Here is a 44,439-nt window from a genome sequence, read left to right as displayed (position 1 = left end):
GATTTAAATCTTATTGATTTACCCCTTGCGCTTAGATCTTCTAAGCGCAAAAAAGGCTTTTTATGCTTGCCTCAGACTGAGTCTATGACATCATGGAGCCAGCTAACTCTCCAAAGAATATGATATTAATGAATAAACCCTCCGCTATCTTACTCTGCGCAAGTCTCGGCATCTTGTCTGGTTGCGCGACGTCTCCGCCTAAGTCTCCCGAAAATTTATGTGAGATATTTCAAGAACACCGAGATTGGTATGATGCCGCTAAAGACGCCCGTGACAAATGGGGCGTGCCAGTGCATGTGCCGTTGGCGATGATGTATCAAGAGAGTTCATTCAAGCACAATGCCGCGCCACCGATGGAATACTTTTTAGGTTTTATCCCTATTGGTCGTGCCAGCGATGCCTATGGCTATGCGCAGGCTAAGACCATGACGTGGGATGATTATGTGCGTGAGACGGGCAACAATTGGTCGAGCCGCAGTGATTTCGATGATGCTATGGATTTTATGGGCTGGTTTATCAGTAAAACCCATAAGATTAATGGCGTGTCTAAATGGGATGCGAGGGCCCAGTATCTTAATTATCACGAAGGCTGGGGCGGTTATCGCCGTGGCAGTTACAAGTCTAAGGCGTGGTTAGTGAAAGTGGCTAACAAGGTGGATGCGCGATCTAAACGTTACGCGGCGCAATATAAAACCTGCCAAAAAGATTTGGATTCATCTTGGCTGTGGCGCTTATTCTTTGGTTAGGGTTAGGGTTAGGGTTAGGGTTAGGGTTTGGCTAGAGCTTAGCTAGAGCTTAGTTTGATCCCATTGTCAGCCATTTGAATGAGAGTCTGTGGCTGATTTTAGGTGTTTAACTTAGATATTTAATTGAGAGAGTTAATCGAGATAATCAGTTGAGATAGTCAACTCAAATCTTCAACTCTGATATTCAAGCCTGATATTCAACTTCAATACTTACTGACTTTTGATATTGGCCTGTTCATAGCGGCTGTAGTACCTGAGTTCAACGAGCTTATTGTGCTTTTACCGCGAAAGTTTCTAATGCTTTAATGGCTTTCTTCTTCGCGCGCTTTTGCTCATACATGGCATGATCTGCAGTCTTAAAGGATTGATACCAATCAGTTTCAAACGGAGCAATCCCAAAACTAAAAGCGAGGCTAAGCTCAGAGCCTTGATTCAAGGTTTTGCGCATATTATCTAAGTCCTGCTCGATTTGGGTTAGCGGTCCATGGCATAAAGCGACAAACTCATCGCCACCAAAACGGGAAATAATGCCCTTATTTTGCCAATAGGTCAGTATGGCTGTGGCTGTGCGCTTAATGGCAACATCGCCTGTCTGGTGCCCATAGGCATCATTAATGGCCTTGAGATTATCCATATCAATAATAATCAAAAAGCTGCCAAGGTGAGGTTTGTGCTGCCAGTGGTGCAGTTCATCTTCAAAATTCTTTCGATTATAAAGTCCTGTGAGCGGATCGAAATTTGCGAGTTTAGTGATCTGCTGTGACTTCTGATAGAGCGCAATGGCATTACTGGCTTCGTGGGTCAGGATAGAGACAAGGTTGCGGTCGTAATCGCTAAAGGCACCAAGGCTACTGCTGTCGAGATTGAGCATGCCATAGAGCTTGCCATCGATACGGATAGGGCTAGACAGTGTTGAGCGTATCGGCTGCTTCGACACTGTGAGTAACACTCTTTGATCATCTTCCGTTAAAGTGCTGGCTGCATTGATATTTTTCATATCATTGATGACCACGACCTGATCGCATCTCCCCTTAGTGAGCCGATATTCAAAGGTTTGCTCTAAGGTAAAATCCAGTTGTCTGAGTTTTGCTAAATCTAGCCCCACCACAGATTCGAAATGCAGTTTGTTATTAGCCTCGTTGACTTTAATGATGCTGCCCATTTCGGCACCATTAATCACGTATACGGCTTTGTTGAGTAAGGCGTCGAGAAAGGCATGCTCATTTTTATAATGGCTTGAGAGGTGCGCGAGCTCGTAAATGGCATCATTGATGGTGACGACTTGCTCTAAATGCTCCCACAGTCGAGTTAAACGACCTTGATGCAAATAGTAAATCAGGCTGTAGGCAAAAATGTAAATGATGCAAACAAACAGTAATGGCAGGATAGTCCAACCTTCTGTGGGTGCATTAAAGATAAATAGCAGGACGAATAGACATATCGGCACGATGAGCAATAGCAGATGATAGCGATAATCTAAGCGATCTATGGTCTTACGTTTGAAATTATCCCTTAATTTCACTCGAGTATTCCTTTATCCGTGTCATTGCTAGCCACAATTGAATGCTATACATCACTAACGTATCCACACTGAGTTCTGTTAAGTATATAACGAAAATTGAAATATAAACTGATATGAAACTGCGAACAATTTCATATCAGCGATTTTGGTACTAAATACTGAATTAACGCGAATTTTCTGCGTATTCGGCCAATATCCAGGCTAAAGGAGCTTGGTATTGGATGGGCATCCATGTTTGCAGTGCGGCTATGCTCTGGTTGAGCACAGTTTGGTTGGGCACTGATAGGTTCAAATGGCCCACTTTACGACCAGGGCGCACTTCTTTGTTGTACCAGTACAACTCAGCATTAGGCAAACTTAACCAGCGTGGATCATTATCGATACCGATAAGATTGACCATAACACACTGAAAATTCACTTGTGGCTGTGGGATCGCAATTCCGCAAAGTGCACGCAAATGCAGCTGGAATTGATCCATATGGGTTCCGGCTTGAGTCCAATGGCCTGAGTTGTGCACTCGCGGTGCCAGTTCATTCACCAATAACTCATCGCCAACACGGAAGCACTCCATCGCCATCACGCCAACGTATTCAAGCTCATGCATAATGGCGCTGAGCATAGCTTCGGCTTGGGCTTGCAAAGGGCTTAAGCGTGCCAGTGGCGAAATCGACGCCATTAAAATGCCATCTTGATGTAAGTTCAGCGTCAGCGGATAAAACACGCATTCGCCTTCGCGAGTACGTACGCCAACTAATGATACTTCTTCATCAAAATTAATCGCTTGCTCAGCAATTGCAAGGTTACGCCAATCGTTTGGAATATCCTCCGCTTCGGCTTGTTTAAGCCAATGTTGACCTTTACCGTCATAACCACCGGTACGGCGTTTCATCAAGACTCTTGGGCCATAGTGCTGATACAGGGTATCGACTTGGGTGTTATCGTCAACTAATGTCCAAGGCGCTGTGGGAACACTGAGCTGGTCGAGTAGACTTTTTTGGCTAAAACGGTCGGCTAAACGGCTAAATACCGGACCATTAACAAAATGGGGGTGTGAGCTGAGTTGTAAGCTAAGGGCGGACTCTGGCCACTGTTCGCGCTCGGCGGTGATGATGTCGTGCGGCGCGAGTGGTAGGATGTCATCCGTAGGCGTCATGATATCAACGGCGTTAACTTCAATCGCTAATGGCTCGCCAGCGTGGGTCAACATAGCGCCCAGTTGACCATTACCTAATACCCAAACCTTAGGTTTAGTGTTTGTCTGGGTCATTAAACTTCCCTCGGATCTGGATTGTCCAGTACCGCACGGGTCTGTTCTTCTCTGAAAGCGTCAACACGAGCCGCTAATTCAGCATCGTTATTCGCAAGGATTTGGCAGGCCAATAATCCCGCATTGAATGCGCCCGCTGTGCCTATCGCTAAAGTGCCAACGGCGATGCCTTTTGGCATTTGAACGATAGACAATAAGCTATCCATACCTGACAGGGCTTTACTTTGGACTGGGACACCTAATACGGGTAAGCGAGTTTTAGAGGCAATCATACCGGGTAAGTGCGCTGCACCACCGGCGCCACCAATGATGATTTTAAAACCACGATCGGCGGCAGAGGCTGCAAACTCCATGAGTTTATCTGGCGTTCTATGGGCGGAAACCACTTCAACATGATAAGGCACTTGCAGTTTATCCATTATCTCAGCGGCGGCTTCCATCGTGGGCCAATCACTTTTAGAACCCATAACAACAGCAACAAGGGCTTGCATGATAACTCCTTAACTCACTAATTTTAATTATATTTTGACCTTGTTTCAGGTCTAGGTACAGTTGATGCTTGTCTAGCCGTCACCGGTAGCAAGCATCATGGCGCTGAATAATACCATGATCCTCGTCATTTCTGCCCGTTTTTGCGAGCGAAAAAACGTCTTTTGCTGTGATGAATGGCTTGAGTAATTGAGCCATAAAAAAGACCAATCCTGAGATTGGCCTTTGATTTAAGTCAGCAGCATTAAGCCGCTGAAATTGCGCTGCTGGTTTACTGCGTCTGCTTATCCGCAGTGATTTCTGTTTGCTGAGTGATAACTGGCGCTTCGGCCATGGCTTCTCGTAGGGTCGAGTAAAACTTCAATACGCCCTCAATCGGCTGGATCTTGGCTCTTGCTAGCGTTCGAATGGGCTGGAATTGTAGATCGGCAATAATGAGTTTAGTCTTATTTGCTTTACATTTTTCAATCAGTTTTGTTAGCGCGGCTAAGCCACCCGCATCCAGAATCGAGACCCCATCGAGATACAGCACTATCACTTGTTTATCTTCGGTGAGGCTGGCGATTTCGGAGAAAATCCGATCGGCAGCGGCGAAAAATAGCGGCCCGTTAATTTTGAGAACAGCCCAATCGGCGGGTAACTCTTGATCGACATAACGCTTGTTGGTGCTGATATCGTAAAGCCTTGTCATCTCGGCAATTTCCTTCATAAACAGCAAGGCAGCGAGAATGATCCCAACGCTGATGGCAATGACCATGTCGAATATAACCGTTAATGAAAAACAGCTAACAAAGACCATGATATCGCTGGTGGGCGCGGTTTTAACTAAATGCAGTGCTTTGTGGGCCTCACTCATGTTCCAAGCTACGACGAGTAGCAGGGCAGCCATGGCCGACATCGGCAAGTAGGCGAGCACGCCCGCTAAGGCGACTAAACCAAACAATACCACTATGGCGTGGATCATGGCCGCAATTGGACTCTGTGCGCCTGCTTTGACGTTCGCCGCGCTACGGGCGATTGCCGCCGTCGCCGGAATCCCGCCAAAAAACGGCGTGATGATATTACCTATGCCTTGTCCCAATAACTCACTGTTGGCACTGTGGCGCTTGCCTGTCATGCCATCGAGCACCACAGCACACAGTAGCGATTCAATCGCCCCTAACATGGCAATGGCAAAGGCGGCAGGTAACAAGGCTTGAAAGGTCGCTAAATTGAACTGAAAAGCTTGACCATTGGCGCCAGCTTGCAGCCATGGCCACTCGAAACTCGGCAATACCGCTGGGATCCCCATGCCTGTGGTGCCATCACTCAGTTGATAGTGAAAACGGGTTCCTATGGTTTCTATGTCTGCGCCCATGGCATTGAGCACCAAGGCGAGGATAGTGCCGAGTATAATTGCCGGAAGGTGCGCTGGCACAGGTGTTTTGAGTTTAGGCCAAAGCAGCATAGTCGCTAGGGTGGCGCTTGCAACCAATAAGCTAGGTAAATGGACCGAAGGTAGCGCTTGGGCTAATGCCATTAGCTTGGCTAGATATTGCTCCGGCATATGGGCAATTTCGAGCCCGAAAAAGTCCTTTAGCTGCAAGGTGGCAATCACTACGCCAATCCCTGCGGTAAAACCTAAGGTGACGGATTCGGGAATATACAGAATCAACCGGCCAAGGCGCAGCGTCGCCATGCCGACGAGTATCATTCCCGACATCACAGTCGCGATTAATAATCCTGCTAAACCAAACTGTTGGGCTATGGGGTAGAGCAATACCACAAATGCTGCTGTCGGGCCGGACACGCTGTAACGTGAGCCGCCAGACATGGCGATAATAAAGCCGCCGACAATGGCGGTATACAAGCCATATTGAGGCGCAACACCACTGGCTATGGCTAATGCCATCGCTAATGGAATTGCAATAATACCCACAGTGAGACCGGCAAGAAGATCTTGCCCAAAACGTTTAAACGAATACTTATCCTTCACGCAAGCTTCTGTGAGTGCGTGGGCGATCCTTAGGGAAAATAAATGAGCTGAGTGTGACACAAGAGGGTCCCATAGCGAGGCTAGCAACAAGCTTCTATTTTAGTGGCCAGATTGAATGTGCAGTGTGATCTTGCCAGCAAAAGCGATTGAAAATACTTTGTTTTGTATAAATAGTGTGCTTGAGGCGGTTTGATTCTCATTTAAGTATGTTTTGCAAAATATCGAGATGTTTTAACCCTTTTACTAATGCGGGCCGTTTACAGCTTTAGGTCAACATCAAAGGCATTCAACATGAAAACAAAATATTTCCCCAAAACCGTTCCAGTTTCCGATCCAACTTTCTACCTGCAACGGGGAAACGGTATCCCATCGGCGACCAATACGGCTGCTCTATTACTGGTCGCAGTGAGTTTAACGGCCTGTGGCGGTAAAGGCGCCGAGGTTGAACATCGACAAGCCAAGCAGCAAGCCGAGCAACGTCATCAAGAAGCGTCGCAGCGCCAACCTGAAATGCGTGATGCCGCTAAGGTTGAGATGGCGAGAGTTGCGGCGCCGATGCAAATGTCTAGCAATGGGGCAGTGATGGGAATGAGCATAGCGCCAATGCCGCGTGATTATGCCGCGATTCCGTTAGCGCAAAATAAATTCGAGCAGCAAGTGCAAAATGGCATCATGGTGGCAGGGGAGATCCCGGTATCGACGTTTTCCATCGATGTCGATACTGGCAGTTATGCCACCTTAAGACGGATGTTGAGGGAAGGGCGCTTACCCGAGAAAGGCACTGTCAGAGTTGAGGAAATGCTCAATTATTTTGCCTACGATTATCCCTTACCCGCTAAAAACGCGGCGCCGTTTAGTGTTACGACAGAGCTTGCGCCCTCACCCTACAACGATGACATGATGCTGCTGCGGATTGGCCTTAAAGGTTATGACTTACCTAAATCTCAGTTAGGCGCCAGCAACTTAGTCTTTTTGCTCGACGTGTCAGGCTCTATGGCGTCAGCGGATAAATTGCCTTTACTGCAAACGGCATTAAAGCTGCTAACAGCGCAATTAAGTGCGCAGGATAAAGTCTCTATTGTGGTTTATGCAGGGGCGGCTGGTGTAGTGCTCGATGGCGCGTCGGGGAACGACACTCAAACCTTGACCTATGCGCTAGAGCAATTAAGTGCCGGTGGTTCAACCAATGGTGGGCAAGGGATCACGCAAGCCTATCAATTGGCCAAAAAGCATTTTATCCCCAATGGCATTAATCGAGTCATCCTTGCGACCGATGGTGATTTCAATGTTGGCGTGACAGATTTTGATGATTTGATTGCCTTGATTGAAAAGGAAAAAGATCATGGCATTGGCCTGACAACCTTAGGGTTTGGCTTGGGCAATTATAACGATCAACTGATGGAGCAATTGGCGGACAAGGGCAATGGCAACTATGCCTATATTGATACGCTGAATGAAGCGCGAAAAGTGCTGGTGGACGAGTTGAGTTCGACCTTATTCACTATCGCCAAAGATGTGAAAGTGCAGGTGGAGTTTAATCCGGCCTTAGTCTCGGAATACCGTTTGATTGGCTATGAGAATCGCGCCTTAGCACGGGAAGATTTTAATAACGATAAGGTGGATGCGGGCGAGATTGGCGCGGGTCATACCGTTACAGCCTTGTATGAATTAAGGTACGTTGAAGCCGGGAATAGGATGAATGATAAACTCAGATATGGCGTTGATGCTCAAACGGGGAAAGAGAAATACAGCCGTGAAGAAATTGCCTTCCTTAAACTGAGATACAAGTTGCCGGCGCAAACGCAGAGCCAGTTACTGAGTTATCCCATCAGGTTAGATCAAAGCGTTAAACAGCTAGAACAAGCAAGTGATGATTTTAGATTTGCCGCCGCGGTTGCAGGGTTAGGGCAATTACTGAATGGCAGTCACTATCTACATCAATTTGATTATACTAAGTTAAGCTTACTCGCACGTTCAGCATTAGGGGATGATCCCTTTGGTTATCGCCATGAGTTTGTGCAGTTAATGGAAACCGCAGCGGCGATAGAGCAATCTAATCAGCTGCCAATTAAGAAAACATTCGATGGCTCGGATAAACCTTTTCCTCCACAAGATAAACTCCATGGCGAGCCAATGAGAGATAAGAGCAATCCGCGTAATGAGAGATTACAATAGTAAAAGTGAATACAGGGGGTTAACCCAAATGACGAGGAATTTCCCGTGGCATTAGCAATACCGCAATTACCAACCCATGAGCACTCAGATGAGCAATTGATGTTGTGCTATGCCAAGGGCGATTCAAAAGCATTTGAGCAGTTATACCTGAAGCACAAAGGCGCGCTTTATCGCTACTTTGTGCGCCAGTTAGGTGATAAGCAGTTAGCTGAGGATTTATATCAAGAAACATGGGGACGGGTGATCCGCGCAGCGGCTAATTACGAGGCCAGTGCTAAGTTTAATACTTGGCTATATCGTATCGCCCATAACTTATTGATTGATCATGTTCGGGCGGTAAAACCCGTCGATTTAGTCGCCACCGATGAGGATGAAACTGGACCCGATACTTTTGTGGCGAGTGAGCAAGATAAACCCGACGTGCAGTGGCAAGAAGCGCAAAAGAGTTTATTGCTAAAGACCTGTATCGCACTGTTGCCCCAAGTCCAGAAAGAGGCATTTATCCTGAACATTGAAATGGGTTTTACGGCTGCCATTATTAGCGACATTGCGGGCGTAACTTTAGAAGCGACTAAGAGCCGTATTCGCTACGCTTACCAAAGTCTAAAGGATTGCGTCAGCGCGAAATGGCAGGAGACGGGTCATGAGTAATTTATCTTCAAGTGCTGATGAGCGCGCATTACAACAAGAAGTGTTGGCTTGGTATCGTCAACAGGCCTTAGAAGTTCCACCGCAGCAACTCGACCAAGATATCTTGCACCTAGCGCAAACTCACTTAGCTGAAATGCCTCAAAGTAAAATAACCGCTGTTGAGTCTCCAACTTCTGTTTGGCGACGCCATCCTTGGGCGTTATCGAGTGCGGCATCTTTGGTGCTTGTTGTGGGTTTATTGGTCCTTAATCGGCCGAAAATCGAAGATGTTATGGCTCCAACTCCAATGGCGATGAGTGCTCCGGCGCCACAAGCCATGACAAGGATGGCCGATACGCAAGCGCTGCAATTTTCAAATATGCAAGCAGAAGCTGTAGCTAAGCATGAAATACAGACTCAAATGCAGCAAGCGAAGGCTGCAGCGGGTGCTGAGCGACAACATGATGCAAGCAGCCCTGCTATCGCTGCAAGGTCTATGAATGCTCCGAGCAATGCTGAATCTTCAGGCTCCGATAAAGTGCCACTTGGAGAGTCTTTGCATCTGTTAAACGCTCTCATCGAAGCGAAGGAGACTGAGCAAGCATTAATGCTTGAGCAACAATTGCTTAAGGATTATCCGCAACTCGCCGTTGAGACGGTAGATAAAGCGTTGCTAAGCGAACCACAGCTGGAATTTAAAAAGCTTCAACAGCAGCTGCATCAGCTTGCTAAGTAAGTTTGTTGTGGTTTTAGCAATAAAAGCGTACTGAGCAATCCTAATGTGGTGAGAAAACCACTAAATGCCCCTGAGATTGGGATAGACGTATGAGTGCGTGCGGTCTGTTTACAGTTTGGTATGTGATTTACTTGATCAACGTCATAAAGTGAACAGGATTTAGCCTGTTATATTGGTGTTAGTCCACGACTTGACTAGTATCAATAGTCAGAACTATATCCAGGAGGCATTATGCTTAAGAGACTCATGCATGATCATAAACATATGGCGGTATTGCTAAATGTTTTAAAAAACAAGCAGATGAAACTGTCCGAAGGTGAGTCAATCAATTTCATCGTGGTGCGGGATATCGTTGAATATATGCAAGGATATGCTGAGCGTTGCCATCATCCGGTTGAAGATATTATTTATGCCTACTATCTAGCGCATAAAGCCAATGACAATATCGATAAATTGAGTGCTGAACACGAGTTAGTGATCCAAGCCTCGGCGGCTTTGATGACGACGTTGAATTTGATCCTCAGTGATATTGTGGTTGCCCGTGAGAAACTGATTGTTGATTTTGCAGATTATGTCGCATTACAAGAGCGGCATATGCAAATGGAGGAGCGGGAAATATTCCCGTTATTGGCCAAAACCTTGACTGAACAAGATTGGCAACTGATTGAGTCTGAGTGTCAGAAATCCTTGATTGATGATCCTTTGTTCTTAGATCGCGAGCAGAAAGAATTTGAGGATTTGCGGGCTTATCTAACAACAGCTGACTAGCATTGATTCACTCATAGGGCCCACCTTGTGGGCTTGAACCTAGGATTCAATACTACAGAGCGATGTTTTTTTTGCGTTAGCTTCTGTTACTCGCGAATCGTTATTCCCTCTTATTTCCCACCAGATCCGATAGTACAAATAAAAAAGCGCCGAATGGCGCTTTTCTTGTTCATGTTTGAGGCTAATGGTTTAGCTCATCTCAACATGTGATTACAACTGGATGGCATCAATGTCGTAGTTAAAGTTATTATCGATTTCTTGGAGTTCTTTGAGCAAACGATGCTTATCTTTTAATGCTTCGATCTCACGCCATTTACGCTTTTTATTGGAGCCTCGCGAACGATCGGGTCTTTCAACGACTTCATCTAGCGCACAACCATAATCTAAACGATCCATGGTAACCTCCTGTTGTTGTATGTTTTGTCAGCGATTAAATAACATATTTTTAAAACAGGGTGCAAGAATTATGTTTCAATTGTGTTAAGTTGAAATGAACTTTGAGTGATATGTCGTTGATCTTTACTGTGGCTTGAGAGCGGCGAGGAATTGAAAAGTTGAATAGAAATAATAGGATAAAATAAAAAAGCCAGCGATTGCTGGCTTTTTGTTCGATTAGATTTTGCCTTGTCGATAAAGGTTAATCAATGCGTTACTTGAGGCATCTAAGGCATCACAATTTTGCGTCGCACCGATGCGTGCTAACACATCGTTACCCAGATCCTTACCGAGCTCTACACCCCATTGATCAAAGGAGTTGATGTCCCAAATTGCACCTTGAACAAAGGTTCTGTGCTCATACAGGGCAATTAAAGCACCTAAGGTGCTCGGCGTGAGCTTATCCATGAGTAAGGTGTTGCTTGGCTTGTTACCTGGCATCACTTTATGTTTTGCAATCAGCTGCTTTTCAGTCGCAGAAAATGCACTATTAGCGAGTTCGGCTAAGGCTTCATCAAAAGTGCGACCTTGCATTAAGGCTTGAGTCTGGCCAAAGCAGTTTGATGCTAGCTGATCATGGTGCTCTCCGATAGGATTATGACTTTGCAGTGGCATAATAAAATCGGCAGGGATCAGGGCAGTACCTTGGTGCAACAGCTGGTGATAGGCATGTTGGCCATTAGTGCCTTCGCCACCCCAAATTACTGGACCAGTACTGTAGTCAACATCTGTCCCGTTTAAGGTGACAGACTTACCATTACTTTCCATGTCGAGCTGTTGGAAGTAAGCCGGTAGACCACGTAGATAATGATCATATGTCAGTACAACATGGGACTGAGCATTGAAGAAATTACCGTACCATAGGGATAATAAGCCCATGATCACTGGCATGTTTTCTGTCAGTGGTGCATTGGCGAAGTGCTCATCCATTTGGTGGGCACCTGAGAGCAAGGCTCTGAAATTATCCATGCCAATCAAGAGTGCTATCGGTAAACCAATCGCTGACCAGAGTGAGTAACGACCGCCTACCCAATCCCACATAGGGAAAATGTTGTCTGCATCAATCCCAAAATCCGTCGCTTTAGCGACGTTTGAGGTTACTGCGACAAAGTGTTTTGCCACATCTGACTGCAAACCGCCTTTTGCTAAGAACCATTCTCTGGCAGTGAGGGTATTGGTTAAGGTTTCCTGTGTCCCGAAAGATTTGGACGACATGATGAATAAGGTCGTTTCAGGATCCAGTAACTTCAGCTTCTCACTGATAGAAGTACCGTCGACGTTTGCTACAAAGTGGCATGTTAACTCTGGATTCCAATATGGACGTAGCGCCTGAGAGACGATCTTTGGACCAAGGAAAGATCCACCAATACCGATACTGACAATATCGGTTATCGCTTTACCTGTGTAACCTTTCCATTGACCTGATGTCACTGAACTTACAAACCCTTGCATTTTATTCAGGGTTTGTTGAACTTCAGGAACTATGTCTTGACCCTCGGCAATAATCGATTGTTCCGCAGTGCTACGTAGCGCAGTGTGCAAAACGGCGCGCTTCTCTGTGGTGTTAATGGTCTCACCCGCAAACATTGCTTTGATTTTTGCTTCAAGTTGACTATTGCTTGCCAACGCAAATAACAGATCAAGCGTTTCCGTCGTTGCTCTGTTTTTAGAGTAATCCAGTAATAAACCACAGGCAGTTAGCGACATTTTATTGAAACGTGCCGCGTCAGTGGCAAACAATTCCCGCATATGCGGTACATTTTTACTGTGTGCTGATAAAGCTTGCCATGTTGAGCTTTGGGTCAAGTGTGTCATCTCGCCGTCTCCAGAGTGCTTAGTTTGCGAGCTTAGCCGTGAGCATCACTTCGAGTTTGCCCTGGTCGATAGCAAAGTTTCGAATGCCTTCTGCAAGCTTATCAACTGCCATAGGATCTTGGTTAAAGTCCCAACGGAATTGCGCTTCTGTTAATGGAGCTTCGGCTGCGACAGTGCTGGTTGCCGGAACCAGTTTAGGAGTAATGTCGACTTGCGAATTAGCCAGTTCTTCTAACAGAGAAGGGCCAATCGTGAGACGATCGCAGCCTGCTAGTTCGATGATTTCACCGATATTACGGAAACTTGCGCCCATAACGACAGTATTAAAACCATGCTGTTTGTAATAATTATAGATTTCGGTAACAGAAATGACTCCTGGGTCATTTACGGCATCGTAGTCTTTACCTGTATCTTTTTTGTACCAATCAAGGATGCGGCCTACAAAAGGCGAAATTAGATAAGCACCAGCCTCGGCGCAAGCACGTGCTTGGGCAAAGCTAAATAGCAGAGTTAAGTTGCAGTTGATGCCTTCTTTCTCTAGCTCTTTAGCGGCACAAATGCCTTCCCATGTTGAAGCAAGTTTGATCAGAATACGTGATTTATCAACGCCCGCTTCTTTGTAAAGGCGAACCAGCTTATGGGCTTTCGCAATTGATTGTTCTTTATCGAATGATAAACGGGCATCAACTTCAGTTGATATACGCCCAGGAACGAGTTTCAGTATTTCTACACCGATATTAACGGCGAGCTTGTCGCTGGCATCATCAAGTTGCTGCGCGAGATCGGCACTTTGTGATTTTGCCCAATCGATAGCGTTATCTATGAGGGATTCGTATTCAGGAATTTGAGCCGCTTTCAAGATGAGTGATGGATTGGTTGTCGCATCTTCAGGTTGGTAGCGTTTAATCGCTTCGATGTCGCCAGTGTCAGCGACGATAGTGGTATATAACTTGAGTTGCTCTAATGTATTGGCCATGAAAAACATCCTTCTCAGGTAGCAGTCTTAACTCGGAATTCACTGATGACTATTAGAAGCGATTTTGCCAACTTTTCCAACCTTGAATGTAAAAAAATTACAAAAATGACAATTTTATGTCTATTTAGGTTTGGCATGAGATACAGGCTCTCATCTTGGCTGTGGTAGAGGGTATCGCTTTTCCTAGTGTATACCCCATAAAAACAAAAAGTCGCTGCAAGCAGCGACTTTTTTACGTCAATAAGTAATATTACTTAAGAACAGGTTGTTTAGCTGTAGTTGTCACAACGGCTTCGATGCGACGGTTAGCAGCATGGGCTTCTTTCGAGTCACCAGCAACCAGTGGCTGAGTCACACCGTAACCGTTAGAAGTTACGCGGCTTTGGCTGATACCATATTTCTCAACAAGAATTTTGGCAACGGCGTCAGCACGTTTGTCAGATAGCACCATGTTGTACTCTGGTTTACCTACGTTTGAGGCATGGCCAGCGATTTCAACAGTGAACTCTGGGTTCTTGTTCAGGTAGTTAGCTAGTCTTTCGATATCTTTGTAGAAAACAGGCTTAACTACTGCTGAATCGTTAGCAAACTGGATTGAACCCACGTCTTCTTTATTTTTTACGTTTTCGTAAATGGTACAGCCAACAGAGTCAACTTTATGTGTTGCTGGTGTGGCTGGACATTGGTCTTTGTCGTCATAGACGCCATCGTTGTCTGAGTCAACAGCTGCTGCTGCGATAACCGCTGCTGCAACAGGTGCTGCAACTGCTGGAGAACCGAAGCGGTAGCTTAATTCTAAGCCCCAGTAGTTGCTATCAGCTTCAATAGTATTGAAATCAGTATCATCTAAGTTTTCATAACGACGGTATTTAGCTTGTAACTTCAAATTATCAGTGAAGTTGTAACCCACACCAGCACCAATGTATGGAGCAAAATCGTTTGAGCTGTATTTGTTAGTACCGTTCTGAGTATTCTCAAGTGAATAATACATAGCACCCGCTTCAGCTGATAAGCTCCAACGGTTAGCCAAAGGCCAAATACCTACTAAACCTAAAGTTCCACCTTTCACGCCAGCATCATTGCTGAAACCTGCTGCAGTCCAATCAGCATTACCCAAATCGCGGAAGCCGATTTCAGCGCCGAAGTAATCATTGAACATATAGCCTGCGAATACATCCCATGCATATGGGTCATCTTGACCATTCTGGGTCGCGATATGTTCATAGTTGTTAACGCCTAAACCTGCGCCAACATACCAAGGAGTGAGTTCTTGAGCCGCTGATACAGTGAAAGGTAATAGCGAGGCAAGCAGTACAAATTTTAATTTATGATTCATCATGTTCTCCAATTCCATTATTTATGATTCTCCACCAATATGTCTTGCTTTATGTGTGCAAAACATTGCTAGCACTTAATGTGGGGATCCTTTGGTATTGTAGCCAGCGGTTAATTATCACTTGGTTTGTTAAGTTTTACCAGTGTTAAGAGTTTCCTTTTTATAGTCGCTCGTGCTGTAAGCTGTTTTTTAAACATAAAAAAGGCACTCCGAGGAATGCCTTTAAAATGAACTGTTTTGTTAATTTTGTGTGAGAATTAACGTGTCCATATCCAATTCTCAATTTCTATTGGGTCGATGCCATTCGCTTTAATGTAGTTGCGGTGATCAACTAGTCTTTGTAGCATGTCTGTGGTGATTGAAACGTGCATAGTTTCATCAATAACGCCCTGTTGGAACAGTTTGTAAGCCATATCAATCACTAGGTGATAACGTGATGTGCCGTTACGAACGCCCATATCGAATGGAGTGGTTGTTGAACCTTCTTCTTCATAGCCTTTAATTCTGAAGCGACGGCTGCCTTTGTAATCAAATATTAACTTTTTAATCGTATTTGGGTAACCATGGTAGTTGAATACCACGCCTTTATCTTGGGTAAATATTTCGTCCATTAACCAAGGTTTTTCTTTAAATTTGCGGCTTCCTAAGCCATCACTGCTTAATTCTGTGACGCTAACGAAGCGAATTTTGACTCTTGGAAGGAGTTCTCTGATCAATACTAATGAAGCCATACACTCTTGAGTGACGTAATCACCACAACCTGCAAGTACGATATCTGGATTCTCATCAGAGGCAAAATCCCACACCATCACGCCATCTTTTGCTTGTTTACGCGCTTCTTCCAAGCTTAACCATTGTGGTAACTCTTTCTTACCCGCAACGAGAATATTGAGTTTGTCGCGGTCAGCATAAGCGCGTTCGGTATAAACTAAGGTGCTGTTAGCATCTGCTGGTAAATAAGCAGAGATAATTTTTGGATGCTTCTCTAGCATCGCCCCAAGGAAAGACGGGTTTTGATGCGAGTAGCCATTATGGTCTTGGCGTTCAAGCAGCGAAGATAATACGACGTTACATGCAGGCAGCGGCTTACGGAAATGCACACCTTGGCTTGCATAGACGTATTTACAGTATTGGTCGGCCATCGATGAGATCACTTGTGAGAATGATTCATAGGTTGGGAACATGCCGTGGCGGCCTGTTACGGTGTAGCCGTGCAACATACCAAAGAGCAAGTTTTCAGAAAGGAGCTCAATCACTCGTCCTTCGCGGGACATGTCTTCATCCCAGCTCTCAATTGGCCATTGCCATGCACGATCGGTTTCTTCAAATACGGCTTGTAACTGATTTGAATAGGTTTCATCAGGGCTAAAAATACGTAGATTACGTTGATCACGGTTCAACTTGAATGCATCACGCATCCATTCGCCCATTTTCAGCATTGAATAACCACGGTGACCACGTGGTACTTCTGGGCCATAGCTAAGCTTTTCGAGATCGGGATTCGCTAACGCTCTAACGACTTCCCCGCCGTAACTCAAATGTTGACGACCACAGGCAAGTTGCTTAGGTGGAATTAATGAGCAAATGTCTGCATCAAAAATAAGCTCACCTTTATCATTCATTTGGTAAAGTTCTTGGAAGTTGTAACTGGCAAGCCAATTGTTTAGTGCATCCAGATGGCCTTTATCTGTGGCACATTTATTGACGATCACTTGGTGTGATTCGCAGTTACCTTCGAGTTTCTTACCTTTATACTCACTGACACCGGTCCAACCTTTGGCGGTACGCATTAAAATCACTGGCCATTTAGGCTTAATCACATCTTCGCCACTACGGGCACGACGTTGGATATCATTGATCATGGCGTAAGCGGTATCCATGGCATTTGTCATTTGCACATAGATATCTTCTTCTAATTCGTTATCAACGATAATAGGGAAGTAGCCAAGACCACGGAATTCAAGATCCAGTTCTTCATGGCTCATGCGTCCCATGCGGGTTGGGCCTGAAATTTTATAGCCATTGATATGCACAATCGGTAATACTGCACCGCTAGTCGCAGGAGATACTAAGCGATTTGCATACCAAGATGCGGCTAATGGCCCCGTTTCTGCTTCACCGTCACCAATTAAGACGGTGGCGATCAGATCTGGATTATCGAGTACTGCACCCCAGCCTACAGAAAGTGAGTAGCCTAGTTCGCCACCTTCAAGAATTTGTCCTGGAGCTTCTGGGTTTGCATGAGAAGGGTAGCCGTAAGCTGCGGAAAACTTCTTACAAATATCTTCGATACCCGTTTCATTGTAGGGGATCGTTTCTGGATAGAAATGACTTAATGAACCTTCCATGAATAAGTTAGCTTGTACTGCAGGGAAACCGTGACCTGGACCAACTAAATAGATGAACGAGCGGTTATGTTTCACTATCAATCGGTTAATGTTGGCATAAACAAAGTTAATGCCGGGGCAGGTACCCCAGTGGCCAAGTAAACGTGGTTTGATATCAGTATGGGCAAGTGGACGTTTATGTAAAACGTTTTGTTTGAGATAAATCTGCGAGGTCGCAAGAAAGTTAGTCGCTCTGACATATTTTTTCAGAGCATTGATTTCATGTATTTGTGTCATATAAAGCCTCACTAAAACAAACAAGAGATGATTGAAGTTTCTATGCGGATACTATATTTGTAGTTTTATTACAAAAATGTGCCCTACATCCAAATTTTAAAAGTTGTTTTTGCTGTTAAAAGAAATGGGGCAACTTATCTATTTTGTTAATGTAGCTTTAACAGTGGCTTAGCTTATGTTGTGAGACGTGATGTTGATGGCGTTTAACTGTGCAAACGCGAGCTTGATCACATGAGCAATTTCGAATACTGTGCTATTTTGCTGCGTTGAATTCGGTAGCCGTGATGTTGTAAATTCACGGAAGGATAATTTGAAAAAATAAATCTACCGAAATTCTTACCTTTAACTTGGAAGGATTCATTCACCACAGATGTTGTACTTCTAATTGCCATTCAATTAGAGGAGCATTTGCTACGGGAAGAAGTAAAATAATATGTTAGAAACCATAGTTAATTTTTTGAATGCGCTACTTTGGGGTAAGTTGTTAGTATATGGACTGGTAGGAGCTGGTCTTTATTTCACCATAAGACTTGCCTTTATCCAGTTAACCCACTTTAAACATTCCATCAAAGTCATGACCATGAGTCGCCAAGGTTGCGATAGCGGTCTTTCATCATTTCAAGTCTTTTGTACCAGTATGGCGGCCCGTGTCGGTGCCGGTAATATGGCCGGTGTTGCAGTCGCTATTGGTGCTGCAGGTCCTGGTGCGGTATTTTGGATGTGGCTTATCGCTATCTTAGGTATGGCTACCGCTATGGTTGAATCAACCTTAGCGCAGGTTTACAAAGTGCGAGATCATAACGGTCAGTTCCGTGGAGGTCCTTCCTATTATATGGAAAAAGGCTTGGGTCAGCGCTGGATGGGCATTTTATTTGCCGTCTTTCTGATCATTGCCTTTGGTCTGGTATTCAACGCGGTACAAGCGAATACCATTACCGGAGCGATGGAGCGAGTATTTGGGTTTAATCCTACTTATGTCGGGATTGGACTGGTGATTGCCAGTGGATTTGTGATTGTCGGTGGCCTGCGTAAAGTCGCACGAGTCTCTGAGTTTATCGTCCCTATCATGGCATTAGCCTACATTCTCGTTGCCTTCATTATCGTTATTTTCAATCTAGATCAACTGCCTGCGATTATTAGCTTAATTGTGAAGAGTGCTTTTGGTTGGCAAGAGGCGGCTGCTGGCGGCGTGGCTTATACCGTCGCGCAGGCTATGCAAGCGGGTATTGCACGCGGACTTTTCTCAAATGAAGCGGGTATGGGCAGCGCGGCGAATGTTGCGGCAAGTGCATCGCCTAATCCGAACCATCCGGCATCCCAAGGTTTTGTCCAGATGATGGGGGTATTTGCGGATACTATCGTTATTTGTACTGCAACGGCTGCAATTATCCTGCTATCAGGGGATGTGGGTTCGAGTGACGATGGCATTCGTTTAACCATCAATGCCATGTCCTCCCATGTCGGTGACTGGGGTGGTGCGTTTATTGCAGTGGCGATTTTCTTATTCTGCTTTACCTCCATCATAGCCAATTACTCTTACGCTGAAACAAACGTAATGTTTTTAATGGGTAACAGTACCAAATTACTGCCTTTGTTCCGTTTGTGTGTATTGGGCATGGTAATGTTTGGTGCCGTGGCGAAGATAAGTCTAGTGTGGAACTTAGCCGACGTTTCTATGGGATTGATGGCGACAGTGAACATTATTGCGCTCTTACTGTTGTCAGGTTTGGCCATTCGCGTCATCAATGATTATCGCGAGCAGGTTAAAGCGGGTAAGACACCAGAGTTTGACCGCAGTAAGTTTCCTGAATTAATGGATCAACTTGATGATGACATTTGGCAAGATGCCAGTCTCAAGCCAGTTAAAAAGCCTTAGTTAACCCAAATTATCGACGACAAGTATTACTGATTGTCGTAATCGAAAAGACCACGCCGTTAAAGCGTGGTTTTTTTATGTTCGTTCAGTATCATAGACATGTCTTTTTGTTTCTGTTGGGAGTTTTTGATGTTGATATTGGTTTCGCCGGCGAAGACCTTAGATTTTGAACAGCCGCCACTGACTCAGGTGTATTCACAGCCTGATTTCTTAACTCATAGTCAGGAGTTGATCCAAGTTTGTCGGCAATTAACTCCTTCAGATATCGCGACTTTGATGAAGGTGAGCGATAAAATTGCGGGTTTAAATGCGGCGCGTTTCGGAGAGTGGCAGCCAGACTTTAGTTTAGATAATGCTAAACAGGCCATTTTTGCCTTTAGAGGAGATGTGTATACCGGTTTTGATGCTGATAGCTTATCTGAGGATGAAATCGCCCAGACTCAGTCGCAGATGCGTATTCTATCGGGTCTTTATGGTTTGCTAAGGCCGCTGGATTTAATCATGCCTTACCGTTTAGAAATGGGAACGGCGCTTTCGAATCCCAAAGGTAAAAATCTATATGAATTTTGGGGTGATACCTTAACGCAAGCGGTAAATGAAGCGCTTGCAGAAAGTGGTAGCGATATTATTGTCAATCTTGCTTCTAATGAGTATTTCAAAGCGATAAAGCCTAAAAAATTGCAAGGGCAATTAATTTCACCCGTATTTAAAGATTGTAAAAATGGTCAATATAAAGTGATCAGTTTTTTTGCTAAGCGTGCTAGGGGCATGATGGCGAGATATATCATCACCAATAAAGTGAATACGTTAGCTGAGTTAAAAGCATTTAATCTCGCGGGTTATTACTATAGTGAAGAGCAAAGTTCACCGACAAATCCAACATTTTTACGTGCAGAGCAATAGCGAAATATCGATAAGATGTTAATTGATAGAGAACAGCTTATGTTGTTCTCTCTATTATTTTTATCAACTATCTATTTTTCAGCCTGAGTGGCTAAAGGCGTTAATGTCGCAGTTGAATTTGCCATGATATAAGCAAATTGTGCGTAGGCGGCGACGTTTTGAGCCAATGCGGCGGGGTCAATCTTATCTAAGGTATCATTCGGTGTGTGATGGTAATCGAAGTAATCGTGACCATCTTGCCTTAATGATGCAACAGGTACGCCTAGGGCCGGCAACATAGACACATCAGGCCCGCCAGAAGCTTGGTTGTTGCCGAGTGCGACACCATTGAATGACATAGGGCTAAGTGCATGCTGTACCTCAGTCCATGCGTTCTCATTGACCTTAGTATCGATTTGATAGATTCGGCCCGCGCCAAAATCAGACTCTGCAGCAATGTAGTGCAATGGTAATTCGGCTTTATGCGCTTCGGCATAGGCTTTACCGCCCACAAGCCCAATTTCTTCAGCGGCATATAGCACCACTCTGACGGTACGAGCGGGTTTTACCGGAAGATCTTGAATATGCTTAGCTGCAGCTGTCACAATCGCGACACCCGCCCCATCATCAATTGCACCCGTACCTTCATCCCAAGAATCTAAATGAGCGCCAATCAATACTATTTCATTGGGCTTGCTGCTGCCTGTCACTTCGGCAATGACATTGTAAGACGTATTAAAGCCTGCATTCTTTGGTGACATCTGCAATTCAAGTAGAGCATCAGGATTGCGTTTTAGTAATGCATCGACCAAATCTGCATCGGGGTTTGACATGGCAGCAGCGGGGATCTTTGGCACGTCATCTTGATAGCGCATAACACCTGTATGGGCCATGCGGTCATGATCTGTGCCAATAGAGCGGATCACGATCGCAACTGCGCCTTTTTGCGCTGCTGCGACGGCACCTTTTGAGCGGCCGCCAACGCTTTTGCCATAACCTTCACCAGTAATGTGGCGTTCAGTTTTTTGGTCAATAAACGCAATCTTACCTTGCACGTCTTCAGGCTTGGCTTGTTGTAGTGCCTCTAGGCTATCAAAACGTGCGATTTTAGCCTGTAAACCACCTGCTGGTGTCGCAACGCTGCCGCCAAGCGCAGTAATGACCAGCGGCTGCTCGACTGGGAAGGTTATTTTGGCTTTGGCTTCACCGCGCTCCCAAATGGGCACTTGTACTGGTTCTTTATAAACGCGGTCAAATCCAAGGCTTGTCAGTTTCTCCATCGCCCAGTTAACGGCGATGATATCTTTTGGGCTACCAGCAAGTCTTGGGCCCACTTCAACCGTGAGCGATTCGACTATGTCATAGCCTAATTGTGAAGCTAATGCCGTCTGTTGTAATTTTATGGCTTCACTTGTCGTGGCGGTTTCTACTTGAGTTTGGCACGCACTTAAGCTCCCAATTAAAAGACTAGAGAGAAGTGCAGTTTGATAGGGCTTCATTAGATTTCCTTTATTTTTATTAAGCATGTCCCATTTTTAAAAACAATCTAGCAAAAAGTGTGCTTTATGTCCCGACTATATCCGTAAGGCAACGCTATATTAGCGCAGGGGTTAGTTTTAGGAGAGAAAGTGCGTAATGAATATTGAATTAATGCAGGAGCGAGCCGATCATGCGGTAGTGCTATTAAAGGCACTTGCGAACGAACGCCGTTTATTTATTCTTTGTTATTTATTGAATGAAGGAGAAATGTGCGTTGGCGAAATGAATAAAAAATTAGGCTTAAGTCAATCGGCACTATCACAACATCTTGCTTGGTTACGCAAAGATAATTTAGTAACCACACGCAAAGAAGCGCAAACGGTATTTTATTCACTCAAGAGTGATGAAGTTCGGGAGATGATCCACTTATTGAACAACATTTATTGTCATTAATAGTGTTTTTCAGATATAAAAAAACCGGCAATTGCCGGTTTTTTTCATTTGCTATTTTATAGATTAAGCAGCGATTGCTTTGATCTTAGCGTTCAAACGTGCCTTTTGACGTGCGGCTTTATTCTTGTGAATAAGACCTTTAGTCGCCATACGGTCAACGATTGGTTGTGCAACAGCAAAAGCTTCTGCTGCTGTTTTGTGATCGCCTGCTTTAATTGCAGCGATTACTTTTTTAACGTATGTACGTAACATTGAGCGACGGCTGGCGTTATGCTGACGACGCTTTTCAGATTGAAGCGCGCGCTTCTTTGCAGACTTGCTATTAGCCAAGGTGCAACTCCTAAAAACTGGATTTGATACTTTTAAAGGCCGAGGAATATGCCTGCATTTAGTCACTTTGTCAATGACTATGATTGAATATTCATCATAAAGATAAATTAATCCAACCTGCCTTGGCTATCTTCGACCCAACTCGTGTAATATGTGGCGCAATTCTAGCAGCTATTACCGCAGTGTGACAGAGCCTGAATCGATTTTTTGAGATGTATCACCTAATCAATTCGATATGGGTCTGGGGGACGTTTGAGTAGAAAATTATTAAAATCTGGTCTGATTGTTAGTGCTATGACATTGATATCCCGTGTGTTAGGTCTTGTTCGGGACGTCGTTGTTGCTAACTTGATGGGGGCTGGGACAAGTGCCGATGTGTTTTTCTTCGCCAATAAAATTCCTAACTTTTTACGTCGTTTGTTTGCTGAAGGGGCTTTTGCACAAGCCTTTGTGCCTGTTTTAACTGAGTACCAAGAGAAACATACCGCGGAAGAAACCCGTGACTTGCTGAGTAAAGTCGCTGGCACATTAGGTTTGCTGGTGACGATTGTGACGCTTGTGGGCGTGGTGGCTTCGCCTGTGTTATCAGCCTTATTCGGCGGTGGTTGGTTTATCGCTTGGCTTAACAATGAGCCCGACGGCGCTAAATTTGAACTCGCCACCGTAGTGCTTAAAATTACTTTCCCTTACCTGTGGTTTATTACCTTTACCGCATTGGCTGGATCGATTTTAAACACCCGAGGCCGATTTGCCGTCTCGGCGTTTACCCCAGTATTCCTTAATGTGGCGATTATTTCCGCGGCCATATTTTTTGCGCCAACATCGACTCAACCCGAAATCACCCTTGCTTGGGGCGTTTTTTGTGGTGGATTAATCCAGTTTTTATTTCAAATCCCTTTTTTGCTGCGTGAAAAAGCACTCGTTAAACCTTCTTGGGGCTGGCACCACCCAGGCGTGGTGAAAATCAGAACCTTGATGATCCCGGCGCTATTTGGCGTGTCGGTTTCGCAGATTAACCTGTTATTTGATACCTTTATCGCCAGTTTTTTGATGACGGGCTCGATAAGCTGGCTCTACTATGCTGACCGTTTATTGGAGTTTCCCCTAGGATTGTTTGGGATCGCGATTGGTACTGTTATTTTGCCTGCGCTGTCACGAAACCATGTGAATGCTGAAGGTGCGGGCTTTGGCTTGACGATGGATTGGGGGGTTAAAGCGATTCTGCTGCTAGGTCTTCCTGCCATGATGGGGTTAATAATCCTCGCAAAACCTATGTTGATGGTGTTGTTTATGCGCGGCGCTTTTTCGATGCATGATGTTGAAATGGCTTCTTATAGTTTAATGGCTTACGGTAGTGGTTTACTCAGTTTTATGCTGATTAAAGTACTCGCACCAGGTTATTACTCCCGCCAAGATACCAAAACCCCTGTGCGTTATGGCATTATCGCCATGATCACCAATATGGGCTTTAACTTATTGTTTGCTATTCCTTTTGGATATGTTGGATTGGCGATTGCGACTTCAATGTCAGCATTGCTCAACGCCACTTTACTTTATCGAGGATTGCATTTAGCCGGCGTTTATCGCGTTTCTAGGCCGACTATGGTGTTTTTTGCTAAAGCCGTGGTCTCTACCGCCTTGATGGTGGTAGTCTTGTATTACTTTTTACCTTCGCAACAAATTTGGTTAGATTGGCATTTGTTCGAGCGTGCAAAAGCCTTGATAGGCTTGATTTTAGCGGGGGCAGTTAGTTACTTGTTGGGACTGCTTTTGCTCGGAATTCGTCCTTGGTCCATTAAACGGGGAGTTTGATTGCTGATTCTCATCGCTAGCTGTTATATAATCAGCCGATTTGCGCTTGGCAGTTGTCTAAAGTTATGGAATTAATCCGCGGTATACATAACATTTTGTCATCCCACCACGGGTGTGTATTGACTATAGGTAATTTTGACGGCGTCCATCGTGGTCATGCACAAGTGATTGCGAACTTAGTGCAGAAGGCGAAGCAGTTATCGCTGCCATCTACGTTGATGACGTTTGAACCTCAGCCGCAGGAATTATTTAGCGGCGACAATGCGCCAGCTCGTTTAAGTTTATTACGTGATAAAGTCATGTTGCTCGATGAACTTGGGGTTGAACGGTTAGTGTGTGTTAACTTTAATCGCACTTTTGCCAATCAACCTGCTGAGCATTTTATTGAAGAATTGTTGGTCCGCAAACTCGGTGTTAAATACCTAGTGGTCGGCGATGATTTTTGTTTTGGTCAGGGCCGTAAAGGCAATTTTGAGATGCTTGTGCAGGCAGGTATTCAATATGGCTTTACTGTGGTCAGCACCCAAAGTTTTATGCTGGGCTCGCAAAGAGTGAGCTCAACCGCCGTGCGTGAACAATTGGCTAAGGGGAATCTTGAGCAAGCAAGACGCTTGCTCGGTCATCCTTTTACCTTGAGTGGTCGTGTCGCGCATGGGCAAAAAATTGGCCGCACCATTGGTTTTCCCACCGCCAATATCGCCTTAAAGCGCAATGTTGTACCTGTACGCGGTGTGTTTGCGGTCAAATGTTATTGGGATAACAGCGATATTTATGAGGGCGTAGCCAATATAGGGTTCCGCCCGACAGTGAACGGTCAAGTGTGTCAGCTTGAGGTGCATCTTTTTGATTTTGAAGGTGACATTTACGGCAAACATGTTGAGGTCGAGTTGGTGGCTAAACTCCGTGATGAGCAACCTTTTGACTCATTGGATGCGCTTAAGCAACAGATTTTAAATGATGCAAATGAAGCCAGAGCTTTATTTGGTAATGATGCAGGCTGAAATTTATCAGTTTAATTAACGGTATAGGATCAATGAGCGACTATAAATTTACTTTGAATTTGCCGGAAACAGAGTTTCCGATGCGTGGTAATTTGGCAAATCGCGAGCCAGAGATGTTAGAGCGCTGGACAAAAGACGGTTTGTATCAGCAGGTCCGTGATAGCCGAATTGGCCGTACTCCCTTCATTTTGCATGACGGCCCACCGTATGCAAATGGCAGTATTCATATTGGTCACTCAGTTAATAAAATCCTCAAGGACATTATTATTAAGTCAAAAACCCTATCTGGTTTTGACGCACCGTATGTGCCAGGTTGGGATTGCCACGGATTACCTATCGAGCTGAAAGTTGAGCAAAAAGTGGGTAAGCCAGGTCAAAAAATCTCTGCGGCAGAATTCCGCGAAGAATGCCGTAAATACGCAGCTGAGCAAGTTAACGGTCAACGTGAAGACTTTATCCGTTTAGGCGTATTGGGCGACTGGCAAAATCCGTACCTGACAATGGATTTTTCAACCGAAGCTAATATTGTGCGTTCTTTATCGAAAGTGATTGAGAGTGGTCACTTGCATAAAGGCGTTAAGCCAGTGCATTGGTGTACTGATTGCGGTTCTGCTTTAGCTGAAGCTGAAGTGGAATACGAAGACAAAACATCACCTGCTATCGATGTGGCGTTTGTGGCTGCCGATAGCAAAGCTGTTGCGGCTAAGTTTGGGGTAAGCGATTACTCACATCCTGTTTCTATGGTGATTTGGACTACCACGCCATGGACTCTGCCTGCGAACCGTGCCTTGTCTTTAAGCCCAGAGTTAGATTACAGCTTAGTTGAATTCGAAAAAGACGGTGTTACGCAAGCGCTTATTTTAGCTGAAGTATTAGTTGAGTCTTGCCTGACTCGCTATAACGTGGAAAGCCATACCGTGCTTGGCTCTGCCAAAGGCGCAGCGTTTGAGCTTGTCCGCTTTAATCACCCATTCTTAGATTTTGATGTTCCGGCGATTTTAGGCGATCACGTTACGACGGATGCGGGTACTGGTATCGTTCATACTGCCCCAGGTCACGGTCAAGACGACTTTGTGGTTGGTCAAAAATACGGTTTAGAAGTGGCAAATCCTGTTGGCGACAACGGTGTGTACAAGCCTGATACTGAGTATTTTGCTGGCCAACATGTCTTTAAAGCCAACGATAACGTTGTTGCTTTACTGAGAGAAAAGAGCGCCTTGCTGAATCACGTGGCTTACCGCCATAGCTACCCACATTGCTGGCGTCACAAAACACCGATCATCTTCCGTGCAACGCCGCAGTGGTTTATCTCTATGGATAACTATGGTCTGCGTACGCAAGCATTGAAAGAAATCGAACAGACTCAATGGATCCCTGATTGGGGTCAAAGTCGTATCGAAAAAATGGTTGAAAACCGCCCTGACTGGTGCATTTCACGCCAACGTACTTGGGGTGTGCCTATCACGTTGTTTGTGAATCGTGAAACCGAAGAGTTGCACCCAGATAGCGTGTCGCTAATGGAACGCGTGGCTAATCGTATCGAACAGCAAGGTATTCAAGCTTGGTGGGATCTCGATGCCGCCGAATTGTTGGGTGATGAAGCTGAGCAATATCGTAAAGTCACTGATACTCTGGACGTTTGGTATGACTCAGGTTCAACCTTCTCGTCAGTGGTTGCGGCTCGTCCTGAATTCCACGGACACGGCGTTGACTTGTATCTTGAAGGTAGCGACCAACATCGCGGCTGGTTTATGTCATCTTTGATGATTTCAACCGCTATGAATGGCAAAGCACCTTATAAGCAAGTACTGACTCACGGTTTTACCGTCGATGGTAAAGGCCGCAAGATGTCAAAATCTATCGGTAACGTGATTGCGCCGCAAACGGTAACCAACAAATTAGGCGCCGATATTCTGCGTTTATGGGTTGCGGCAACAGATTACAGCGGTGAGATGACGGTTTCTGACGAAATCTTAAATCGTAGCGCCGATGCCTATCGTCGTATTCGTAACACTGCCCGCTTCCTATTAGCCAACTTGAACGGTTTCGATCCTGCTAAGGATTTAGTTGCTGTTGAAGATATGGTGGCGTTAGACCGTTGGGTTGTGCGCCGCGCTGCTGCGCTGCAACAGGAAATTATTGAAGCCTATGAACAATATAACTTCCATATTGTGACTCAAAAACTGATGCAGTTCTGCTCGGTTGAGTTAGGCAGTTTCTATTTGGACATCATTAAAGATCGCCAATACACGGCTAAGCAAGAAGGTCATGCGCGTCGCAGCTGTCAATCGGCTCTGTATTTGATCTCTGAGGCCATGGTGCGTTGGATTGCACCAATTCTAAGCTTCACTGCTGACGAAGTATGGCAATTATTGCCTGGCGAGCGTGATGCTTATGTCTTTACCCAAGAATGGTATCAAGGCCTGAAATCAGTCACCTTAGCGACGGATTTGAGCGACGATTATTGGCAGCAACTGCTGACCGTGCGTAACGAAGTCAATAAAGTGATTGAACAAGCGCGTCGTGATAAACGTATTGGTGGTTCATTAGAAGCGGAAGTGACCTTGTTTGCCGATGCAGCTTTGACTGAACAATTAACCCATATCGGTGATGAGCTCCGATTTGTGTTATTGACCTCTGAAGCCAAAGTCTTGCCTTTAGCGGATGCGACATCGGAAGCGGTTGAAACTGAGCTTGAATCACTGAAACTAGTCGTTGCATCAAGTACTGCACAGAAGTGTGAGCGTTGTTGGCACCACAGAGAAGAGGTTGGCACCATTGAGGCCCACCCAACACTCTGTACTCGCTGCGTAACAAACATTGAAGGCGACGGCGAAGTTCGTCTGTTTGCGTAAAGGATCTGTATGCCATTAACTTGGAAAGACAGTGGCTTACGTTGGTATTGGGTAGCTGTATTGGTGTTTTTCGCCGATCAGCTATCTAAACAATGGGTCTTAGCCAATTTTGATTTGTATGAATCAGTGAATTTATTGCCTTCCTTTAATTTCACTTATGTACGTAACTACGGGGCGGCCTTTAGTTTTTTGAGTGACGCCGGTGGTTGGCAGCGTTGGTTATTTACGATTGTAGCGGTTGGATTCAGTACTTTATTAACAGTGTGGTTGCGTAAGCAATCTGCTTCTTTGTTGAAACTGAATCTGGCTTACACCTTAGTGATTGGTGGTGCTCTCGGTAATTTAGTCGACAGATTAATGCACGGTTTTGTGGTTGATTTTATCGACTTTTTTTGGGGTAAAAGCCACTACCCAGCTTTCAATATCGCTGATTCGGCGATTTGTATTGGTGCTGCGTTGATCATTTGGGATGCATTTTTAAGCGGTAAATCTGAAACAGATAGCGCCGAAGGGGTTAAGAAGTGACTGTGACGCGATCTTTACTATGCCATATGAACATTGTGCTTTCTGATGGTTCAACCGCAGACAGCACTAAAGCTTCGGGTAAACCAGCTCGATTAAATGTGGGCGACAGTACGTTAAGTCCTGCATTTGAGGCACAATTGGCAACACTTGCTGAAGGCGATAAACACAGTTTTACCCTTGAAGCGATTGATGCCTTTGGTGAATCAAATCCTGATGCTATTCACTATCTAGACAGAAGCCGTTTTCCGGCAGACATGAGTTTAGAAGCTGGCGTGATTGTCAGTTTTGCAGGCCCTGGTGGCAGTGAAATCCCGGGGATTGTCCGTGATGTCGCGGGTGATTCCATCACAGTCGATCTGAATCATCCTCTGGCAGGGCACAAGATCACTTTTGAACTGGACGTAGTAAAGGTACTTTAAGATGAAACTCGATCCTACCAGCCCAAGTTTGAATATTATGCTCGCAAACCCACGCGGTTTTTGTGCGGGTGTTGATCGTGCTATCAGTATTGTCGAACGGGCGTTGGAATTGTTTTCACCGCCTATCTATGTTCGCCATGAAGTCGTACATAATCGCTATGTCGTGCAGAATCTGAAGGATCGCGGTGCGGTTTTTGTCGAAGAGTTAGATCAAGTGCCGGATAACAACATTGTTATCTTCAGTGCTCATGGTGTATCCCAAGCTGTGAGACAAGAAGCAAAGGCGAGAGGGTTGAGAGTTTTTGATGCGACTTGTCCCTTAGTCACCAAAGTACATCTTCAAGTGACGCGAGCAAGCCGTAAAGGTATTGAGTGCATTCTGATTGGACATGAAGGCCACCCTGAGGTAGAGGGGACTATGGGTCAATACGATAATCCTAACGGCGGCGTTTATTTAATTGAATCGCCTGCCGATGTGGATGCGCTAGAAGTGCGCGACCCTAATAATCTCTGCTTTGTGACCCAAACAACCTTATCAGTCGATGATACGTTAGACATTATTGCCGCGTTGCAAAAAAGGTTTCCTTCAATTGAAGGACCTCGCAAGGACGATATTTGTTATGCGACTCAAAATCGTCAAGATGCAGTACGTAATCTGTCTGCAGATGTGGATTTGTTGATTGTTGTCGGATCAAAAAACAGCTCTAACTCTAATCGGTTACGCGAGCTCGCATTGAAGACGGGAACCCAGTCTTACCTGGTAGATACTGCTGACGATGTTGAATCTAGCTGGTTCGATAATGTTTCGCGTGTTGCTGTTACCGCAGGTGCTTCTGCACCTGAGGTCCTAGTTCAACAAGTTGTCCAAGCAATTGCGAAACTTGCGCCTAGTGTGGTAACTGAGGTCGAAGGCCGTAAGGAAGACACTGTCTTTGCGGTGCCTGCTGAACTACGCTAAATCTATGTGCTGTTAAGTTATTAATAAAAAAGAGGCGCTAAGCCTCTTTTTTATTGCCTCAAATTCATTCAAGGCATAATGATATCAATGCTTATATGCTATTGTTACTGGCTACTTACATTTTACTCATCTATTATTAACTGTTGGTGTTTTTTGTCGTAAGACTAAGATTTTAAAAGGGTAAATGGCTGAAAAGCTTGTCAAAAATATGGCTAAATTCGAACGATTGACACAAAAGGAATTTAAACGAGGCTTCTCATTAATTGAGGTGCTTGTTGCATTAGTGATTTTAGTCATTGGCTTAATCGGTATTTTTAATTTACATATCGTTGCAAAGCGTGGCAGCTTCGAGTCATTTCAGCAAACCCAAGCCTCTTATTATATCGATGATATTATTAATCGAATGAGATTAAATCGAGGGCAGCTAGCGAATTATGTTGGCACCTATAAAGGTAATTTAACTGCTCCGGAGAAGATTTGTGATGTTGGGGTCGGGCATGACGTAAATGACGTATGCTCAGATGTTCAGACTTCAGCTTCTGATTTGTATCAGTGGGAGCAGTTGTTTCTTGGTGCTTCAGAACAAGTTGGTGGTCATAATGTTGGCGGGTTAGATCTACCAACCGCTTGTATCAAGGCATCTTTAGCTGGAGAGGTTACAGTTGTCATGAGTTGGCGAGGTATTCGAGCACTGAGTGACGGTGCAGCCAAAGCCAATTCATTCGTACAATCTTGTGGTACGAGTAGCGATCGTCGACGAGTTTTGACTATTACGACAATAATCCTTTAGGTGGAGTTGATTAAGTGAAGTTAATGCGTAAAGGCTTATCAAATCATGCTGGTTTCTCATTGGTCGAGTTAATGGTAGCCATGATCATTGGGTTATTTTTAACTCTGGGTGTATTTACCATGTTTAGTATGTCCTCCTCTAATGTCACCACTACGAGTCAATTTAATCAGTTGCAAGAAAATGGGCGTATCGCCTTAGCACTTATGGAAAGGGATATTAGCCAGTTAGGTTTCATGGGGGATATTACTGGCACAGAGTTGGTTAGAGGTGTAAATACAACATTGTTGGCTGCCATTATCCCTACTGGAGATGATTGTATTGGTGGTGGGATTAATAATGCATCGTTTCCTAATACAACCTCAAGCCATTTTCGTAAGCTATGGGGTTATGAAGCGGGTGTTGGAACAGAAAGCTTAGCGTGTTTAACTAATGTAGTTAAGAATACCGATGTAATACAAATCAAGCGTTTATCAGGCCCGCCTACGACTAATCCCAATGATGTTAATCGATACTATATTGGTGCAACGGCAAATCAAGCAATCATTTTTAGTGGTTCGCAACCCACACCTACATTGGACAATGGAAGATTTTGGGAATATGTCCATCATGTTTATTACATTCAAAATGATGGTTCGATACCGGTACTTCGTAGACGTTTATTATTAAATGGTGGAATGAATACCTCTGGTAGTTATGAGCAGTTGGTTGAGGGTATTGAAAATATGCGGATATTGTATGGTTTTGATAATGATGGTAATGATACAGCTGATATATTTATGCCAGCACAAAATGTCACTTCACTAATGTGGGATAACGAACAGTTTCAACGTTTAGTCGCTATTCGAATATTTCTTTTAGTACGTTCGACAGATGAAGATTCAAGTTATACCAATGACACTAAATATGTATTAGGTGACAAAAAAATTGCTGCAACTCAAGATCATTTTCGACGGAAAGTAGTCTCGACAACAATAGTTCTCGAGAATCCTGTATTAATTAGACAGTAACTGGGTTAGTGAATGAAAAAGCAGAAAGGGATAGTGTTATTTTTTTCTTTGATCGTACTGATACTCATGACTGTTATCGGGGTTGCTTTGGCTGTGAATTCGACTCAGTCAATGCGAATGTCAGGCGCTGGGTCTGATCGCATTGGAGCGATGGCCTCAGCGATAGGTGCTCAAGATAAAGTAATCGTTTCTCAGCAAGGTAAAATCATGGCAAATATGTCAGCTGTTACTACAGTTAAAGATGCGGCTTTTGGTGTAATTAATACTTTTACCCCGATGGTTTCTGGTGATGTTACTTGTCAACGTAGTTCAAAAGCGAGCTCTTCAAGTTTAATTATGTGTCGTCGTGTTGAAGTGAGTAGTGAAGCAAAGTTTGGCCGAGATGACATGGGGCGGTTGACCGTCGTTGCTGGTATCGAGCAAGAAGTATTAACCGGGAGTTAATTATGTGGGCTAAAAAAATTACCGTCTCTATATTGTTTTGTTTGGTCATTCTTTCTGGGTTGAGCTTTGCGGACGATACCGAATTATATGTTTTCGAATCTACAGCACGTTCAGGTTCTCGTCCGCAAGTGTTAATTATTTTTGATACGTCAGGAAGCATGGGAACTAATGAGTATACAGATACTTTTTATCAAAGGGGCGATGTAATCACTGATAGCACAAAACTCTATTTTAGTCGCAGTAGCTCGGATGTTCCTGAGAGTAGTAGTCAACGTTTTTTCATAAACTCACTAAATGGTTGTGCTACGTCATTAGAATATTTAAAAGATTATGGCATGTTTACAGGCTTTCTACGTGAGTATAGTTTTTCTGGCCAAACGGGGAGTTGGGAGGATTTGCCTGTTGAAGGCACAAATATCCATCTTATCGACTGCTTTGAAGACATAGATTCTAAGAATATTAAAAATGCGAAAGGACAACCAACCGGATTTCCTATCGACGGCGAAGGTACTCAAGCATCTCCGGTGCCTTATGCCGTTCTAAATGCTAGCTCGACCCAAGAGCAAATTAATGTAGCAATAGATAAATCTAAGTTAACGGGTCTAGGTACAGGTCAGCCTGTTACCATTTACACCGAAAAATATATTAATTGGTATCATTCTACTAAAGCAAAAAAATATTACACTCGAATGGCAATCGCGCAACGGGTTGTGGGAGATACCATAGTTACAACTCCTGGAGTTGATTTTGGTATTGCCGTCTTTAACCGAAATAATGATGGTTCAGGTAGTGATTCAAACAATGGAGGTCGCATTATAAATGGAATAAAGCGAACTGATGAAACAACAAAGTCAACTTTACTTGATATCGTTCCGGATTTAGTCGCAGGGGGGAATACTCCATTGTGTGAAACACTCTATGAAGCTTATCGTTATTATTCTGGTGGTAATGTTTTGTATGGTTATGAAAATAGAGACCCAAAATTAAGTCCTAGTCGTGATACTTCTATTGAGAAAGATGGGAAATATAAATCACCACTATCATTGCAGAAGTGCCAGAACAAAGCTTATGTAGTATATATGACGGATGGCGAACCTACATCTGATACTGCAGCAGATGGTTATGTAAAAAACTTGCCCGGTATTAGCAGTTCTAATCGATATGAAAATAGTTATTTGGCAGCCCTTGCTGGGTGGATGAATAAAAATGATGTTAATAGTGAGATAGAAGACGTTCAAACAATCAGTACTTATACTATTGGTTTTAGCTCTGGCGCTAATGATGCTGAGCCTTTATTGAAAGAAACTGCCGCTCGAGGCGGTGGACAATACTTCGCTGCAAGAAATGCTATGCAACTACAAGCGGCACTTCAAAAGGTGTTCTCAAATATTCTTGAGGTGAATGCAAGCTTTACTTCACCATCGATCGCCAGTAATAACTTTGATCGTACTCAAACTTTCGATGCAGTTTATTACGCAATGTTTTTACCAAATAAGGGGCCTCGTTGGCAGGGGAATCTTAAAAAATTTACCGTCACAGGAAATGGTGACATAGTTGATAAAAATGGCGATAAGGCTATTGGTCTAGATGGAAACATTAAGTCTTCTGCTTGTTCAATTTGGACCGATGATGCAATTTGTGCGTCAACTAGTGCGGGGGGGGATGGTAATGATGTTGGCTTAGGTGGCGCTGCACAGGTGTTAAGAAGTACCAGTAGTCGTAAACTTTATGGTAATTTTGGTTCTGGTTTAACGGATTTTACGAAAACTAATGCTGAAAATAAAGCTGGTGGTGAAACCGCTCTGGCTAATTATATTGGCGTTGAGAAGGCGCAACTGACTAAGCTATTTGATTGGGCTAAAGGGGCAGATGTAGATGATGATGATGGTGATAACAGTGTAACAGACAAACGTAAGGATATTTTAGGTGATCCGTTACATTCTAAACCACTCGCTATTAATTTTGGTACTAAGACATCTCCTGATATCCGTATTTTAATGGGGACCAATCATGGTTTCTTACATATGTTTAAAGATGAGGGAACTGCTGTTAATGAAAGTTGGGCTTTTATGCCTTATGAGCTCTTACCAAATTTAAGAGAATTAAGAGCCAACGTTCCAACCGGCGTGCATTCTGTATACGGGTTAGACAGTCCACCCGTTGCTTATGTTAAGACCGGTTCTACATCGATTGAAAAGGCATGGGTATTTGTCGGTATGAGACGGGGCGGTAAGTCATACTATGCTCTGGATATTACGGCTCCTGACTCGCCTAAGTTTATGTGGAAGATAGATGCTGCGTCCTTAGGTATATCTGAAATGGGGCAAAGCTGGTCGGAACCGGTAATCACAACGATTCCAGGCTGGCCATCAGGAAATACTAGCCCTTCAAGTGCTAAGCCTGTATTGATATTTGGTGCTGGTTATACCCCAACAACAAAAGATGGTAGTGGAGTGGGTGAGACTGATACTGAAGGGCGTGGAGTGTTTATCGTTGATGCTGAAACTGGAACTTTAGTTCATTTCTTCGGACCAAGCTCTGGAGGGAATAGTACACTTATGCCAGGCATTACAGACAGTATTCCTAATTCAGTTGCTGTGTTAGATTCTAATGGAGACAGGCTAACGGATAGGATTTATGCTACGGATACTGGTGCTAATATTTGGCGAATTGACTTACCGAGTGCAAATCCAAAAGACTCTGTAAGGCCTTGGACAGCCTTTAAATTCGCCGACTTAGGTGGAACTACCGTCGCAACAGATAGACGTTTTTTTGCTGAGCCTGTAGTAGCCCAAACATCATTTAGTAATTTAACTGAGGTTTCAGTTACCGAAAATGGCCAAACAAAAGTAACTAAAACTTATCAGAGTATTCCATATGATGCTGTTGTTATTGGTAGTGGACATAGACCTATACCAACAGATAAGTGGCGCTCAGATATGTTTTTTACATTGCAAGATCGCAATATAGTAACCAAATCATTTAATGGGACAAAGGGTAACGAAATTCCAAATGCTTTGGTCTTAAATGATTTATATAATGTATCTTCACCACTTCCTGAAACTGAAGTTGACAACATTGCTTTTGGTAAGAAACGTGGTTGGTATTATAAATTTGGAAGTATTGGTGAGAAGAGTTTAGCTGGTGCGACAATTATTCAAGGAAGGGTATTTTTTACTTCATATGTGCCTGGTGATAACTCAGCAGAGAATCAATGTTTAGTCTCTGGATTAGGGCGACTTTATGGCTTTGACCTGCATAAAGGGACTCGCGCCTACAAATCAATCAATAATAAAGATTATCTTGAAATGGGGGAGCGAGTTCCGGATACTCCACAACTTGTTATTCCACCTAATGGAGCAAGTGAAAGCTATATGTATCTTATTGGAATTGGTGCAGCTGGTGACAAAATGGAAAAGATCGATGGCGATGACGGTTGTAAAGATGGAGATGAAAAATGTGTTGGTGGCGGCTTAGGAGTTAATAGAATTTATTATCACATTGATGAGTAACTTAAGTATGAAGCAAAGTGAAGGTTTTACGTTAATTGAGCTAATGATTGTAGTGGTTATCATAGGTATCTTAGCATCTATTGCCTATCCATCTTATACTGCGTATCTTGCTAAAGGAGCTCGCGGAGATGGAATCGCTGCAGTTATGCGTATTGTTAATCTTCAAGAGCAGTTTTATCTCGATAATCGTGAATATACTGCTGATATGGTTAAGTTGGGTTTAAAAGTGGACCCTTTTGTGGTTGAAAATCAACTTTATAAAGTGGATTCCTCCGTAAACTCTGGAGCGTTTACCGTAACTGCAACCGCTCAAGGTATTCAAGCATCTCGAGACGCGCCATGCGTGACAATATCCATGAATTCAATTGGTGAAAAAACACCTAAGGAATGTTGGAAATGAAGAATTTAACGAGTGTTGTCGTTGTTGGATTGAGTTTTGTTACTGCTCATGCAATTGCAGGTTCTTTAGATGAAACCTATAAATGTTATATTGATACCTCTAGAGGAGAGCAGATTGCTTATTTTAGTTGGCTAAAGGAGGAAGCGGACCTTAGAGCTGCAAGCCTTATATCTACAGAGGTAGGTATTCTCGATAATCAATCAGTCTATGTTAGAAATGTAATTGAGTGCATCCCTGACAATCGAGATTTTAAATCACTAATCGCAAGAGGACTTGATAGAAAGCACTTAAAATAAATCGTTAATTGCAGTTGGCTGTCGTTGCTAAGGATTGTACTCGACCAGATGAACTTATTTGTATACCTTTTGACTGAGTACTTGTTTTACTACCTGGGCAGTAAATTATTTTTCCTGTACCTAATGAACCAACGATTAGGCCTTCAGCATTAAAACTAATTGAGGATTTATCATATTCAACATAATCTTTATCATTAAAACCATCAACTACTTTGATGACTTTATCGGTTCTACCATTTGTTGAATCAAGAGTGCCAAGAGTACCATTATCAATGAAGACCTTAAATCCTTTGCTCCAATCATTGCCACAGCTAGAACCTGATAGAGGGCATATACTAACTGTATTGCCATAGCTTACTGCTTGATTGCGAGCAAATGATATTGACTCTTGTATACTTTCAATTTCAGTATTTGCTCGGATACCTTCGTAGAGTGATATCATTGATGGTACACCAATAGTCAGTAATATTGCTGCAACTGCGATAGTGACCATCAATTCCACTAATGTAAAGCCCAGCTTTTTTTTACACATATCATCATCCTCGCTTATTCTTTGTAAAGTATAAGTGAGAACGTTGCTAGTTTCAGCATAAATAGATATGTCATTTTACAATCAATCTTTTGACTTTTATGACTATAACTTTTAGAAAGATATGTTGTTTGCGATATTTTTAAAAGGTTAGTCTAATTTAATCATTTCCTGTTATTCGATTATGAGCAATTTATATTACTGTTTTTTGATAGACGTACACGTCCAGCTTGATTAACAATAACAGCTCTAGAATAAGGGCTTGTGGCTGATGAGGGACAATATTTGAGTGTTCCATTTGTACCAGATGCCAGCCCGTCAGGTTGAAACCGGATTGCCGTACGATTGTATTTAACTATGTCTTTTGAATCAAAAGCATTTGTTATATAAAGTTTTTTATCGCTGTCATCTAGTTGGTTATTACTGTTAGTATCAATAAAAACAGTTAGCCCAGCTTGCCAGTTTTGCTCACATTTCTGGTCGATAACAGCACAAACGGTTACCTTTCTATTAAGAGTAATTGCTTGGTTACGTGCAAATTGTAGCGTTTGTTGGATAATTCGTATGCTGCTATCAGCTCTATATTGGGTATAAACATCAGTTAAGGATGGCACTCCTCCAGTAAGCAAGATGGTTAAGACGGCAAGTGAAATGAGAAGTTCTATCAGGCTAAAGCCCTTTTGATGAGTGTTCATAACAAATCCCTGTTATTTTGCGCTTGCATCCCGCGAGCGAGTTTTGGCTAGAATGTAAGTATAAAGTCTAGCGCTATAGTTATAGTGCTTTTTTTAGACTTTTATGTGCTAAAAGCGATTTTGTAGAAACTGTGTTTTATGAGTAAAGTACTACATTCACTTCAATGTTGACCTAACCCCGTGTAAGCTAGTGTTATTCTGTTTGTTTATGTTATTGCAAGGGATGAGGAATTTTTAATGAAAAAAGTTGAAGCCATTATTAAGCCATTTAAATTAGACGACGTAAGAGAATCCCTTGCTGAGATTGGCATTACAGGTATGACGGTTTCTGAGGTCAAGGGTTTTGGTCGTCAGAAAGGGCATACAGAGCTCTATCGTGGTGCTGAATACATGGTGGACTTTCTGCCAAAAGTGAAAATAGAGTTAGTTATCCAGGACGATCTGCTCGATCAAGCAATTGATGTGATCGTTGAAACTGCCCGCACCGGCAAAATTGGTGATGGCAAAATTTTTGTCACTGATGTTGAACGTGTTATCCGTATTCGAACGGGTGAAGAAAACGAAGAAGCGGTATAAACTGCTGACTAACGAATCTAAAGGGCCTGTGGCCCTTTTTTGTTAGTTAAGTTGATGGAAGTACTGCTGAGTTTCTGAAATATCTTTAATGCAAAATCGTCAGTTTTACTGAACTAATGTAGTTATCTCTTATCTGTAACATGGTATAACTGAGCCTCGCAAATGAGTTTTATGAGGTTGTCATTTTGGCTACAAAAAGAATAGTGATCGTGGGCGGTGGTGCAGCTGGTTTAGCACTTGCATCTAAGTTGGGCCGTAAATGGGGCGGTAGTGATGTCGTCGATGTGTGCTTAATTGACCGAAGTCCTATTCATATTTGGAAGCCTAAATTACACGAAGTTGCTGTTGGCGTGATCGATCAATCTATTGAAGGTTTACTCTACCGCGATCATGGGCTTAAAAATGGTTACCGCTATATTCGCGGTGAGATAGAGCAGTGCGACCCTGATGCTAAATCGATTCAGTTAGCCGCCGTCTATAATGACGAAGGCGAGTTACTCTTAGAGCAGCGACAAATCGATTATGATTTTTTAGTCCTTGCTCTTGGTGGTGTTTCTAATAGTTTCAATACATTAGGAGCTGATGAACACTGCATCTTCTTAGATAGCCTTGAAAATGCCAACCTATTCCATCATAAATTACTCGACGCATTACTCCAATTAAACGAAACACAAGAAAGAGTCAGTATTGGCATTGTTGGTGCTGGTGCGACCGGTGTTGAATTAGCGGCAGAACTTCATCATGTGATTGAATCTGTTAAAGAGTATGGCTATCTGAACATTGCTAAACATCACCTTGATGTGCATTTGATTGAAGCATCACCCAAAATTCTCCCCCAATTGCCTGAGCGTGTGAGTGCTAGGGCTCAGTCTGTTCTTGATAAAATAGGTATACGTTTACATATTGGTGTTCAAGTTAAAGAAGTGACTCGTGATGGTTTTATCACTCAAGATGGTGATGTCATTAAAGCGGGCTTAAAAGTTTGGGCGGCAGGTGTAAAAGGGCCGAAAGCGTTTCAGAATTTTACTAAATTGCCCATTACGCTGCGAAATCAAGTAGAAGTTGATGATTGTATGCGAGTTAAAGGTCATCAAGATATTTATGCCCTCGGTGATTGCGCCTTATTGATCCAAAATTCCGGTCAGCCTGTCCCACCAAGGGCGCAAGCTGCAGCCCAGATGGCTGATACCTTGTTTGATAATATCGTTAATCGGTTACAAGGTAAGCCTGAAAAGGCTTTTGTTTATAAAGATTACGGCTCATTAGTGTCATTAAGCCGCTTCTCTGCAGTAGGCAATTTGATGGGAAACCTACGTTCTGGCACTTTCTTTGTAGAAGGGCATATTGCAAGATTGATGTATATATCTTTGTATCAAAGGCATTTAGCCAGTCTTTATGGTTGGTTTTCGGCAATTGTGTATCGAGTGGCGCAAAAATTATTGAAATGGCAGCGGCCAAAACTTAAATTACATTAATATCTATGTAATTTAATATGACTAAAAGAGAGCAAATATGCTCTCTTTTTTATGGTTTAGGAATAGCCGACGAGTCGCGAATGATAGGTTCAGGCGTAAAAGTCTTAGAATATATTGCATCTTGCTCGCGACGTTTTGCGATTAATAATTCCGTTGCGACTTGCGCTATTTCTGCGTTTGGCTGATGTACTGTGGTCAGTTTAGGCCAAGTTTGACGTGAGAATGGGCTATCTTCGAAACCGACAATCGATAAGTCTACAGGGATATCTAAGCCCGCTAAACGAGCCGCAAAAAGTGCACCAGCGGCAATTTCATCGTTACAAGCTACAATCGCAGTCGGACGATGTTCTAGTTTAATAAGCTTATTCGCACCGTCAACACCGGACTCAAATGAGTACTTCCCTTCAATTATGTAGTTTTCATCCAGTTCTAGGCCATTTATTGTTAATGCTTGTTTAAAACCAAGTAACCGTTCTTTGGTGGATTCATGGTGTAAATCCCCACTTAAAAAAGCAATATGCTGGTGGCCTAAGTCAATTAGATGCTGGGTGATTTCAACGGCACCAAATTTATCGTTGACTAAAATAGTCAATCCATTCTGATCCTTGTCCTTTTCGCCTGCAATAATGCGCACATAGTTAGCATCAATCTCCGTAAGCGCTTTGAGTACTTTTGGGTCTTCTGACAAGGGAGGCGTCAGTACTAATCCCGCTAGCCTAGAATATTTGACTAGTGCTGTAAGTTCATCACAAATGGTCTCTGATTTAGCATTACAAGGGTGGATGACAAGTTCATAGCCCTTGTCTTTACAGGCTGCCAAGATCCCATTTTGCATATCAATAATGTAGTATGCGTTTGGATTATCGTAAATAAAACCAATAGCATAGGATTTTGTGCCCGCAAGGTTTCTCGCTGCTAAATTAGGTTGATAGTTAAGTGCTTTTATCGCCTCGTTCACTTTGTCAACTGTGGCCTGCTTCACTGAAGGTTCGTTATTGGTGACACGGGATACTGTCTTAATAGACACTCCAGCATATTTAGCTACGTCGTTGATAGTGACTTTCATTGATGTAAAAACTCTTTGTCTAAGGTCGCGAAGGGTTAACTGTTCTATGAACGTAAATTCTTTGCCAGCAATTTACAAGCTTACATTTTTATCAGTATTTTCTTACTTATACGTCTTATAGTGCGAGCTTTTGATGTGCTTAGCAATCCTGAATTGTTACAAATTGGCGTTAATTTATCGTTGTTACAATTATGCTGGGAGTTGTAAATTTACATCATAATATTAAAGCTCATGTTTTATAATGATTTTTAATAAAACTACTGATTCAAAATTCTGCTTTATGACATTTTTTTGCTTCCATCGTTATTTTGTTGTGGCAAGGCTGTTAATTATTGTGTAATGTTTGCACTAGACATGACAGCGTTGTCATTCCATCGGGAATGGTTATGAATACTAAAACGATAATAAAGTTATGGAAGGGAAACGAGATGCGACCATCTACCTTTAAGAAAACTGTACTAGCAACAAATATTGCTGTCCTACTCGGCAGTGCTGTATCCATCAGCGCTGTCGCTGCAGATGCAGCGGCAACCGCCGCCGTACCTGAAAATATTGAAAAAATTGAAGTTCGCGGTATTCGCGCTTCAAATAAAGCCAATATCAATGAAAAACGATTTTCTAACGCAGTAGTGGATGCTGTTACTGCGGAAGATATTGGTAAATTTCCTGATTCTGATGTTGGCCAAGCTCTCGGTCGCGTCCCTGGCGTAACTGTGGGGCGTACATTTGGGCAAGGTAGTTCAGTTTCTATCCGTGGTACCGATCCTTTAATGACTCTGACCACCTTAAATGGCCAGAACGTAGCATCTACTGGTTGGTACGATCAAATGAACGTCGACCGTTCGTTTAACTATTCTATGTTACCTTCGGAACTGATTGGTGGCATGGAAGTGTACAAGTCCACTCAAGCCAATCTTGTTGAAGGTGGTATTGGTGGTACGGTTATCGTTAAAACCCGTAAGCCTCTTGATATGGACGCTAATTCTGTATTTGTTTCTGCAAAGGGCGAATATGGCACTGTAAATGAAGATATAGCACCTGAATTATCTGGTTTGTATAGCTGGAAAAATGATGACGAGACATTTGGTGTTTTAGTTGCGGGTTCATATATTGATCGTGAGTATTTAAGGACTGGTACTGAAGCAGATTTAGATTGGGGTGGACGTTCTTCTGTTCAGCCATCTAGTTTCTTGCAGCAGCAAGAGCGCACTGCGCTAGATGCAACATTACAATTCCGACCAACTGATAATTTAGAATTTGGTGCCCACATACTATCACTGAAACTCGGTGCTGATAGTATCGGCGCTAACATGTATATTGAAACCGATACAAACTGGGCAGGCTCTCCTACTGATGGCACTGCTGGACCAGGGAACACAACTAATCCGTCTGCATGTAAACAATTCAATGCAGCAGGTGTTTGTACGTTAAGTGTCACTCCTGAAAATGCGCCATCAGATGTGTTTTTCCAAAACTGGGCGCGTAAAGGTGAGATGACGTCAGATACCTTTGAGTTGAACGCTGACTATAAAGGTGATGGTTTCGCAATTTCAGGTGTTGCAGGAAGGACAAAAGCTGAAGGTGGTACTCAAATGAGTGCTAACTTTGGTTATGGTTGGTGGGGTGATAAGTTTGGCCAAGTTAAGTGGGCGGGTACTGTTGATGCTACTGGTAAACAAGTAGATATTAATGGTCGTGATATGGGCTTTACCCAAGACCAACTGGATACAACTGTTGGAACATCAACTTGGACGGGGATTAAAGGACCTAACTCTGATGAAGAAACTTATCTTCAATTAGATGTTGATTTTGACCTTGACCTAGGTGTTATCAATAAGTTTGAAACAGGTGTTCGTTACACACAACATGAGTTCGAGAAGAGCGAATACCGCGCCATCTATGATCCAACCAAAACAAATGAATTTAAAACTTCTGATCTTTACAGTGGGACAATGAAGTTAGGTTATGACGGTTGGACGATTCCTAAAGCTGACCTAGACGCTATGATTAATGCCACAGAGTCTCTGGTTGATCAATTTGCCTACAGCCGCTCAGCCTATGGTCTAATCGAAGAAGATAACCTATCTATGTATGGCATGTTCTCGTTTGATGGTGAAGGTTTCCGCGGTAACTTTGGCTTACGTTATATCCAAACTGATGTCACTTCGAGCGGCCATGTTATTGATAACTCACCAGCAGATATTTTAGCTGTTAACCAAGGTTGGAGTGAAGAACTTCATAGCGTTAAAGACAGCTATAGTGATGTCTTACCGAGCTTCAACATTTCATTCGATTTAGCTCAGGATTTGATCTTACGTATGTCCGCAGGACAAGCGATCACTCGTCCTAACTATGATAATTTATTTTTATCAGTTTCGACTGGTTATCCTGATGACAGAAAAGGCAATGAAGAGATTACTTATGGTAATCCAGGTTTACAACCAATGAAGTCTTCTCAGGCGGATTTAAGCCTTGAATACTACTATGGTGATGGTAACTTGGTTTCTGCTACATACTTTATTAAAGATATCAGTAACTTTATCGTTGCAACTACTAAGTATAATCAGCAAATTGGCGTAATTAATAATGATTTAGCGGTACCAGCTGATAACTGGACGGTTAATAATTATGAAAATGCTGGTGGTGGTGAGATCGATGGTATTGAACTGCAGTTAAACCATGCATTTGATAACGGTTTCGGTGTTAATGCGAACTATACATATGCAGATGGTAGTGCACCTTCAGAAGTTTATACTGACAACATAGGTATGTTTACCGAGTCATCAAAGCATAGTGCTAACTTAGTCGGCTACTGGGAGAATGATGATTTCTCAGCACGTGCCGCTTATAACTGGCGTTCTGAGTACATGGTTCGTGAATATGGTAAGTATTACGGCAACCGTATGCATGATGCCTTTGGTACACTCGATGTGACTTTAGGTTGGAATGTGACAGAAGCTATTGCATTACGTCTTGAAATTGTTAACTTAACAGCTGAAGATGACGTTCAATATGGTGCTGCTGGCGTAGGTACTGAAGTTAAGCCTGCGCTTCAAGATGATTTCCCTGCTTGGTCATTTAAAGGCGAAACGACATATAAACTTGGTGCTAGCTTTGTATTCTAACACTTTGTTGTAATTCAAAAGCCCAGTCTTGACTGGGCTTTTTTATAGGTAAATAAACACAATGAAAATCAAACGTATTGCAATTATTGGAGGCGGAACAGCTGGATGGTTAGCTGCAAATCACCTTGGGGCTGAGTTGTGCCATGATCCTGAAATAGAGATTACTTTGATTGAGTCGTTAGATGTGCCAACAATCGGTGTCGGTGAAGGAAGTGTTCCATATCTAGCGAAGGGATTGAAGCGGTTTGGCATTTCCGAAGCAGAGCTATTGCTGGCTTGTGATGCGACTTTTAAGCAAGGAATCAAGTTTGTTAATTGGCTCGATAAAAACGTGCACGGAGACAACCACTACTATCATGCTTTCGATGCCCCTTACCCTGCAGGTATTGATGTCTCAAGTTACTGGGTTTCTCACGCGAGTCAACGCCCATTTGATGATG

General features: G+C 43.4%; 38 protein-coding genes (1 of these 38 running past the window's edge). 24 read left to right on the top strand and 14 right to left on the bottom strand.

Going from position 1 to position 44,439, the window contains the following annotated elements; translation table 11 throughout:
* Nucleotides 1–128 precede the first annotated feature (128 nt).
* Nucleotides 129–746 (top strand): hypothetical protein, encoded by a 618-nt coding sequence (locus Q4Q52_RS02200; protein WP_272942047.1) that lies wholly within the window; start codon nucleotides 129–131, stop codon nucleotides 744–746.
* Nucleotides 747–1,014: 268 nt separating this feature from the next.
* Here the strand turns inward: Q4Q52_RS02200 and Q4Q52_RS02195 are convergent, their stop codons facing one another.
* From Q4Q52_RS02195 to dauA, 4 genes are all read right to left on the bottom strand, one after another.
* On the bottom strand, nucleotides 1,015–2,268 hold the full coding sequence (locus tag Q4Q52_RS02195; RefSeq protein ID WP_063883441.1) for a diguanylate cyclase: 1,254 nt from the start codon (nucleotides 2,266–2,268) through the stop codon (nucleotides 1,015–1,017).
* A gap of 163 nt (nucleotides 2,269–2,431) precedes the next feature.
* A complete protein-coding gene (purK, locus tag Q4Q52_RS02190; protein WP_011846065.1) occupies nucleotides 2,432–3,535 on the bottom strand; it encodes a 5-(carboxyamino)imidazole ribonucleotide synthase in 1,104 nt (367 codons plus the stop codon).
* Nucleotides 3,535–4,026 (bottom strand): 5-(carboxyamino)imidazole ribonucleotide mutase, encoded by a 492-nt coding sequence (gene purE / locus Q4Q52_RS02185; RefSeq protein WP_006084961.1) that lies wholly within the window; start codon nucleotides 4,024–4,026, stop codon nucleotides 3,535–3,537. The genes purK and purE overlap by 1 nt, the downstream gene beginning before the upstream one ends.
* 269 nt (nucleotides 4,027–4,295) lie before the next feature.
* The gene (dauA, locus tag Q4Q52_RS02180; RefSeq protein ID WP_011846067.1) at nucleotides 4,296–6,059 is read right to left on the bottom strand and encodes a C4-dicarboxylic acid transporter DauA; all 1,764 of its coding nucleotides are present in this window, start codon (nucleotides 6,057–6,059) and stop codon (nucleotides 4,296–4,298) included.
* Nucleotides 6,060–6,290: 231 nt separating this feature from the next.
* Between dauA and Q4Q52_RS02175 the strand changes: the two genes are divergently transcribed.
* From Q4Q52_RS02175 to Q4Q52_RS02160, 4 genes are all read left to right on the top strand, one after another.
* A complete protein-coding gene (locus tag Q4Q52_RS02175; protein ID WP_311989727.1) occupies nucleotides 6,291–8,174 on the top strand; it encodes a VWA domain-containing protein in 1,884 nt (627 codons plus the stop codon).
* 45 nt (nucleotides 8,175–8,219) lie between these two features.
* The gene (locus Q4Q52_RS02170) at nucleotides 8,220–8,825 is read left to right on the top strand and encodes a sigma-70 family RNA polymerase sigma factor (RefSeq protein ID WP_311989726.1); all 606 of its coding nucleotides are present in this window, start codon (nucleotides 8,220–8,222) and stop codon (nucleotides 8,823–8,825) included.
* Nucleotides 8,818–9,540, top strand: a complete 723-nt coding sequence (locus Q4Q52_RS02165; protein ID WP_311989725.1) for a hypothetical protein — start codon at nucleotides 8,818–8,820, stop codon at nucleotides 9,538–9,540. Before Q4Q52_RS02170 ends, Q4Q52_RS02165 begins: the two co-directional genes overlap by 8 nt.
* Nucleotides 9,541–9,771: 231 nt before the next feature.
* Nucleotides 9,772–10,308: a hemerythrin domain-containing protein gene (locus tag Q4Q52_RS02160; RefSeq protein ID WP_106649732.1), complete on the top strand. Its 537-nt coding sequence runs from the start codon at nucleotides 9,772–9,774 to the stop codon at nucleotides 10,306–10,308.
* A 210-nt stretch (nucleotides 10,309–10,518) separates the two neighbouring features.
* Here Q4Q52_RS02160 and Q4Q52_RS02155 read toward each other — a convergent pair whose 3' ends face one another.
* From Q4Q52_RS02155 to Q4Q52_RS02135, 5 genes are all read right to left on the bottom strand, one after another.
* Complete coding sequence (locus Q4Q52_RS02155) at nucleotides 10,519–10,704, bottom strand: DUF3545 family protein (protein ID WP_006080618.1); 186 nt, start codon at nucleotides 10,702–10,704, stop codon at nucleotides 10,519–10,521.
* A 216-nt stretch (nucleotides 10,705–10,920) separates the two neighbouring features.
* Nucleotides 10,921–12,558, bottom strand: coding sequence for a glucose-6-phosphate isomerase (gene pgi, locus Q4Q52_RS02150; RefSeq protein ID WP_311989724.1), 1,638 nt, complete (start codon nucleotides 12,556–12,558; stop codon nucleotides 10,921–10,923).
* A 19-nt stretch (nucleotides 12,559–12,577) separates the two neighbouring features.
* Nucleotides 12,578–13,534: a transaldolase gene (gene tal / locus Q4Q52_RS02145; RefSeq protein WP_106649734.1), complete on the bottom strand. Its 957-nt coding sequence runs from the start codon at nucleotides 13,532–13,534 to the stop codon at nucleotides 12,578–12,580.
* Nucleotides 13,535–13,784: 250 nt separating this feature from the next.
* Nucleotides 13,785–14,888 carry an OmpA family protein gene (locus tag Q4Q52_RS02140; RefSeq protein ID WP_311989723.1) on the bottom strand — a complete coding sequence of 368 codons (1,104 nt, stop codon included), beginning with the start codon at nucleotides 14,886–14,888 and terminating at the stop codon, nucleotides 13,785–13,787.
* Nucleotides 14,889–15,127: 239 nt separating this feature from the next.
* A complete protein-coding gene (locus tag Q4Q52_RS02135; RefSeq protein WP_311989722.1) occupies nucleotides 15,128–17,494 on the bottom strand; it encodes a phosphoketolase family protein in 2,367 nt (788 codons plus the stop codon).
* A gap of 433 nt (nucleotides 17,495–17,927) precedes the next feature.
* On the opposite strand from Q4Q52_RS02135, the gene Q4Q52_RS02130 reads away from it, so the two are divergent.
* Both Q4Q52_RS02130 and yaaA read left to right on the top strand, forming a co-directional pair.
* Complete coding sequence (locus tag Q4Q52_RS02130) at nucleotides 17,928–19,370, top strand: sodium:alanine symporter family protein (RefSeq protein ID WP_012088521.1); 1,443 nt, start codon at nucleotides 17,928–17,930, stop codon at nucleotides 19,368–19,370.
* A gap of 129 nt (nucleotides 19,371–19,499) precedes the next feature.
* On the top strand, nucleotides 19,500–20,273 hold the full coding sequence (gene yaaA, locus Q4Q52_RS02125; protein WP_126491355.1) for a peroxide stress protein YaaA: 774 nt from the start codon (nucleotides 19,500–19,502) through the stop codon (nucleotides 20,271–20,273).
* 71 nt (nucleotides 20,274–20,344) lie between these two features.
* On the opposite strand, the gene Q4Q52_RS02120 is transcribed toward yaaA, so the two are convergent.
* Complete coding sequence (locus Q4Q52_RS02120; RefSeq protein WP_311989721.1) at nucleotides 20,345–21,751, bottom strand: M28 family metallopeptidase; 1,407 nt, start codon at nucleotides 21,749–21,751, stop codon at nucleotides 20,345–20,347.
* 136 nt (nucleotides 21,752–21,887) lie between these two features.
* Between Q4Q52_RS02120 and Q4Q52_RS02115 the strand changes: the two genes are divergently transcribed.
* Complete coding sequence (locus Q4Q52_RS02115; protein ID WP_006084975.1) at nucleotides 21,888–22,184, top strand: metalloregulator ArsR/SmtB family transcription factor; 297 nt, start codon at nucleotides 21,888–21,890, stop codon at nucleotides 22,182–22,184.
* Nucleotides 22,185–22,247: 63 nt separating this feature from the next.
* Here the strand turns inward: Q4Q52_RS02115 and rpsT are convergent, their stop codons facing one another.
* Nucleotides 22,248–22,514, bottom strand: coding sequence for a 30S ribosomal protein S20 (gene rpsT / locus Q4Q52_RS02110; protein ID WP_006080633.1), 267 nt, complete (start codon nucleotides 22,512–22,514; stop codon nucleotides 22,248–22,250).
* Between the two features lie 252 nt (nucleotides 22,515–22,766).
* On the opposite strand from rpsT, the gene murJ reads away from it, so the two are divergent.
* The 12 genes from murJ (at nucleotide 22,767) to Q4Q52_RS02050 (ending at nucleotide 36,533) form a co-directional block, all read left to right on the top strand.
* Complete coding sequence (gene murJ, locus Q4Q52_RS02105) at nucleotides 22,767–24,326, top strand: murein biosynthesis integral membrane protein MurJ (RefSeq protein ID WP_311989720.1); 1,560 nt, start codon at nucleotides 22,767–22,769, stop codon at nucleotides 24,324–24,326.
* 65 nt (nucleotides 24,327–24,391) lie between these two features.
* A complete protein-coding gene (ribF, locus tag Q4Q52_RS02100) occupies nucleotides 24,392–25,327 on the top strand; it encodes a bifunctional riboflavin kinase/FAD synthetase (RefSeq protein WP_006084977.1) in 936 nt (311 codons plus the stop codon).
* Nucleotides 25,328–25,359: 32 nt separating this feature from the next.
* A complete protein-coding gene (gene ileS, locus Q4Q52_RS02095; RefSeq protein WP_311989719.1) occupies nucleotides 25,360–28,182 on the top strand; it encodes an isoleucine--tRNA ligase in 2,823 nt (940 codons plus the stop codon).
* Nucleotides 28,183–28,191: 9 nt separating this feature from the next.
* Nucleotides 28,192–28,707, top strand: a complete 516-nt coding sequence (gene lspA / locus Q4Q52_RS02090; protein WP_311900381.1) for a signal peptidase II — start codon at nucleotides 28,192–28,194, stop codon at nucleotides 28,705–28,707.
* Nucleotides 28,704–29,126: an FKBP-type peptidyl-prolyl cis-trans isomerase gene (fkpB, locus tag Q4Q52_RS02085; protein ID WP_311900379.1), complete on the top strand. Its 423-nt coding sequence runs from the start codon at nucleotides 28,704–28,706 to the stop codon at nucleotides 29,124–29,126. The genes lspA and fkpB overlap by 4 nt, the downstream gene beginning before the upstream one ends.
* A 28-nt stretch (nucleotides 29,127–29,154) precedes the next feature.
* Entirely contained in the window at nucleotides 29,155–30,084 is a 930-nt protein-coding gene (gene ispH / locus Q4Q52_RS02080) for a 4-hydroxy-3-methylbut-2-enyl diphosphate reductase (protein ID WP_170927454.1), read from the top strand.
* A gap of 184 nt (nucleotides 30,085–30,268) precedes the next feature.
* The gene (gene pilV / locus Q4Q52_RS02075) at nucleotides 30,269–30,874 is read left to right on the top strand and encodes a type IV pilus modification protein PilV (protein ID WP_311989718.1); all 606 of its coding nucleotides are present in this window, start codon (nucleotides 30,269–30,271) and stop codon (nucleotides 30,872–30,874) included.
* A gap of 23 nt (nucleotides 30,875–30,897) precedes the next feature.
* The gene (locus Q4Q52_RS02070) at nucleotides 30,898–31,881 is read left to right on the top strand and encodes a PilW family protein (protein ID WP_106651781.1); all 984 of its coding nucleotides are present in this window, start codon (nucleotides 30,898–30,900) and stop codon (nucleotides 31,879–31,881) included.
* A 12-nt stretch (nucleotides 31,882–31,893) separates the two neighbouring features.
* The gene (locus Q4Q52_RS02065; RefSeq protein ID WP_107946753.1) at nucleotides 31,894–32,325 is read left to right on the top strand and encodes a PilX N-terminal domain-containing pilus assembly protein; all 432 of its coding nucleotides are present in this window, start codon (nucleotides 31,894–31,896) and stop codon (nucleotides 32,323–32,325) included.
* 2 nt (nucleotides 32,326–32,327) lie between these two features.
* Entirely contained in the window at nucleotides 32,328–35,837 is a 3,510-nt protein-coding gene (locus Q4Q52_RS02060; RefSeq protein ID WP_311989717.1) for a PilC/PilY family type IV pilus protein, read from the top strand.
* A 7-nt stretch (nucleotides 35,838–35,844) separates the two neighbouring features.
* Nucleotides 35,845–36,237 (top strand): type IV pilin protein, encoded by a 393-nt coding sequence (locus tag Q4Q52_RS02055; protein ID WP_311989716.1) that lies wholly within the window; start codon nucleotides 35,845–35,847, stop codon nucleotides 36,235–36,237.
* A complete protein-coding gene (locus Q4Q52_RS02050; RefSeq protein ID WP_107946755.1) occupies nucleotides 36,234–36,533 on the top strand; it encodes a TapY2 family type IVa secretion system protein in 300 nt (99 codons plus the stop codon). The genes Q4Q52_RS02055 and Q4Q52_RS02050 overlap by 4 nt, the downstream gene beginning before the upstream one ends.
* Before the next feature lie 4 nt (nucleotides 36,534–36,537).
* On the opposite strand, the gene Q4Q52_RS02045 is transcribed toward Q4Q52_RS02050, so the two are convergent.
* Together Q4Q52_RS02045 and Q4Q52_RS02040 are read right to left on the bottom strand one after the other, a co-directional pair.
* Nucleotides 36,538–37,065 (bottom strand): GspH/FimT family pseudopilin, encoded by a 528-nt coding sequence (locus Q4Q52_RS02045; protein WP_107946756.1) that lies wholly within the window; start codon nucleotides 37,063–37,065, stop codon nucleotides 36,538–36,540.
* 179 nt (nucleotides 37,066–37,244) lie between these two features.
* A complete protein-coding gene (locus Q4Q52_RS02040) occupies nucleotides 37,245–37,757 on the bottom strand; it encodes a GspH/FimT family pseudopilin (RefSeq protein WP_311891139.1) in 513 nt (170 codons plus the stop codon).
* A gap of 237 nt (nucleotides 37,758–37,994) precedes the next feature.
* On the opposite strand from Q4Q52_RS02040, the gene glnB reads away from it, so the two are divergent.
* Nucleotides 37,995–38,333 carry a nitrogen regulatory protein P-II gene (glnB, locus tag Q4Q52_RS02035; protein WP_012088533.1) on the top strand — a complete coding sequence of 113 codons (339 nt, stop codon included), beginning with the start codon at nucleotides 37,995–37,997 and terminating at the stop codon, nucleotides 38,331–38,333.
* A gap of 185 nt (nucleotides 38,334–38,518) precedes the next feature.
* Complete coding sequence (locus Q4Q52_RS02030; RefSeq protein ID WP_311989715.1) at nucleotides 38,519–39,808, top strand: NAD(P)/FAD-dependent oxidoreductase; 1,290 nt, start codon at nucleotides 38,519–38,521, stop codon at nucleotides 39,806–39,808.
* Between the two features lie 49 nt (nucleotides 39,809–39,857).
* Here Q4Q52_RS02030 and Q4Q52_RS02025 read toward each other — a convergent pair whose 3' ends face one another.
* Nucleotides 39,858–40,874, bottom strand: a complete 1,017-nt coding sequence (locus Q4Q52_RS02025) for a LacI family DNA-binding transcriptional regulator (protein ID WP_220592262.1) — start codon at nucleotides 40,872–40,874, stop codon at nucleotides 39,858–39,860.
* 428 nt (nucleotides 40,875–41,302) lie between these two features.
* On the opposite strand from Q4Q52_RS02025, the gene Q4Q52_RS02020 reads away from it, so the two are divergent.
* Together Q4Q52_RS02020 and Q4Q52_RS02015 are read left to right on the top strand one after the other, a co-directional pair.
* On the top strand, nucleotides 41,303–43,999 hold the full coding sequence (locus tag Q4Q52_RS02020; RefSeq protein WP_220593017.1) for a TonB-dependent receptor: 2,697 nt from the start codon (nucleotides 41,303–41,305) through the stop codon (nucleotides 43,997–43,999).
* Nucleotides 44,000–44,060: 61 nt separating this feature from the next.
* Nucleotides 44,061–44,439, top strand: partial view of a tryptophan halogenase family protein gene (locus Q4Q52_RS02015; RefSeq protein WP_311989714.1) — the 5' portion only. Its footprint extends 1,151 nt past the window's final position; the window shows 379 of its 1,530 coding nt (coding positions 1–379); the start codon lies at nucleotides 44,061–44,063; the stop codon falls past the right edge of the window.

The sequence above is a fragment of the Shewanella sp. SP1S2-4 genome, from assembly GCF_031932075.1.
GTDB lineage: Bacteria > Pseudomonadota > Gammaproteobacteria > Enterobacterales > Shewanellaceae > Shewanella > Shewanella baltica.
Note: the sequence above shows the minus strand (reverse complement) of the source record. Positions and strands in the feature narration are given on the sequence as shown.

What these genes read in the sequence shown, in the direction of transcription:
- Q4Q52_RS02140 (WP_311989723.1), bottom strand. Translation starts at nt 14,888, where the DNA reads ATGGAATTGGAGAACATGATGAATCATAAATTAAAATTTGTACTGCTT.
- Q4Q52_RS02135 (WP_311989722.1), bottom strand. Translation starts at nt 17,494, where the DNA reads ATGACACAAATACATGAAATCAATGCTCTGAAAAAATATGTCAGAGCG.
- Q4Q52_RS02070 (WP_106651781.1), top strand. Translation starts at nt 30,898, where the DNA reads ATGCGTAAAGGCTTATCAAATCATGCTGGTTTCTCATTGGTCGAGTTA.
- Q4Q52_RS02160 (WP_106649732.1), top strand. Translation starts at nt 9,772, where the DNA reads ATGCTTAAGAGACTCATGCATGATCATAAACATATGGCGGTATTGCTA.
- Q4Q52_RS02025 (WP_220592262.1), bottom strand. Translation starts at nt 40,874, where the DNA reads ATGAAAGTCACTATCAACGACGTAGCTAAATATGCTGGAGTGTCTATT.
- Q4Q52_RS02050 (WP_107946755.1), top strand. Translation starts at nt 36,234, where the DNA reads ATGAAGAATTTAACGAGTGTTGTCGTTGTTGGATTGAGTTTTGTTACT.
- ileS (WP_311989719.1), top strand. Translation starts at nt 25,360, where the DNA reads ATGAGCGACTATAAATTTACTTTGAATTTGCCGGAAACAGAGTTTCCG.
- yaaA (WP_126491355.1), top strand. Translation starts at nt 19,500, where the DNA reads ATGTTGATATTGGTTTCGCCGGCGAAGACCTTAGATTTTGAACAGCCG.
- Q4Q52_RS02120 (WP_311989721.1), bottom strand. Translation starts at nt 21,751, where the DNA reads ATGAAGCCCTATCAAACTGCACTTCTCTCTAGTCTTTTAATTGGGAGC.
- glnB (WP_012088533.1), top strand. Translation starts at nt 37,995, where the DNA reads ATGAAAAAAGTTGAAGCCATTATTAAGCCATTTAAATTAGACGACGTA.
- tal (WP_106649734.1), bottom strand. Translation starts at nt 13,534, where the DNA reads ATGGCCAATACATTAGAGCAACTCAAGTTATATACCACTATCGTCGCT.
- ribF (WP_006084977.1), top strand. Translation starts at nt 24,392, where the DNA reads ATGGAATTAATCCGCGGTATACATAACATTTTGTCATCCCACCACGGG.
- Q4Q52_RS02060 (WP_311989717.1), top strand. Translation starts at nt 32,328, where the DNA reads ATGTGGGCTAAAAAAATTACCGTCTCTATATTGTTTTGTTTGGTCATT.
- Q4Q52_RS02040 (WP_311891139.1), bottom strand. Translation starts at nt 37,757, where the DNA reads ATGAACACTCATCAAAAGGGCTTTAGCCTGATAGAACTTCTCATTTCA.
- purE (WP_006084961.1), bottom strand. Translation starts at nt 4,026, where the DNA reads ATGCAAGCCCTTGTTGCTGTTGTTATGGGTTCTAAAAGTGATTGGCCC.
- Q4Q52_RS02130 (WP_012088521.1), top strand. Translation starts at nt 17,928, where the DNA reads ATGTTAGAAACCATAGTTAATTTTTTGAATGCGCTACTTTGGGGTAAG.
- Q4Q52_RS02175 (WP_311989727.1), top strand. Translation starts at nt 6,291, where the DNA reads ATGAAAACAAAATATTTCCCCAAAACCGTTCCAGTTTCCGATCCAACT.
- Q4Q52_RS02045 (WP_107946756.1), bottom strand. Translation starts at nt 37,065, where the DNA reads ATGTGTAAAAAAAAGCTGGGCTTTACATTAGTGGAATTGATGGTCACT.
- purK (WP_011846065.1), bottom strand. Translation starts at nt 3,535, where the DNA reads ATGACCCAGACAAACACTAAACCTAAGGTTTGGGTATTAGGTAATGGT.
- pilV (WP_311989718.1), top strand. Translation starts at nt 30,269, where the DNA reads ATGGCTGAAAAGCTTGTCAAAAATATGGCTAAATTCGAACGATTGACA.
- Q4Q52_RS02065 (WP_107946753.1), top strand. Translation starts at nt 31,894, where the DNA reads ATGAAAAAGCAGAAAGGGATAGTGTTATTTTTTTCTTTGATCGTACTG.
- Q4Q52_RS02165 (WP_311989725.1), top strand. Translation starts at nt 8,818, where the DNA reads ATGAGTAATTTATCTTCAAGTGCTGATGAGCGCGCATTACAACAAGAA.
- Q4Q52_RS02020 (WP_220593017.1), top strand. Translation starts at nt 41,303, where the DNA reads ATGCGACCATCTACCTTTAAGAAAACTGTACTAGCAACAAATATTGCT.
- Q4Q52_RS02155 (WP_006080618.1), bottom strand. Translation starts at nt 10,704, where the DNA reads ATGGATCGTTTAGATTATGGTTGTGCGCTAGATGAAGTCGTTGAAAGA.
- Q4Q52_RS02200 (WP_272942047.1), top strand. Translation starts at nt 129, where the DNA reads ATGAATAAACCCTCCGCTATCTTACTCTGCGCAAGTCTCGGCATCTTG.
- Q4Q52_RS02055 (WP_311989716.1), top strand. Translation starts at nt 35,845, where the DNA reads ATGAAGCAAAGTGAAGGTTTTACGTTAATTGAGCTAATGATTGTAGTG.
- lspA (WP_311900381.1), top strand. Translation starts at nt 28,192, where the DNA reads ATGCCATTAACTTGGAAAGACAGTGGCTTACGTTGGTATTGGGTAGCT.
- pgi (WP_311989724.1), bottom strand. Translation starts at nt 12,558, where the DNA reads ATGACACACTTGACCCAAAGCTCAACATGGCAAGCTTTATCAGCACAC.
- Q4Q52_RS02115 (WP_006084975.1), top strand. Translation starts at nt 21,888, where the DNA reads ATGAATATTGAATTAATGCAGGAGCGAGCCGATCATGCGGTAGTGCTA.